The organism is Bacteroides graminisolvens DSM 19988 = JCM 15093 (assembly GCF_000428125.1).
Lineage (GTDB): Bacteria > Bacteroidota > Bacteroidia > Bacteroidales > Bacteroidaceae > Bacteroides > Bacteroides graminisolvens.
On the sequence record NZ_KE386628.1, the window covers coordinates 1,386 to 59,056 of the forward strand.

The following is a 57,671-nucleotide window of genomic DNA, read 5'->3' on the forward strand; positions in this document are numbered from 1 at the left end:
TTGCTTTCTCAACTCTTGCTGTTGCTGTTAGGACAAAGATACAATTTTGAAAGCAAATCACAAAAGAACCCTGTAAGATAGGCGTTGTAATTTAAATACACATTCCTAATACATCACCAAAACAATCAACAATATGATTGGCACCTTGCTTTACTAACTGCTCCTTTGTGTTATAACCGTAGGTAACTCCACATGTTATGCAATTGGCGCCTTGCCCCATCGCTATATCATAAATGGTATCTCCTATGAGTAACGTTTGTTGAGGAGTTGACTGGGTTTGCTCCAGTATCATAAGAACCATGTCGGGCGCAGGTTTCTTGTTTACCACGTCTTGTTCTCCCAAAGTGTAAGAGATGTATTGGCTTATATTTAACTTATTCAATAGTAATAGTAATGCATCTCTTCCTTTACTGGACGCAACAGTAATGGTGATTCCTCTTTGATAAATGTTTTGCAATGTAGATACAACCTGCGGGAATAATTGAATGGTATCTAAGCTTATGCTATTTTTATTTCACTCTCATTGGCCTTGGAGAGCCCCAATATTTCTAATGTAGCTTGTATGGTTTGTATAATACTGTTTTTTGTATCAGCTATTGTCCCGTCAAAGTCTAAGATTACTGTTTCTATTTTATTCATGTCCTTTTTTGCAAAGGTAAATAATATTATGTGTTTAATAATGAATGACTTATGCTTTTTTGTTTGAAACTATTTTTTTACTTTTGTTATTAAATAATATAAATCTATGAAGATTACCAATTTTGTCACTCCTCCGGAACATATAAATTTTCTTGCCAAGAACCTTTTTGGTAATTGCGGTGAGATTATTAACGGTTCTATTGCTTATTTAGAACCCAACGGGGGAGGACCTGTTCAATTACATACGCACGAGCACGATCATTTGTTTATTGTGGTAAGAGGTGAAGCAAAGGTTTTGTTTGAAAACAGCACTCACATTATACGTGAAAATGAATCGTTTTTAGTTAAAGGTGCTTTGTTACATTCGGTGTGGAATAATGCTTTAGAGACCACTACGATGATAGGGATTTCGGTTAAGAGTAGTGATGACCGTTGTATTAAATAAAAAGTTTTAGTCTATGGAAATAAAAAGATTTTTGCCAAAACAGATGTTACCGGATGTAGGAACGATACTTACTACACTATTGGTGCTAGGGTATACTTATATGCAAGGCTTTTCTTGGTTCCTTCTTCCTTTTTATATTCTTCTCTCTGGCTACTATTTGATGTTGTTATTTTTGATGTTTAAAAAGAGAAAGAAGAGAAGCTAATATTTGGAAGTAACTCCATACTATAAATGAAGGTGAATTGTTTCAAAATACTCAGCAACTTTATTTAATTCTTCTTTTTTTATCAATCCATCAATGTATGTATGGGGGATAGAATGATACCCATACTTGGCACCCAGCAGACTACAAGCTACGGCTGCATTGGTGTCGGCATCTCCTCCGGCATCAATCATGGCAAATAAACCTTCTTCAAAACTGTTGCAGTGATGCAAACACCAAAGGGCTGCTGCCAGTGTTTTAAGGGTGTAGCCCATCGCTTTATCGTCAAGGGCGAGAGCGGTCAAGGTATCGGATTCTGCTAAGTTCAGGAATTTTTCTATTTGTTCGTCGTATTGGATACTTATTTCTTTGAGTTCGCTCATTGGCGGAACGGTATTGTGGTATACCAACGAATGAATAAGGATGGAGTATATAACGCAGGAGCCCACGCAACGCGGATCAAAATGGGTGAGTTTGCATATTGATTCAGCTTCTTTGATAACGTTACATGGCAGTAAGCCTACTATAGAGGTACGCATTATGCCTCCGTTACCTGCACTTTTTTCACCTGTGAGTTGCCAAACAGCACGAGACACGCGAAAGGGTTCTTGTTCATATTGAGGATGGCCGAGCACGCAACGCGTTTGATTACCGATGTCGGGCGGATTGGTATTATACCATGCTTTGAATTCACTTGCGATGGATGTGTAATTTATTTCTTTCTCTTTAATAAGAGAACGAGCAATGCAAAGCATCATTTCCGTATCGTCTGTCCAGTAACCTTTTGGTCTGAATGAACGGTAGGCGCCCTCGCGTATCTGTGAATAATTGCGCAGGCCGGTAGGGTAGTGTTGTTGTACTTCAGCACGAGTCATGAACTCGGTGCCTGCTCCTAATGCATCACCAATGGCTTGTCCGAATAGGGCTCCTTTTATCTTATCGGCTTGGCTCATGGCAATCTGTTTGGTTCCTTTGTCTCTATTCTCCTACTATAAAAGAAGTCATGTTTAACGATGCTGCAATTACCTTATCGTTAAAGAATCTGACTTTTTCATCTTTGTTTCTCAGTCCCAATACATAGAGCATCGGAATGTAATGCTCGGGTGTGGGGATTGCCAGCTCAGCATCCTTATGCAATGAGCGGTAGTTTATCAGTGCCAAGTCATCTCCATCTATCAGCTTGTTTTTAAGAATATCGTTCAGTTCGAAAGCCCAGTCATAACCATACTCGGCATTGAAGTCATTGCCCGCTATACGCATGATGCGCAGGTTGTGTATCATATTTCCACTACCTATTACCAGAACGCCTTTGCTGCGAAGAAAAGCAAGCTCTTTGCCCAGTTTGTAATGCCATTGCGCATCTTTGTCGTGATCTATACTTATCTGAATAACAGGTATATTTGCCAAAGGATAGGTGTATTTAAGAATAGTCCACGTGCCGTGATCCAACCCCCATTGATAGTCGCCCTTTACGTGTGTGCTTTGGATGTTATCTATTACTTCCTGAGCTAACGAGGGTGATCCCGGCGACGGATATTTCTGGCGATAAAGTTCATTGGGGAATCCATAGAAGTCGTGAATGGTTTCCAGCGGATTACCTATTGTTACGTGCGTACCTTTTGTTTCCCAATGAGCCGAGATGCACACAATGGCACGTGGCGTAGGTAATTGAGCGCCTAAACTGGTCCACATGCGTGAAAATTCATTGTCTTCAACTGCATTCATCGGCGATCCGTGTCCAACAAACAACATTGGCATCAGAGGGGTACTTTCCAGTTCTGATATGCTTTTATGTAAATATTTTAATGTCATAGTTTTACTCCTTTCTATGCAAAGGTATACGATTTTACATAAGAGCAATATAAATCCCCATAACTTTTCAGTTATAGGGATTTACTTGCCATCGATAGTTTATCTGAATATAATTCTTTTTATTCTGTCAAGTTAAGAGTTTGCATAACTACTAATCATAGCTTTTGGATATGAAGATTACTCTTCGATAATCTGAAATCTCCAAATTTGATATTCACCTTTTTTATTTCCTCTATCAGATGTGAAATAAATGTAGTTATCAGAAGACCAATATGGAGTTGCGTCATATGATTTATTAGAAGTGTATTGTTTTAGATTTTCTCCATTAATGTCAATAGAATAAATATCAGCATCTTTTTTCCCTTTTTTTATTAATTGAAAAATTAGCTTTTTGCCATCTGGGCTCCATGCTGGGTTTAGTGCATATCCTTTTTTTGCATCTGTTATTTGAACTTGATTAGTTCCCTCTAAATCCATAGTCCATATACTACTACTTTTGACGTCTGTTGCATATTTTACGTAAGCAATCGTTTTTCCATCTGGAGAAAATTTAGGTTGATAACCAGATCCTAATAATGTTAATTCTCCTGTTTCGATATTTTTCACCCATATTTCGCTATACTCAATGATTGTAGGTGTGACGACAAGGAATAAACCTACTTTATTTGCATATTTAAGTGAGACTTTATTGAAAACTAATAGTTTTCCATCTTTCGAAAAGCAGGGATTATCTTCAAATGATTGTTGAGTTTCTGTTATTTGCGTTAGGGTTTTTCCTCTTGATGCAGACATTGTATATATGTCAGAGTTAAGACTTTCTTCTCCATAATACCTAAAGGCTATTCGATCTGTAGTTGTATTGTATGAAGGAGCCCAATTGTAATTTTTACCACTTGTTTTTTGACTAATTGCGTTAGTAAGAACGTTCTCTTTTTTATAAATATTATAGTATTTCTTTTTTTCGAATACAGCGAAAAATAAATCTTTACCATTATCACCACCGTTAGGATAAATACACGGATCCTCATAATCTGTTATTTTAGTAAGGGAATTTAGATTCTCTTCACCGGAGGTAACAGCAAATCTGGTCGAGCAACTTGATAGTCCTATACCTATTGTAAGAACTGTCATCATAATGTTTTTTTTCATATTATTAAAGTACTGATTGTTCCTAATAATCAGCATTAAATTAAGGTTAAAAAGCGTAGGAACTTGAATTGTTTTAATTATTAAATTATAATGCTTGGCTTGTTTGTTTTTAGCTTGTCATTTATATATAATAATATAACAATCTATCGCTCTTTTCAATTATTATAATTCATATTGAATACTAGTACAAACAAAGTTAATTATTTGTTTTTAAAAACATAATTAATTATTAAATATTTTTATAGCTATTCATTGATAGCCTTAATTATGTGTATTCCATCATTCTTTTCGATCTCAAGATGTTCGATGTACTTATTTCTTAAATAGATGTACTTTGTCTTTTTACAATATTGCTATTCTTTTTCAATCTAATTTTGTGTAACAAATAACTAATATGAATTGGTTATGAATAAGTTAAAAATGATTGTTGTAGCTTTCCTGTCAAGTATTTATCTAACCACCGCTGCACAGCAGGCGTTTCAAAAGTGCTTGTTTCATCTACCTCCTTTGCCCGAAAACTTGTACTCTAAATCAGAAGAGGAAAAAGAAGTCTATTCTGATCGAATCATGAAAGTTCTTGCTGCTGTTTGCCGCCTAAGATTAAAATGATCTTAAACAAGAAGAAGGCAAATTTGCCAAAGGTATATAATATCATGGTGCGCAAATTGATTTTATCTGATGTAGAACATATTTACGTAGGGAAATAAAAAAACTCCTGTAACCAATGAAGCTACAGGAGTTTTGTATGAATAAGGTATTTATTTACTTACCTAACGCCTGAGCTACGTCAACAGCTACAGCTACAGTACAACCTACCATTGGGTTGTTACCGATACCTAGGAATCCCATCATTTCTACGTGAGCAGGAACTGATGAAGAACCAGCGAACTGAGCGTCTGAGTGCATACGGCCCATGGTGTCTGTCATACCGTAAGAAGCAGGACCGGCAGCCATGTTATCAGGGTGCAATGTACGACCTGTACCACCACCAGATGCTACAGAGAAGTATTTCTTACCCATTTCGTTACATTCTTTTTTGTATGTTCCGGCTACTGGGTGCTGGAAACGAGTTGGGTTGGTTGAGTTACCTGTAATAGATACGTCAACACCTTCTTTGTGCATAATAGCAACACCTTCGCGAACATCATCGGCACCATAGCATTTTACTTTGGCACGGTCTCCGTCAGAATAAGCGATTTCACGAACTACTTTCAGTTCTGATGTGTAATAGTCAAATTCTGTTTGTACGTAAGTAAAGCCGTTGATACGTGAAATGATTTGTGCGGCGTCTTTTCCAAGACCGTTCAGGATGCAACGAAGAGGTTCTTTACGAACTTTGTCGGCTTTAGCTGCAATTTTGATTGCACCTTCGGCAGCTGCAAATGACTCGTGTCCTGCAAGGAAAGCGAAACATTTTGTTTCTTCGCGAAGCAGACGGGCAGCCAGGTTTCCATGGCCGATACCTACGTTACGATCATCGGCTACTGAACCGGGAATACAAAATGCCTGAAGACCGATACCGATTGCTTCGGCAGCGTCAGCAGCTACTTTGCAGCCTTTTTTAATAGCGATGGCAGCACCTACAACATAAGCCCATTTTGCATTCTCGAAGCAGATAGGCTGAGTTTCTTCACACGTTTTATAAGGATCAAGTCCATGAGCTTCGCAAATGGCGTTAGCTTCTTCGATGTCTTTGATGCCGTTTGCGTTCAAAGCAGCAATGATGCCTTTGATACGACGGTCCTGACTTTCAAATTTTACTTCTCTAATCATAGTTTCTTTCCTCCTTATATTATTCGTGACGTGGATCAATGTGTTTAACTGCTCCCTGTTCCGCTGTTACGCGTCCGTAAGTGCCGGTTACTTTCTTCAAAGCTTCGTTGGCATCAGTACCTTTCTTGATTTCGTCCATGAATTTACCCATGTGAACGAATTCGTATCCGCAGATTTCATCATTCTTATCAAGGAAGATAGTTTTGATATAACCTTCGGCCATTTCAAGGTAACGAGGACCTTTTGCCAATGTTCCGTACAAGGTACCAACTTGGCTACGAAGACCTTTACCCAAGTCTTCAAGACCTGCACCGATAATCAAACCGCCTTCAGAGAAAGCCGATTGAGTACGTCCGTAAACAATTTGAAGGAAAAGTTCACGCATAGCTGTGTTGATTGCATCACATACCAAGTCGGTATTCAACGCTTCCAAAATGGTTTTTCCCGGAAGGATTTCAGCAGCCATGGCAGCTGAGTGAGTCATTCCTGAACAACCAATGGTTTCAATCAATGCTTCCTGAATAATACCTTCCTTAACATTCAGAGTTAGTTTGCACGCTCCTTGTTGAGGGGCACACCAACCTACACCGTGTGTTAAACCGGAAATGTCTACAATCTCTTTCGATTTTACCCATCTGCCTTCTTCGGGTATGGGAGCCGGTCCATGGTTAGGACCTTTCTTCACAACACACATGTGTTCCACTTCGTGTGAATAAGTCATAATTAGCTCTTTTTTTAAGTAAAATAATATAGTTTTGTAACCACAATTTTTCAATTGACCGCAAAGTTAGTCCTTTTATTTGGTTTATACAATCTGACTTTTATTACTTTTTTAAGAAATAGAGCAAATAAAAGACTGTAAATCTGCTTATTGCAAAGTGGAGATTACATTCCGTTAAAAGTCATCGGCGCAAGGTGAAGCGGTGCTTCCTTCGCAACCTTGTTTCATAATGTGGGCAACCAGGCTGTTGATGTAAAGTTCCAGGTAGCTGTATCCGCTTTTTTTGTCAATGTCTTTGTAGGTTTTTCCGGAGGGCATGTTTTGAGTTGCCCAGCTGTCGGCTATGCCATCTTTGTTGGCGTCAGCAGGTTTACTTCCTTGTTGGTATTCGGGATAGCCCCCGCAGTCTGCTTGCGAATCAATTAAACCATTAGTTCCTCCGTTTGAGCCGGTGTATGTGTAGGTGCCTTGTTTTACTTCGTTAATAATGCGGGTGTCAACAGCATCGCGTTGCATACTGGCTCCCGCATAGTTCAATACACGCTCGTAGGCTGTAGCAGCGGTATGTGTTCCTACGGCGGCAACTTTGTATTCCTGATTGGCCTTGATACCGTCTTTGCTTCCGCCTGGAAGTGCGCCGTTGTTGGTGTTTGGGTGTATGCCTACCCAGTTATCTTCATTGGTTTGGGCAATGTATTGTCTCATTTTATCGGTGAGAGCGTTGCATGTATTGTCTATATAATTTGCCTGAACGTAAAAGCTGCCCCAGATTCCGGCTGCATTTTTTTGAGTTCCGTCATCGGCATTGGGCGAAAAGATGCGGTAGGTGAGTGATTCTTTGGTTGCTGTCGACGGGCCGGGTTTGTAGTAGTTGCCCACGAAGTTGTAGCTGCCTCCTTCACCGGCGTAACCTCCGTTGGTTGGTCCCCAGTTGTAAAACACGTTGTTGCGCAGGTCGACTAACTCGTCGGCAGGACGACCCGAAAAACGACTGCCGCATAGACGGGGAGTGCGACTGCTGTGGTGTGCCAGCAAGTTGTGATGAAAGCTGGCACCTTCGCCTCCCCAAATACCTCCGTAGCCGTGTTTGCCTTTGCCGTGCACGGAATTGGTGAGGCTTTCACTTAAGATGCACCACTGCATGGTGAAGTTTTTGTTTCCGTAGAAAGAAGAGCATTCATCGGTACTCCAGCTCATGGTGCAATGGTCTATAATAATGTTGCTGTGCTCACGTCCCCACATGGCATCGTCTTCGCTTTTCTTTTCATCGCCCATGCGGCAACGGATGAACCGGATGATTACGTTATCGGCTTTAACCACCAATGAGTAGTTTTTGAGGCAGATTCCGTCACCGGGAGCTGTCTGTCCGGCAATAGTTACGTCTCCGTTTTTAACTTCCAGGGTCGATTGTAGCTCGATAATGCCCGATACGTCGAAAACGATGGTGCGTGCACCGCTCATACTCAATCCGTAGCGCAGTGAGCCACTGCCGCTGTCGTTAAGGTTGGTTACACGGTACACCTCGCCGCCACGTCCGCCGGTAGTAGTCATTCGGGCAAAACCTTCAGCTCCCGGAAAGGCGGGTGCTACGACTGTTTCGGTGTTGTCTTCGTCAGGGGTTATGATACTCTCTGTTCCGTTGTTGTCGTTCTTTGCACAAGCGCTCGATAACAGGAATGCGCAGGCAAGTAAGAAAATCTGTTTCATGATATCAATGTTTATATAGGCTGCAAAACTAGGAATCTGCGTCTGTTATGATGTGTATGAATTATTATTCTATGTGGAAGTATTGGGCTTTCAATCAAAAAGATTACTTTTGTGGCAACGATTAATACATATAGTATGATAGAAGTATCTGATGAGGCATTGCGCAATGCAGCCGGTGAAGGAATGGATGAGTTTATTAAGGTGTTTACTGATAAATACCTGGAAGCAACGGGCGGTAATTTGACTGCCGAGACCATGCCGTTGCTAACGGGAGAACAGCATTCACTATTAGCTTATCAATTGTTTCGGGATGAAATTATGGTGGGAGGTTTCTGCCAGTTAATTCAAAACGGTTATGGTAGCTATATCTTTGATAATCCTTTTGCCAAAGCAATGAGGCTGTGGGGAGCGCATGATTTTTCTAAGCTGATTTATAAAGCAAAAAAAATATATGATGCCAGCCGTGAGGATCTTGAAAAAGAACGCACGGAAGAGGAATTTATGGCTATGTACGAAAACTATGAGGTTTTCGATGACCTGGAAGAGGAATTCTTCGAGATGGAAGAGGAACTTACTACGCTTATCGCTTCTTATGTAGACGAGCACTTGGATTTATTTGCTGAAATAAAAAAGGATTAGCCATGCAGTATTTGTGTGTTGGGTGCGTTTATTTATTAAATAGAGTAAAAAAAGAGGGGTAAACGGTGTGCATCTCTCTTTGTTTTGTATATTTGCACACCTATATAAAACACACATTGATATAATATTATGAAACAGATGAAGTTTTTCGCATTGGTTTTGACTTTCTTAATGGGAGTTTCTTTAACTTCTTGTATTGATGAAGGTGAGTCATCTACAGCAGCTGGAAGTATCGTTAAAGTTGTTAATTACATGGGAACTGTACATTTTGAAGGTGCAAATGGAATAAAATATTATCCAACTACTGCTTCTTTGGCTACGGTTGAAAGTACATATAAGTTTTCAACATCATCTAATGTTGCGTATATCTATTTTTCTTCTGCTGTGGCAAATACCTCTAGTACTGGTCAGACTACTGATAGCTATACAGTTGAGTTGACTTATGCGGTTTCATTGGATTCGAAAACTGAGATGCCTTCAGCTCGAGGGGCCAGCAATGATTCTGTATCAACAGCTCCTATAATCACTTTAACTGCTGGTGGAAGCAATAATGTTTTCATGATGGACAAGCAGCTAGTGCTAGGTGCAACGTATTATACATCTAAATTGCACTATTTTACATTGGTGTATTATCCGGAAGAAACAACTGCAACTTCTAGTGAACTGAATCTTTATTTGCGTCACAATTCAAAAGGTGATACGAGCAAGGATGCTACTTCATATGACTATGTAATGTCTAATTTGGCTTTCATGCCTTTATATTATAAAGCATTTGATCTTTCACAAATTATTTATGACTTTCAGATGAATACAGGTAAAACAACTTTTACCATAAATGTAGAGACACAAGAAAGCAGTATGGGCATTATATTAGATGATGCAACAACAAAGAAATATACTTTAACCTACAAGGAAGAATAATTGAATTACAAAGGAATTTTTAAAATAGCGATGTTATTGATTTCCTCTCCGGCCAAGGCTTGGGAGGAAATTCGTTTCAATACGGATAGGCGAGCGGTATTTTCCGAATTCGTTTATCCTATGATTGGTTTATGTGGTCTCTCTGAATTCATTGGCTCCATGCTGGAGTACGGATGGAGTGGCCCTCAGAGTTTCCAACTAGCCATGACGCAATGTTGCGCAGTGGCTGTGGCTCTTTTTGGCGGATACTTTTTAGCAGCGTTTGCCATAAACCATTTGGGAGTTAGATTGTTTGGTTTAAAGAATGATATATTGTTGGCACAACAATTGGCCGGATATACGCTTGTAGTCACCTTTTTAATTAGTATTGTTACGGGTATGTTGCCCGACTTTACCGTTATTGGCTGGCTGCTTCGTTTTTATTTAGTCTATGTGGCATGGGAAGGTGTATCGGCTCTTTATGAAATGAAAGAGAATAAAAAGGTGGGCTTCACCATACTTGCATCTGCATTGCTTATTTTTTGTCCGGCTATTATACAGGTAGTGTTCAACAAACTAACAGTAATACTCAATTAATTATAGAAAATGAAACTGGCTCCCGTTAATATAAAAAATAAACGTGCTACGTTTGATTACGAACTGACGGATACATATACGGCTGGCATTGTGCTTACCGGTACCGAAATAAAATCAATCCGTCTGGGTAAAGCTAGCTTGGTAGATACTTTTTGTTTCTTCTCAAACGGGGAACTGTGGGTGAAGAACATGCATATTGCAGAATATTTTTATGGCTCTTACAACAACCACAGTGCACGTAGAGACCGAAAACTATTGCTGAATAAAAAGGAATTGAAAAAGCTCGAAAAAGGCACGAAAGAAACCGGTTACACCATTGTTCCTGTACGAATGTTTATCAATGAGAAGGGACTGGCAAAGGTTGTCGTTGCTTTGGCAAGAGGTAAGAAACAGTATGATAAGCGCGAATCGCTGAAGGAAAAGGATGATAAAAGAGACATGGATCGCATGTTTAAACGTTAACTTTTCTCCGCCATGGCAGTGGCAACGATTCTGTTTTCAAGGTATTCAATAGGTGAACCGTTTGCGAACGGTTCGGTCACTAATTCAAACAGTTATAATGAAAAAGACTATCCAGCAACTGGTATCTGAGCGCATCCTGATATTGGATGGCGCTATGGGAACTATGATTCAGCAGTATAATCTTCGCGAAGAGGATTTCCGGAACGAAAGTTTCGCTAATATCCCCGGACAACTGAAAGGAAACAACGATTTGTTGTGTCTGACCCGACCGGATGTAATTCAGGAAATTCATCGCAAGTATCTGGAAGCAGGTGCCGACATCATAGAAACAAATACATTCAGTTCTACAACGGTTTCCATGGCCGATTATCATGTAGAAGATTATGTTCGCGAAATAAACCTGGCTGCTGTAAAAATAGCACGCGAGGTAGCCGATGAGTATTCGGCTAAGACTCCCCATAAACCTCGTTTCGTTGCCGGCTCGGTAGGGCCTACCAATAAAACATGTTCAATGAGCCCGGATGTAAACAATCCGGCATTCAGAGCTTTGTCTTTCGACGGACTGGTGCTGGCTTATCAGCAACAGATTGAAGCGTTGCTCGAAGGGGGTGTTGATGCGATTCTTATAGAAACTATTTTCGATACGCTGAATGCTAAGGCGGCTATTTTTGCTGCTGAAAAGGCTATGAAGGTCGTAGGAGTTGAGGTTCCTGTGATGCTATCGGTTACGGTTTCTGATATTGGCGGTAGAACTTTATCGGGACAAACACTGGAGGCGTTTCTGGCTTCTGTGCAACATGCTAATATTTTGTCGGTGGGACTCAACTGCTCCTTCGGTGCCAGTCAGCTCAAACCTTTCTTGTTGCAATTGGCAAACAAGGCTCCTTATTATATCAGTGCGTATCCGAATGCCGGACTGCCCAACAGTTTGGGGGCATACGATCAGTCGCCCGAGGAGATGGCTGTACAGGTGAAGGAGTATATTGACGAAAAGTTGGTGAACATCATTGGCGGATGTTGTGGTACGACGGATGCTTATATAGCCAAATATGCGGAACTGATAAAGAACGCAGAGCCCCGCAAACCGGTAGGTAAGCCTGATTGCATGTGGCTCTCTGGACTGGAATTGTTGGAAGTGAAGCCGGAGATTAACTTCGTAAATATAGGCGAGCGGTGTAACGTGGCTGGTTCTCGCAAGTTCTTGCGTTTGGTGCAGGAAAAGAAATACGATGAGGCACTATCCATTGCTCGTGCTCAGGTAGAAGACGGGGCATTGATTCTGGATGTGAATATGGATGATGGTTTGCTCGATGGAGCAGAGGAAATGACTACTTTCCTGAACCTGATTGCTTCGGAACCTGAGATATCTCGTGTGCCCATCATGATTGACTCTTCTAAATGGGAGGTTATTGAAGCAGGCTTAAAGTGCCTGCAAGGTAAATGCGTGGTTAATTCAATTTCACTGAAAGAAGGTGAAGAGGCTTTTATTGAACATGCTTCTGCCGTGAAACGCTATGGGGCTGCGGTGGTGGTGATGGCGTTCGACGAAACCGGGCAGGCAGATACGTTCCAACGTAAAATAGAGGTATGCGAGCGTGCCTACCGTTTGCTGGTCGATAAAGTAGACTTCAATCCGCACGATATTATATTTGACCCGAACATTCTGACTGTGGCAACGGGCATTGAGGAACATAATAATTATGCTGTCGATTTTCTTCAGGCTACCGAATGGATACGAAAGAATCTTCCGGGGGCTCATGTGAGTGGCGGGGTAAGTAATTTATCGTTCTCATTGCGTGGCAATAATTACATTCGCGAGGCAATGCATGCGGTGTTCTTGTATCATGCCATTCAGAAGGGCATGGATATGGGTATTGTAAATCCTACTACTTCTGTATTGTATACCGACGTTCCTGCCGACGTACTTCAAATTATTGAAGACGTGGTGCTGAACCGAAGAAAGGATGCAGCTGAAGATTTAATTGTATTGGCCGAGAAACTTAAAACTGTAGCGTCAGGCGACAGTCAGCCTATCAGGCATGATGCTTGGCGTGACGGTACGGTGCAAGAACGATTGAAGCACGCGTTGGTCAAAGGAATTGGCGATTTTCTGGAAGAGGATTTGGCAGAGGCTTTACCGCAATACGAAAAAGCGGTGGATGTCATTGAAGGTCCGCTGATGGAGGGAATGAACTATGTTGGTGAACTCTTCGGTGCAGGCAAAATGTTTTTGCCACAAGTCGTGAAAACAGCACGTACCATGAAGAAAGCTGTTGCCATTTTGCAACCGGTCATTGAGTCGGAAAAAACGGCTGATGTGAAGTCGGCCGGGAAAGTGCTACTGGCCACGGTGAAAGGTGATGTGCACGATATTGGTAAGAATATCGTGGGAGTTGTCATGGCTTGTAACGGTTATGATATTATCGACTTGGGTGTGATGGTACCTGCCGAAAAGATTATTCAACGGGCTATTGAAGAAAAGGTGGATATGATCGGACTGAGTGGTCTGATTACTCCTTCGCTTGAAGAGATGGTGCATGTGGCGTCCGAACTGGAGAAAGCCGGATTTAATATACCGCTACTGATTGGTGGGGCAACCACTTCTAAGCTGCACACGGCCCTGAAGATAGATCCTGTTTACAGTTCACCGGTGGTTTATCTGAAAGATGCATCGCAAAATGCCGGCGTAGCCTCTAAGTTATTGAACCCGGAATTGAAGGATTCGTTTGCGGAAGAGATTCGTTCGGAGTATCAGTCTCTGCGAGAAAAGGGCAGACCGGTACAACGTGAAATTGTTTCATTGGATGATGCACGAAACAATAAATTGAATCTGTTCTGACTTTCGTTTTGTATTTCAAGGATATTCCTTACATTTGTGCCAGAATTAACGTAAAATCTGATACACAAATGTTTGGAATCAACGACCCTCTTATCATTTTGCCCTACCTGTTATCGGTAGTGTGCGTGCTGTTCTCAGCTTGGTTTGGAGTGAAATACTGGAATAAGGACGACGAAAAAGATGAAAGCCGATGAACACATTTACGCTTGGACTGATTGTGATAGCGTATTTGCTGTCATTGGCTTATTTAGGTTTTTTGGGGTATAAGAAAACGACCACGGCAAGTGATTATCTCGTTGGCGGACGACAGATGAACCCCATTGTAATGGCTCTTTCTTACGGAGCAACTTTTATCTCAGCTTCTGCTATTGTTGGTTTTGGCGGTGTGGCCGCTGCTTTTGGTATGGGCATTCAATGGTTATGCTTCCTCAATATGTTTGTGGGGGTAATCATTGCCTTTATTTTCTTTGGTTTGCGAACGCGTCGCATGGGTGCCAAGTTAAATGTCAGTACGTTTCCTCAGTTATTAGGTCGTCATTACCATTCGCGCGGCATACAGGTTTTTGTAGCTGCCGTCATCTTTTTGGGCATGCCACTCTATGCCGCAGTAGTCATGAAAGGTGGTGCCGTTTTTATCGAACAGATATTTCAGATTGATTTTAATGTGTCGCTTCTTATCTTTACATTGATAATTGCAGCGTATGTGATTGCTGGTGGAATGAAAGGGGTAATGTATACAGACGCTTTGCAGGCGGTCATCATGTTTGCTTGCATGTTGTTTCTTATTTTTTATCTCTATAAAACATTGGGAATGGGCTTTACCGAAGCGAACAATGCGCTGAGCGATATGGCTCCTCTGGTGCCCGAGAAGTACAAGTCGCTGGGACATCAGGGGTGGACGGCCATGCCTGTATTCGGTTCTCCTCAATGGTATACGCTGGTTACCTCCTTGATTTTGGGCGTAGGAATTGGTTGTTTGGCGCAACCGCAGCTAGTGGTACGTTTCATGACGGTGAAAAGCAGCAAACAGCTTAATAGAGGGGTGTTTATCGGTTGTTTGTTTTTAATTATAACCGTAGGTGCCATTTATCATGCAGGAGCCTTGAGCAATTTGTTCTTCCTTAAAACTGAGGGCACTGTGGCTACCGAAGTAGTCAAAGACATCGATAAGATTATTCCCTATTTCATAAACAAAGCGATGCCCGACTGGTTTTCTGCACTCTTTATGCTTTGTATACTCTCGGCTAGTATGTCTACGCTTAGTTCACAGTTTCACACCATGGGTGCTGCTGCCGGGTCGGATATTTACGGAACGTATAAACCTCGTTCGCGCGGACGCCTGACTAGTGTCATTCGTCTGGGTGTGTTAGTTTCTATCTTGGTGAGTTATGTTATCTGTTACATGTTACCCAATGATATCATTGCACGCGGCACTTCCATCTTTATGGGTATATGTGCGGCGACTTTTCTTCCGGCTTATTTTTGTGCTCTTTATTGGCAGAACGCTACACGTAAGGGAGTTGTTGCAAGTCTTTGGGTAGGTACGCTGGCCAGCTTGTTCGCGCTGGTCTTTTTACATCAGAAAGAATCTGCGGCTATGGGCATTTGCAAGGCTTTGTTCGGAAGAGATGTTTTGATTGAGGCATATCCTTTTCCGGTGATTGACCCCATTCTGTTTGCACTTCCGTTATCTGTTATGGCTATTGTTGTAGTCAGTTGGGTTACCGGCCGCAAGTAACATCGGGCGGTTGAGGGAGAAGATTTATTTTTTGATTTTTTGTTTGTACACTTCGTACCGGCTTAGAATGTCGCGTACGAAGTTGTACGTTTCAATGCCACGGAAGTATCCGTTTTTACAAACAGGATCGGTGAAGTATTCTTCATTGCTTTTCAGCAAAATAAACTTTTCAACGTTATGTTCCCATACCAGTTCGTTCTTTCCGTATTTGCGTGCCAACGCCATGGCATCCGAAATATGTCCGAGTCCGGCATTGTAGGAAGCCAGAATAAACTTAATACGTTCTTTTTTGTCGGGTATAACTTTCAAGGCACGATTGGTTGCATCAATATACTTCACTGCCGCTTTGATGCTCTCTTCGGGATTAGATTCTTTCCCCGGAGGAAGTCCCATGGCCCGCGCGGTGACGGGCATCAGCTGCATTAATCCCCGAGCACCCGCCCATGACACAGCCGTTGTGTCGAAGTTTGACTCCGTATACGCCAAAGAAGCCAGCAAACGCCAATCCCAGTCAATCTCCTTTGCATACTTCTTAAACAACTTATCGAAATGAGAGATTTTCCCTTCCCGAAGCGATAGAATAGGAGAGTGAATAATGCTTTTGCTGATTTCAAAGTAGCGCTTCATACTGGCATTGTAAGCCGGTGAGGTCAAATTCTCTTTGTGCCATTTGTTGGCTGCTTCGGCTAGTAACGGACACTCTTTTCGAACTGCCCATGATGCCCGCTGGTCAAAGCTTATAGGCAAGCGGATATCTAAATTAGGATAATAAGTTGTATTCAGTCGGGCCAGATCATTGTCGCAAACCGTGTAATCGATCTTCCCCTGATAAACCTGCGTGATAAGATCCTCCACAGTAATACTGTCGGCCTCCACCTTTCTGATCTTGATGCCTCCACCCAGTTCTTTGTTTAAGTTCGTCAGCCGGTCGAAATACTTGCCCGGTTTCACGTACACCTCTTTTCCTACCAACTGAGTCACATCAGTGAGAACTTTACCCTTTCCGCCTGCCCGCTGCACAATAACCTGATGAGTAACTACCTCCTCACCGCAATAAGTTACACTATCTTTCAGCTCTTTGGTGATGGGCAAGTTGTAAGCAATCATGTCGCCCTCACCGTTGCGTAGCTTTCGTACCAAATCGGGAACATTACGAGCCACTTCAATGCGTAACTTCAGTCCCAAGCTCTTGGCAAACTGCTCACTGAGTTCGTACTGAAACCCCATCTCCTGACCGCGATAAATAAAATAAGAAGTAGAACTGTATAAGGTAAGCACCACCAGTTCACCGCTATCTTTCATTTGAGGCAGGTCGTATGTTACTTCATCCGTACCCCGGTTCCCCTTGCGGCAAGAAGCCAGCACAAGGAGCGCCAGGCAAAAGAGAAAGGTAAAACGAACTACTTTTATACGCATGCGCTACAAATGTTTTTTGATGTACATGGTTAAAATGTCAATGGCGACTTTATTGTTCCCCCCTTCGGGAACGATCAGGTCAGCATATCTTTTGCAAGGCTCAATGAATTGCATGTGCATGGGCTTCAACACCCGTGTATATCTTTCCATCACAGCTTCGGCCGTTCGCCCGCGCTCAATGACATCCCGTTGAATCACACGAATCAGGCGTTCGTCGGGATCGGCATCAACAAATACCTTCAGGTCCATCATGCTGCGCAACTTCTTGTCGCACAAAGCGAGAATTCCCTCTATGATAATTACTTCGCGCGGTTCAACGTGTATGGTTTCGGGTTGGCGCGTACAAGTAAGATACGAATAAGTAGGCTGTTCAACGCTTTTTCCTTCGCGCAACAGAGACACGTGTTTGGAGAGCAGGCTCCATTCGAAAGCGTCGGGGTGGTCGAAGTTAATGTTTTGGCGCTCCTCCACCGGCACATGACTACTGTCTTTGTAGTATGAATCTTGTGGTAAAAGCACTACTTCATTTTTGGGCAAACTATCTATTATTTTGCGTACTACAGTGGTTTTTCCCGAACCGGTTCCGCCCGCTATTCCTATTATTAACATTCGTTGATGGTGTGTATATGAACAATATGGATTACTTTTGTGTAATCAAATCATGCAAAGATAAAAACAATTCATAAAATAACAACGTATGGTTAAACACATTGTATTATTTAAGCTGAAAGAAGAACTTCCGGCTACTGAGAAACAAGCAGTGATGAATCAATTCAAAGAAGCGATTGAAGCCCTTCCTGCTAAGATATCTGTGATACGAAAGATAGAGGTGGGACTCAATGTGAATCCGGCCGAAGCATGGGACATTGCCTTGTACAGTGAGTTCGATTCGCTGGAAGACGTGAAAACATACGCTGTTCATCCTGATCATGTGGCCGCAGGTAAACTATTGGCCGATGTGAAGCTGAACCGCGCTTGTGTAGATTATGAGTTCTAGATTCTCAATACATCATTAGACGATAAAAGTATGAAGAAAATCTGTTTGTGGTTGTTTGTCTTCACCCTGGCCGCTTTGAACCTGCAAGCGCAGATCAAAGAACCGGTGAAGTTCAAAACCTCCTTTAAAAGTATATCGCCAACCGAAGCCGAAATCATATTTTCGGGTACCATTGACAACGGCTGGCATGTATATTCAACCAATCTGCCCGATGGCGGTCCCATATCGGCTACGTTCAATGTAGATAAGCAACAAGGCGTTCAGCCTGTGGGTAAGTTTCAGGCAAAGGGAAAAGAAATAAGTACCTTCGATAAACTGTTTGAAATGCAGGTGCGTTACTTTTCGCACGCCGTTCAGTTTGTGCAGAAAGTAAAGATTACCGGTGCTACTTACCACATAGAAGGATACCTGGAGTACGGCGCATGCGACGACGAAAGTTGTCTGCCCCCCACACAAGTTCCTTTCAAGTTTTCGGGTAAGGGCGTAGAAGGTGGTGCGCAAACCTCATCGACTACAGCGGCCGATAAAACCACGCAAGCCACCGATGAAGCAGCTGCTGCTACTGTTGCGCTGAACGTTGACTCACTGAAGAACGTAAATGACAGCAGCTCCGTTGCTGCCGTTGCAGTGGGAACTACCGATCTTTGGGCGCCTGTTATCAATGAATTGCATGCTTTTGGCGAAACCACATCGCAACAAGACATGTCGTGGATTTACATTTTCATTACCGGCTTTCTGGGCGGACTACTCGCACTGTTTACTCCCTGCGTGTGGCCTATCATTCCTATGACGGTAAGCTTTTTCCTCAAACGTAGTAAGGACAAGAAAAAAGGAATTCGCGATGCGTGGACGTACGGTGCTTCTATTGTGGTTATTTACGTAACGCTGGGATTAGCTATCACGCTGATCTTCGGTGCCAGTGCCTTGAACGCATTGTCGACCAATGCCGTGTTCAACATCCTCTTCTGCCTCATGTTGGTGGTCTTTGCCGCCTCTTTCTTCGGAGCCTTCGAAATAACGTTACCCTCTCGTTGGAGCAGCGCGGTTGACAGTAAGGCTGAGGCTACCAGTGGCTTGCTGAGTATTTTTCTGATGGCCTTTACCTTGTCGCTGGTTTCGTTTTCTTGCACCGGTCCCATCATTGGTTTTCTATTGGTGCAGGTGTCAACAACCGGCAGCATTGTAGCGCCCGCTATCGGAATGTTGGGCTTTGCCATTGCATTGGCTCTGCCGTTTACGCTTTTCGCCCTCTTCCCTTCGTGGTTGAAGTCCATGCCTAAATCGGGCGGATGGATGAATGTCATCAAAGTCACTTTGGGATTTCTGGAACTGGCCTTTGCACTCAAGTTCCTTTCCGTTGCCGACCTGGCTTACGGTTGGGGAATCTTGGATCGTGAAACCTTCCTGGCATTGTGGATTGTGCTCTTTGCCCTGTTGGGATTCTACTTGCTGGGCAAAATCAAGTTCCCGCATGACGACGACGACACCCGCGTAAGCGTGCCCCGTTTCTTTATGGCTCTGGCTTCGCTTGCCTTTGCCATGTATATGGTTCCCGGTTTGTGGGGCGCACCGCTTAAAGCAGTCAGCGCCTTCTCGCCACCCTTGAAAACACAGGACTTTAACCTCTATACAAACGAAGTACATGCTAAGTTCGACGATTATGACGCAGGCATGGAGTATGCCCGCCGAAACGGCAAGCCCGTGATGCTCGACTTTACCGGATACGGATGCGTGAACTGTCGTAAAATGGAGTTGGCTGTGTGGACAGACCCAACGGTAAGTAACTTGATTCAGAACGATTACGTGCTGATTACGTTGTACGTGGATAACAAAACCAAACTGCCCGAGCCGATTAAGGTGACGGAAAACGGAACCGAACGTACGCTGCGCACATTGGGCGACCGGTGGAGTTACCTGCAACGCGTGAAGTTTGGTGCCAATGCCCAACCGTTCTATGTGTTGATTGATAACGAAGGAAAGCCGTTGAACAAATCGTATGCATACGATGAAGACATCAGCAAATATGTAGACTTCCTCCGAACAGGACTAGATAACTACCGAAAGAAATAAATATTCGGTTACCTATCAGAAAACAGAAATGCTCGGCCAGATAAACTTTGGTCGGGCATTTCTGCTTTTGTTAAATAAATATGTTTACTTTTGCAATACAGCCAGTTTAAATACAACATAACATGAAGAAGATTATAAACCCCTGGAAAGGAAAAGAGGGATACAATTGTTTTGGTTGTGCCCCCGCTAACCCCGTAGGTGTGAAAATGGAATTTTACGAAGACGGAGACGATATTGTGAGCCAATGGCATCTGCAAGCCAATTATCAAGGTTGGATTAATACATTGCATGGAGGCATACAGTCGGTTTTGCTCGACGAAATCTGCGCATGGACTATTCTGCGCAAGCTGCAAACGACCGGTGTCACTTCCAAGATGGAGACTCGTTACCTCAAATCGGTCGACACTACAGATGAGTACGTGCTATTGCGCGCACGCATCAGCGAAAAGAAACGCAATATTATATTGGTGGAGGCCGAGCTTTATAACCAGAAAGGAGAGGTATGCACCAAAGCACTCTGCACTTATTTCACTTTCTCGCAAGAAAAAGCGAAGGAAATGCACTTCCACGGCTGCGATGTAGAAGACAAAGAGCTAGAATTACCCCTATTTACTAACGATTCCTCATTAAATAAATGATTTTTGTGATAAATCTTTGGTGGTTTAAAAGAAATGCTTTAATTTTGTCGCTGTAAACAATAGAAATATGAGATATACAACTACACATCATCATCATTCTCCTGGCGAATAACTCGGTGGGCGTGTATGATTTTGTCTAGAAATGATATAGTAAGGCTTGCCGGTAAGGTGAGCCTTTTTTTATTCCCATAGGTAATATAAATTAGAAAAAGATAGAATTATGTTAAGAATTGCAGTACAGGCCAAAGGCCGTCTTTTCGAAGAAACAATGGCTCTTCTCGAAGAGTCGGACATCAAGTTAAGCTCTTCCAAACGCACCCTGCTGGTGCAGTCGACCAACTTCCCCGTAGAAGTTTTATTCCTTCGTGACGATGATATTCCCCAATCGGTGGCAACCGGTGTGGCCGACATCGGCATTGTGGGAGAAAACGAGTACGTAGAGAAGGAAGAAGACGCGGTAATCATTAAACGTTTGGGGTTCAGCAAGTGCCGCCTCTCGCTGGCTATTCCCAAAGACATTGATTACCCCGGTTTGCAATGGTTTGATAACAAGAAAATAGCGACTTCTTATCCCGTTATCCTCAAGAAACACATGCAGGCCAACGGCATCAAAGCCGAAGTGCACGTTATTACCGGATCGGTTGAAGTGGCACCCGGCATCGGATTGGCCGACGCTATTTTCGATATCGTTAGTTCGGGTTCTACGTTGGTGAGCAACCGGTTGAAGGAAGTGGAAGTTATTATGAAGTCGGAAGCACTGCTTATTGCCAACAAAGAGCTGAGCGAAGAGAAGAAAGAAGTGCTCAACGAATTGCTTTTCCGTATGGACGCAGTGAAAACAGCAGAAGATAAGAAATACGTGCTGATGAACGCCCCCAAAGAAAAACTCAATGAAATTATTGACGTACTGCCGGGAATGAAGAGTCCCACGGTGATGCCTCTGGCACAAGAAGGCTGGTGCTCGGTGCACACTGTGCTCGACGAGAAACGTTTCTGGGAAATCATCGGCAAGCTCAAAGCCCTTGGCGCCGAAGGTATTCTGGTATTACCCATTGAAAAGATGATTTTGTAACCCCCCGTCAAACCAACTGTTATGATACTGATTAACTATCCCCCGAGGGAACAATGGGCCGAGATACTCCGCCGCCCGGCACTCGACACGGAAAACCTCTTCGATACCGTTCGGAGCATCATCGATAGAGTGAGAGCCGAAGGCGACAAGGCGGTGCTCGACTACGAAGCCCGGTTCGACAAAGTGGAGCTTGCTTCGCTGGCCGTAACCGAAGAAGAGATGCAAGAAGCCGTTGAGGCTGTGGGAGTGGAGCTGAAAGCAGCCATCTACCTGGCACAAAAGAATATAGAGACGTTTCACGCTGCCCAACGCTTCACCGGCAAAAAGGTGGAAACCATGGAAGGCGTTACTTGCTGGCAAAAGGCAGTGGGCATTGAGAAAGTAGGCTTATACATACCCGGCGGCACCGCACCGCTATTTTCTACCGTACTCATGCTTGCCGTTCCCGCTAAACTGGCCGGATGCAAAGAAATCGTTCTGTGCAGTCCCCCGGGAAAAGACGGGAAAATACACCCCGCCGTACTCTTTGCCGCACGTGTGGCAGGAGTGAGCAAAATCTACAAAGCCGGAGGAGTGCAGGCCATTGCCGCCATGGCATACGGAACAGAAAGCATACCGAAAGTATACAAGATATTCGGTCCCGGCAACCAATACGTTACCGCTGCCAAGCAATTGGTGAGTTTGCGCGACGTAGCCATTGACATGCCCGCAGGCCCTTCAGAAGTAGAAGTGCTGGCCGATGAAACCGCCAACCCCGTCTTTGTAGCGGCCGACCTCCTGTCGCAGGCAGAGCACGGTGCAGACAGTCAGGCCCTGCTCATCACCACTTCAGAGAAGCTACAAAAAGAAGTGATGTACGAGGTAGAACGCCAGTTGGGCTACCTTCCCCGTCGTGACATAGCCGCCAAAGCCCTCGAAAACAGCAAGCTGATTGTGGTGAAGGATACGGAAGAAGCCTTGCAGATGACCAACGAATACGCCCCCGAGCACCTCATCATTCAAACAACCGATTACCACCAATTGGCAGAACGAGTGACCAATGCCGGTTCTGTGTTCCTCGGTCCGCTCTCGCCCGAAAGCGCAGGCGACTATGCGTCGGGCACCAATCACACCCTGCCTACCAACGGATACGCCAAGGCATATAGCGGAGTGAGCCTCGACAGCTTCATCCGTAAGATTACTTTTCAGGAGATATTGCCGCAGGGCATGTGTGCCATCGGACCGGCCATCGAAGTCATGGCGGCCAACGAACAGCTCGATGCACACAAAAATGCCGTTACCGTGCGATTAAACAGTATAAGGAAACAATAAATCAGCCAAACGATGAAGACATTAAAAGAACTGACACGTCCCAATATATGGGCATTAAAGCCCTATTCTTCCGCGCGCGACGAGTACAACGGAGCCGCAGCATCGGTCTTTCTCGATGCCAACGAAAACCCGTACAACCTGCCGCACAACCGCTATCCCGACCCGCTTCAACGTGATTTGAAGGCAGAACTGACCCGAATCAAGCAGGTGAAGGCCGAGAACATCTTCCTGGGAAACGGAAGCGACGAAGCAATCGACTTGGTCTTTCGCGCTTTTTGTGAACCGGGAGTGGACAACGTAGTGGCCATTGATCCTACTTACGGCATGTATAAAGTGTGTGCGGATGTGAATAACGTGGAGTACCGCAAGGTGTTGCTCGATGATGCGTTTCAGTTTACGGCCGACGCACTGCTGGCAGCGACCGACGAACATACTAAACTCATCTTTCTCTGCTCGCCCAACAACCCCACAGGAAATGATTTGCTTCGCTCGGAAATAGAAAAGACATTGGCAGCTTTCAGCGGACTGGTTATTATCGATGAGGCGTACAACGACTTCTCGTCGGCCCCTTCTTTCTTGCAACAGCTCGATAAATACCCCAATCTGGTGGTGTTTCAAACCTTCTCGAAGGCATGGGGTTGCGCAGCCATCCGTCTGGGCATGGCGTTTGCTTCGGCAGAGATTATCAGCATCTTCAATAAAATAAAGTATCCCTATAACGTGAATCAGCTAACACAACAGCAGGCGCTGAGCATGTTACAACGATACGATGAGATTGAGGGATGGGTAAAGGAACTGATAGCGGAGCGGGGCCGACTGATGGATGCTTTCTCTACACTGACTTGTGTGAAGGAGATTTTCCCGTCGGATGCCAACTTCTTCCTGGCACGCGTAACCGATGCCAGTGCCATTTACAATTACCTGGTGGCAAAGGGCATCATTGTGCGCAACCGCAGTTCCATTTCTCTTTGCGGCAACTGCCTGCGCGTTACGGTGGGCACGCCGGCCGAAAACAAAACTTTGCTGGAGGCTTTGCAGGTTTACGGCAATTAATCGTTTCATGATATGAAGAAAAAAGTACTGTTTATAGATAGAGACGGCACGCTCGTAGTGGAGCCGCCCGTTGATTATCAGCTGGATTCGCTGGAGAAACTGGAGTTTTATCCCAAGGTGTTTCGAAACCTGAGCTTCATTCGCAGCAAGCTCGACTTTGAATTTGTGATGGTAACGAACCAAGACGGACTGGGCACGGCTTCTTTTCCCGAGGAGACGTTTTGGCCGGCGCACAACCTGATGCTCAAAACGTTGGAAGGCGAGGGCATTGTGTTCGATGATATATTGATTGATCGCAGTATGCCGGCCGACAATGCGCCGACGCGTAAGCCGCGCACGGGCATGCTGACTGCCTACCTCAATAATGATGATTATGATTTAGCCGGAAGTTTCGTGATTGGCGATCGGGCTACGGATGTGGAGCTGGCTCGCAACCTCGGCTGTCGGGCCATCTTCCTGCAAGATTCTACGGAATCTCTTCGGGAGAAAGGACTTGAGGCGGTCTGCGCTTTGGCAACAACCAACTGGGATCGGATAGCGGAGTTCCTCTTTGCCGGTGAGCGCAAGGCGGAAGTGCGCCGCACAACCAAGGAAACGGATATAGCGGTCTCCTTGAATCTCGACGGGCACGGGAATTGCAACATCACTACCGGACTGGGTTTCTTTGACCACATGCTGGAACAGATTGGTAAGCACTCGGGCATGGATCTAACCATCAACGTGAAAGGTGATTTGGAGGTGGACGAGCACCACACCATTGAGGATACGGCCATTGCATTGGGCGATTGTTTGTATCAGGCGCTGGGCAGCAAGCGTGGCATTGAGCGTTACGGTTATGCTTTGCCTATGGATGATTGCTTGTGCCAGGTATGTCTTGACTTTGGCGGTCGCCCGTGGCTGGTATGGGATGCCGAGTTCCACCGCGAAAAGATTGGTGAGATGCCTACGGAAATGTTCCTGCATTTCTTTAAATCGCTGAGCGATGCCGCCCGCATGAACCTGAACATCAAAGCCGAGGGACAGAATGAACATCACAAGATTGAGGGAATCTTCAAGGCGCTGGCGCGTGCTTTGAAGATGGCCATCAGGCGAGATATTTATAACTTTGAACTACCCAGTTCCAAAGGCGTGCTTTAGGCGAATTAAAAGATAAAATAAAAGGCCAAACACTTGACTTTGGTTATATAATGTATTATCTTTGTCAACATAATCCTATAGTACATTCAATTTATTATAGGCGTAAAGGCAGGAGCTCCAACTCCTGCCTTTTTTCGTTTTGCACGGTTCATTTTTTCTCCCGGACGGTTGCTTATTCCCATTTGCACGGTAGCAAAAGGTCCGCGACAAACCGTCTCACGGCCAAGAGACGGTTTGTCATGACCCAAAAGACGGTTTCTCTTTTGAAATTGCTCGTTATCTTTTTCCAATCGGCCGTTATGTTTTTCAAAAAGTTGGTTATGTTTTGCCCAATTCTTCCTGATCACTTGCGCACGACTTCTGGTTAGTTAATAATATATAAAGTTGCTCTTGACAAGTTTTACCCTGTTTGTAAGCATTCGGAAATGATTTAAAGCGGCTTCGAGGTGGATGATTAGGGAGAACTGAACGTAACTTGCTGAATGGCATTCAACGAGTTACAACAAAATAAGAATAAATCGAAACTTTAGCCTAATGATGTTGATTCCTCTTTCGATAATTTTGTCTAACTTTGTATAATAGCAAATTAAGTGTTGTCATAAATCTAATATTATAATGTATTTGATAGATAAAACTCAGAATAGAATAAAGGAACTTGAAAAGAAAACCTTTTCTGAACTTGGATTTAAAGAGAGGAAACATTTACAAGAATGGTTAGCTCATCAACCCACCGCTTTAGGAGAAGAATTACTGATAATACAAAAAGAATTCAATGGATTTAACGATACGAATGAACGTTTGGATTTATTGGCTCTTGATAAGGAAGGAAACCTGGTGATAATAGAAAATAAATTAGATGACACTGGACGAGATGTTACGTGGCAAGTCTTGAAATATGCTTCATATTGCTCAACTTTGAATAAAGAACAAATACGTAATATCTATCAAGATTTCTTGGATAAAGAGAAATTTGGAGAAAAAGCAGAAGAAAATCTCGCTGATTTCTTTGAACAGGAATATGAAGATCTTTCCCTTAATAAACGTCAATCCCAGCGAGTTGTAATAGTTGCTGCTAATTTCAGAAAAGAGGTTACTTCTAATGTACTTTGGCTCTTAGATTATAAGCTAAGAATACAATGTTTCAAAGCGACCCCATTTGCATTAAATGATCAGTTGTTTTTAACGATGGAACAAATCATCCCAACTAAGGATACGGAAGACTTTGTTATTAGTATGGCCGATAAAATGCAAGAAGAAATTTCTACGCAGGAGGGAATGAAAGATAGGCATAAATTAAGACTTGAATTCTGGAGTAAACTGCTACCTAAACTTAAAGGTAAAACTTCTATTTATCAAAATGTTAGTCCTGCTAAAGATCATTGGTTGAATTCAGGCGGAACAGGTATTAGCGGGGTGCGATATTGTTTAGTCATAACGAAAGATTATGCAGCAGTTCAGATTGAATTTGCAAGATCTAACAAAGAAGAAAACAAGAAACTATACGATGAACTTATAAAAGATAAGGATTCCATAGAGAAACAATTTGGACATGAGCTTGAATGGAAACGTAACGATACGAAAATCAGCAGTCAAGTATCTTATACTCTTAATGGCGTTAATATTTATACGCCTGAAGATTGGAATAAAGCTTTGTCGTTTATGGAAGTAAACATTATAAATCTAGAAAGAGCAATGCAAAAGCCGTTCAGAGAAATTAAAAAAGTACTAAGTATTAATGAAGAAGGTGACTGATTCTAGTTATTAGCATGTTTTATTTGTTAAGTTTTAAATTGTAATACTAATAATGTATGGGAGGCAATAGCTTGTATAATATACTTTCTTCTTTTCATGGAGTTAATGGTGAAGAAGACGATTTACTACCTCAATTTGCAGAGATAGCCCGTTATGTTTTGTCCGGAGGATACTTTCTAATTAATAACGAACGTAAAATCTATCTCATTGATATCGAATTTTATTATCATGAAGAAGGTTCGGAAGGTAAAAAGGTAAAAGATCCCATAATGTATCATACATACGATCATGAAAAGAATACCAAAAAGGTGAAGGAATCTAATAATGAGCTGCCATATTTTCCTCCTTATTCATCATAATGAAATACATGATAAAGAAATATTGTTTAGCTCTCCTGGTATTGATAAGTACAGGTTCTATGATGGCGCAAATTAAAAATTTGCCAAGTCCGTTATCTGCTAAAATAGTTCGAGCAGAAAATATAAAAGATAGAAGTTTTCGAGAAGTGTATCAATACTTTCAAACGAATGGTTTTTTAGAATTGCCTGTTACTATTAATAGGGATTTCAAAAGAAAAATCACTTTTGAGATAATATTATGCGTAGAATAGTTGTACCTTCTATATCGCTTTCTATCTCTACATTGGCACCGATGATTTCAGTAAAACGCTTCACAATAGCTAGTCCTAATCCATAACCCTGTATTTTTTGCTGGCCGTTTGCTATGGACCGATAAAACTGGTTAAATACAAGTGCAGTTTCTTCCTTACTGATACCTTTGCCTGTGTTTTCAATTTCAATAATGACATGCTTTTCTTTTCTATAGGCACGTAAACTTATGTAGCCTTTAGGATTGCAGTATTTTGTAGCATTAGAAAGAATGTTATTGAGGATGATGAGCATTGAATTTTTGTCGACATTCACAATGAGGTCATCAGGACTGACAGTTAGGCTAATGTGAAGTTTATTTTTGATGATAGCGTCGACATAATTAGAATAAGCCTCTGTAAGTATTTCTTTTACAGAGCAATCGGTGTTGTTTAGCTTTACTTTATCACTTTCTAGTCGTGTCAGAGTCAGCAGGTTATTAACCATTGTGTTCATACCATCTACAACTTGTATGTTTTCCTTTATTTTCTTCTCATATTCCTCCACAGTGCGGGGCTTTCGTATAAGCACTTCCATTGATCCTTTGAGTACAGCAAGAGGTGTTCGGAACTCGTGAGATGCATAGCTGGTAAAAGACTTTTCTCTATTCAATGCCTGTTTAAGCGGCTCAATGCTTTTGTTTGCCACACTACGAGCAATAAAGTAAAGTGCTATAAACGTTACTGTGCAGCCAATACATATTACCAGAAGTATTTCTGTCAGTGTTTTCTCAAAGAAAGCAAAGTCTATCTGCTGGTTCATTGCCTGATGTAGCTTTAATGCAAATACAGCTAAGAGTAATAAGCAAATTACGACACAACAAAAACCTGCGTAGATAATAATCCTGCGAGCAATTTGATTTTGAAAATTCTGTTTTTTTTTCATATTAGTCGTTTGCTATGAAGCCTACACCTCGAATAGTCTTGATAGGCCCGTCAGATTTGATATCAAGTTTCTTCCGAAGAGCGTTCATAAAGACATCAATTACCCCTGTATCATACTGAAAATCAATACCCCATACATCGCGTATAATTTCATCACGCGTGATTATTAGTCCTTTCTTCTGTATCAAGTAGGCTAATAGATTGAACTCGCGAGCAGTCAACTGAACCTCTCTGCCATCTTTCAGAACCTTGTGTGCAGTAAGGTTCATATTGATGTCAGCTAGTTTTAGCAGATTATCGTTACTGCGATTACGGAAGTGAATTTTGATCCGTTCTAATAATTCGTCAAATGAAAAGGGCTTTTTGATATAGTCGTTGGCTCCTGCTCGTAATCCCTGAATTGTTTCCTGAACAGTGTCTTTTGCCGTAAGGAAAATCACAGGCGTTTCGATGTCATTTTTTCGTATGCGGTTGCATACTTCCATACCGTCTATTGTAGGAAGCATCCAGTCAAGCAACACTAAGTCGGGTTTACACAACCAAAATTGTTCTATACCCTCATTACCGTCACTTGCAACGATTGTTTCGTAGCCCTCGTCATTTAATCCTTCTTGCAGGAAACTATAGATACCGGGTTCGTCTTCAATAATTAAAATCTTCATATAACAAAATTAACAAAAAGTACAATAGAAACAATACTCACATCATACTTTATGGAGGGCAGACTTTTTATACTGATATTTTATAGTATAATGGTGGGTTCCATTCGTCTTTTTTTGCCAACTCTGTTGCCAAAGTCTTCTACGATATTATTCATTGTTTTACTACTGGAACGGATAGCTCCTTTCGGACAACAATTAATACAGCGAAAACAGGAAATACATTTCTCGGTATCTATACTTTTGTTTTTAATGCTGACAGCTTGAGTTGGGCAACCATGTTCGCAGATACGGCATTCAACACACTTATCCTCGTTAATTTCCTTCAACTTTAAGGAGGCGGGAATTTCATAATCTTTGCTTAATTGGAATAATCGGGAAAATACAATGAGATTGTAGAGTGGTGATATTGACCAACCAATTTTAGGTCTTTGTTCTAGCTTATAATTACCATTCAGGATTTTCTGCATAATGTCGTGTCCGAACTGTTTCTGAATCTTTGCATCCTGTTCATCGGGTCGTCCTTTGGCCACTTCACTGTTTTCAGAATGCTGTCCAATAAATGCTCCCAGACCTACTACTTGGAAGCCTTGTTTGACAGCTCGCTGTTGAAGTTGTTTTAGAGTCACACCGTAATAACCGTTGCCAAACTGTGCAACGCCAATAAACTTAGCGCCATTTCCTGTAATATTAGCAAAAATTTCTTTATTAGGAGTAAATAAAAGAGCTGCGGTAATTGTTCCATATAGCACGATATCATCTTCAGAGAAAATGTATTGTTTATCCCTATTTTTAGGCTTGGACATGTCAATTCGTATCACCTCAACATTGCCCATACCTTTAACTATATTTTCAAGGGTGCGCAGCGTGGTTCCGCTAGGACTGAAATAAACTAAATATACTTTCATATTTTTCTTGTTTTTAATTTTATATTAATGATGCAAAAGTAAAGCAAGAGAAATAAAGGAGTCTTAAGATAGGCTTAATTTCTTCTTAATTTTTCCTTAAGCTGATATAATTTCTTATTTAATTATTAGTCGGCCTCCTATTCTACATAATCATCATTTCATCTACCTTATTGAATCAAAAGTCCCCCTCCAAAGGCCTTATGTTTTCTGTACACAAGAATATGTAACATAAATCAGTGTGTTTGTTACGTGGGAAAAGGTATCTGAAACAAAATAACAATAAGGGTAGGTTAGAATCTTCTAATTTTGTTTCCCAGATAATTAAATCAATTTTTAAATCTTATCATTGTTTTATGATGAATATGAAATGTACTTATCCTTTTGGTTTAACGCGACAATTACTATTGTTGGCATTGGCTATGCTTACGGCTTTCAGTTCCGTTCCATCAGTGTATGGTAAAAGCAAACCGAAGTCGGGCAAGAGCGCCAAAGGCCCTCTTTTCTCTCAATTTGTATACCAAGGCGACGATGACGTTTACAAGAACCATCCGTTAGCTGCCGGTGAGTTTTACAACCCCATTCTGCAAGGATGTTATCCAGACCCCAGCATCACCCGCAAAGGTGACGACTACTACCTGGTCTGCTCTTCTTTTGCTTTCTTCCCCGGAGTGCCCATTTTTCACTCCAAAGATTTGGTGAACTGGAAACAAATTGGGCATGTGCTCGATCGTACTTCACAACTCAAGGTGCACGACACGCCTATGAGTGCCGGTGTGTATGCGCCCGATATTAAGTACAACCCGAACAATGATACGTTTTATATGATTACCACACAGTTTGCCGGCGGATTCGGTAACATTGTGGTGAAGACAAAAGATCCGATGAAAGGTTGGAGTGATCCGGTGAAACTGGCTTTCAATGGAATTGATCCGTCTCTTTTCTTTGACGATAACGGCAAAGCATACGTGATACACAATGATGCACCCGAAAAGGACTTATATCAAGGTCACCGTGTCATCAAAATATGGGAGTATGATGTAGAGAAAGATGCTATTATTCCCGGAACCGATAAGGTAATTGTAAACGGTGGGGTAGATCTTTCAAAGAAGCCTATCTGGATTGAAGCACCGCATATTTATAAAAAGGACGGAAAGTACTACCTGATGTGTGCCGAGGGCGGTACAGGCGGTTGGCACAGTGAGGTGATTTTCGTGAGCGATTCACCCAAAGGTCCTTATGTGCCGGCAGCCAATAACCCCATTCTTTCGCAAAGATACTTGGCGAAAGACAGGAAGAATATGGTCGACTGGGCGGGTCATGCCGATTTGGTGCAGACTCCCGAAGGCAAATATTACGGTGTATTCCTCGCTGTTCGTCCCAACGAAGAGAAGAGAGTGAATACGGGCCGCGAAACATTTATATTGCCGGTTGACTGGAGCGGTGAGTTTCCTGTCTTTGAAAACGGATTGATCCCGATGGAACCGAAGCTTAAAATGCCTCAGGGAGTTGAGAACAAGACCGGAAAAGACGGGTTCATGCCCAACGGTAACTTTACTTTTACCGATAACTTTACCAACCCGGCTCTTGATTATCGCTGGATTGGTGTGAGAGGCCCGCGCGAAGAGTTCGTGAGCATCAGCAGTAAAGGAATGGAAATCAAACCGTTTGCTGCTAACATCAAAGAGCTGAAACCTACGTCTACTCTTTTTTACCGCCAACAACACAGACATTTCTCGGCTACCACCACGCTTAGCTACAAACCGCAATCAAATCAGGAACTGGCCGGATTGGTTTGTTATCAGAAAGAATCATTTAATTATGTATTCGGAATTACCAAGATGGATAAGGATTTCTATGTGGTGCTGGAGCGCACGGCCAGAGGAAAGTCGGCTGTCATTGCAAGTCAGAAGATCAGTCTCGACGGACCGGTTCAGTTGCAAGTAAAAGCCGTGGGCGATAAGTATCAGTTTGCTTACGCTTTGAATCAAGGCGATTTTGTGAATCTTGGCGGCACCGTGTCGGGCGATATTCTTTCTACCGATGTGGCAGGAGGATTTACCGGCAGCTTAGTGGGCCTGTATGCCACAACAACCAATGATGTTGTTCCACAACCTTGAGCTTTTTAATTGGGTTTATTAAATAGTCGTTTTCAAAACAATCACTGGCAAGGTAATGCTTGTTGTAAGTCTCGGCTTACAACATTGCATTACCTTGTTTTTTGTTTATCTCTGCCTTCAAACAAAGAGTTGTTTTACTTCAACGCTTCGATCTCTTCCAGCCAGCCGGCGGATGAGGCATCACTCGGCATGCGCCAGTCGCCTCGGGGACTGATGGAGATGCTTCCCACCTTCGGCCCGTCGGGCAGGCACGAACGTTTGAACTGTTGGGAGAAGAAACGGCGGAAGAACGTGTGCAGCCATTTCTTGATGGTGTCACGGTCATATATTCCTTCAAAGGCAGCTATGGCCAGATAGAATATTTTCGAGGGGCGGAAGCCGAATCGCATAAAATAGTAGAGGAAGAAGTCGTGTAGTTCGTAAGGTCCTACCAAGTCTTCCGTTATTTGTTTGATGTTACCGTTCTCGTCGGCCGGAATCAGTTCCGGGCTGATGGGCGTGTCGATAATATCGAGAAGTGTGTTGCGCGAGTCATTGTCAACACCATGAGTTGCCACCCATTCCACCAGGTATCGCACCAGTGTTTTGGGAATGCTGGTGTTCACGGCATACATTGACATGTGGTCGCCGTTGTAAGTAGCCCATCCCAAAGCCAGTTCCGAAAGGTCGCCCGTGCCGATGACCAGTCCGTTTACCTGATTGGCTACGTCCATCAATATCTGTGTGCGCTCTCTGGCTTGCGAATTCTCGTAGGTAACGTCGTGCACCTCGATGTCGTGCCCGATGTCTTCAAAGTGTTGTATGCAGGCTGCTTTAATATCTATCTCCCGAATGCTCACACCGAGTGATTTCATTAATGCCAGCGCATTGTTGTAAGTACGGTTGGTGGTGCCGAATCCGGGCATGGTAACCCCCACGATTCCTTCGCGGGAAAGCCCCAGCTTGTCGAATGTCTTGACACAAACCAGCAGAGCCAGCGTAGAATCCAGTCCGCCCGATATGCCCACTACCACTTTGGTCAGAGAAGTATGGTGCAAACGTTGAGCCAGTCCGCCTACCTGAATGGCAAAAATCTCTTCGCACCGTTCATTGAGTGCTGTACCCTGCGGAACAAAAGGATGAGGTACAAAGCGACGGGTGAGGTGTAGTTCCTTGCTGTTCATCAGTCCGGCTTGAATGCGTGTAGCCGCTCCGATGCCCAGATTGGCACGGTTGGCGGCAAAAGTGGTGTTCATGCGGCGTTCGGTACGCAGTCGTTGCACATCAATTTCGCTGACGGTAAGCTGTTCGCCCAGCGCAAAGCGTTCGCTTGCTGCCAGCAAACTACCGTTTTCGTAAATCAGTCCGTTGCCGCCAAAGACAACATCGGTGCTCGACTCGCCGAATCCGCAGGCAGCGTAAACGTAGCCTGCCAGGCAGCGGGCCGACTGCTGGCTGATGAGTGAACAACGGTATGCATGTTTGCCGATGCATTCGTTACTGGCCGATGGGTTGAAGATAATCTCCGCACCCTGCAAAGCCAAATGAGAACTAGGCGGAACGGTAGCCCACATGTCCTCGCAAATCTCAATGCCAAAGGTGGTGTTGCAGGCTTCGAAAAGCAGGTGAGTGCCCAGGGGAACCATCTCTCCGCAAAGGCGTACGGACGTTTCAACCAGTTGGGCAGCCGAGGTGAACCAACGCTGCTCGTAATATTCTTTGTAATTGGGCAGGTAGGTCTTGGGTACAACGCCCAGTATTTTACCTTTCTGTATCACTACGGCCGCATTGATCAGGGTGGCGTTAACGCCCAAAGGCATACCTACAATAGATACTATGTCGAGCTGACGGGTGTTGTTCAGGAGCATCATCAGCGCCATTTCCGACTCTTCCGTTATCAGTCGCTGGGCAAACAAATCACCGCAGGTGTATCCGCTAATGCTGAGTTCGGGAAATACAATCATCTGTACCCCTTGCTGTTCGGCCTCCTTGATGAGAAGTTCAATGCGCGAAACATTCCATTTACAGTCGGCCACCTTCACCTGAGGTATTGCAGCCGCTACCTTCACAAATCCGTAGTTTACCATATTCTCTTTATTATAAGGCATTGCTGCCCGTATCGTTTCCGTACTGCAAAAATAAAAAATATAATTCATACTTGTTCTTCAAAGCAGAAATACATCGTCTTTCATGTTACGTAACACACCAAAAAGAGTTGTTTACTCTTTGGTTTATTCAATCTCTTTGTTACCTTTGCATAAGATTCAAGTTTGTAATGATTACAATTGCGTGACATGATAAACATAACCGCTCATTTGCTGCAATACAATATAAAACCGTCCGTTCAGCGTATGGCCATCATGCAATATTTGCTGGAGTACAAGAGCCATCCGTCGGTCGACGAGGTGTACAATGCGCTGGCGCTGTCAATTCCTACTTTATCAAAAACAACGGTGTACAATACCTTGAAGTTGTTTGTTGAGCACGGAGCAGCACAAATGTTGACCATTGATGAGCGAAATGTTTGTTTTGACGGTGATACGACTCCGCATACACATTTTATGTGTAAATGTTGCGGGAAGATATACGACTTGGCCATACCGGCACCTGTTAAAGAAGTGATGCCCAATGTGATTGACGGGCATGAGGTAAATGAAATGCACTACTACTATAAAGGGTTCTGTAAGAACTGCTTAAATAATAATGACTAATTAATTAAAATTCTGAGAAATGAAAAAGAAATTTAGATGTACCGTATGTGGTTACGTACACGAAGGTGATGAAGCTCCCGAGAAATGTCCGCTTTGTAAAGCTCCTGCAAGCAAATTCGTTGAGGTGGTTGAATCTGTAGGCGGTCCTATGGCTTTTGCCGACGAGCACGTAATTGGCGTGGCTAAAGGTTGCGACGAAGAAATGATTAAGGACCTTAACAATCATTTCATGGGCGAATGTACCGAAGTGGGTATGTATTTGGCTATGAGCCGTCAGGCCGACCGTGAAGGTTATCCCGAAATTGCTGAAGCATTCAAACGTTATGCGTGGGAAGAAGCTGAGCATGCTTCTAAGTTTGCTGAGTTATTGGGTGACTGTGTGTGGGACACCAAAACAAATCTTCAGAAACGCAAAGATGCCGAACAAGGTGCTTGCGAAGACAAAAAACGTATCGCTACTCGTGCAAAGGCGTTGAACCTCGATGCTATTCACGATACCGTACACGAAATGTGTAAGGATGAGGCTCGTCACGGAAAGGGCTTCGAAGGTCTTTACAACCGTTATTTCGGAGAATAAGTTTCACTTATCTCTTGATTTTAAAGGGCTGCAATTTGCAGCCCTTTCTTTTTATTCGTTATTTTTGCAAGTGATGTTTAGTTTGAAAACACATAAATCATTATGATACGCATACTGCATACGGCCGATTGGCATTTGGGACAAAGTTTCTTTGGTTATGACCGCACGGATGAGCACCTGCATTTTCTCGACTGGTTGTGTGACACGATCCGCCAACACGACGTGGATGTGTTGATCATTGCGGGCGATGTATTCGATGTGTCGAATCCTTCGGCGGCTTCGCAACGCATGTTTTACCGGTTTGTGAGCAGGGTTACAACGGAGAACCCTGCTTTGCAACTGGTTGTTGTGGCGGGAAATCACGATTCGGCAGCGCGACTGGAGGCTCCGCTGCCTTTGTTGCAGGAAATGCGGACGGAAATTAAGGGTGTGGTGCCCAAAAGGGAAGGCAAACCTTTGTACGATGACTTGATTGTGGAACTGAAAAATGCCCGCGGTGAGGTGGAAGCTTTGTGTTTGGCGGTGCCGTTTTTGAGGCAGGGCGACTATGTTGTGCCCGAAGGTGCTGAGAATACGTATGCCGCCGGGGTGCGGATGTTCTATCAGGAGCTGGTGCAATGTGCTGCTCTTCGTCAAACGGAGAACCAGGCATTGGTGGCGGTGGGGCACTTGCAGGCGGTTGGCTCTGAGATTGCCGAGAAGGATTATAGCGAGCGAACGATTATTGGCGGATTGGAGTGTGTGTCGCCCGATGTGTTCGATGAGCGGATTGCTTACACGGCATTGGGGCATATTCACAAGGCGCAACGGGTGTCGGGCAAGGAGCATGTGCGCTATGCCGGGAGTCCGCTCCCCATGTCGTTTGCCGAACGCAACTACCACCACGGGGCGGTGCTGGTCACATTGGCTGATGGCAAGCTGCAAGCTATCGAGAAGTTGTCTTACCATCCGTTGGTGTCTTTGTTGAGCGTGCCGTCCGGTGAGGCTGTTTCTCCCGGGGAGGTGCTGGAGTTGTTGAGTTCTCTGCCTCCGCGTGAAGAGGAGTTGCCGGCTCCGTATCTGGAAATAAAGGTGTTACTGGCTGAGCCTGAGCCGATGTTTCGGAATGAGGTGGAGGAGTTGGTGAAAGACAAGCAGGTGCGATTGGCGCGGATTGTCTCGTCTTACCGGAAAGAGTCCGTTTCGGCTTCCGAAGAGAAGGTGGTGGAAGAAGGACTGGAGGCGATGGATCCGTTGCAGATATTGAAGGCGACTTTCGAAAAGACGTATCAAACGGATATGCCCAAGGAGATGGTTGAATTGTTTCAGGAGGCGTGCCGGCTGACGGATTTGAATGATAATGAGTAAGGATTGAGGAAATTGACATGAAGATATTAGCCATACGTTTGAAGAATTTGGCTTCCATAGAGGGAAGCTTTGAGGTGGATTTTACTGCGGAACCTTTGGCTTCGGCCGGAATCTTTGCCATATCGGGACCTACAGGTGCGGGGAAGTCGACTGTGCTCGATGCGCTTTGTCTGGCGCTGTACGACAAAACACCGCGCTTTGCTGCCACGGGTGAGAATCAGTTCCTCCGTGATGTGGGGGAGGCGATGATTAACCAGTCGGATGTGCGCAACATTCTTCGCCGGGGAACGGGTGAAGGGTATGCGGAGGTCGACTTTCTGGGTGCTACGGGTCGTCGTTATCGCTCGCGCTGGTCGGTTCGCCGGGCGCGGGGGAAGGCTACGGGTTCGTTGCAGGCGCAAACCATTCAGGCGTGTGATTTGGATACGGATACGGAGTTGCAGGGTACCAAAACGGAGGTGTTGGGACAGCTGGCCGGATTAGTGGGACTGACGTACGAGCAGTTTACCCGCACGGTGTTATTGGCGCAAAACGACTTTGCCACGTTTCTCAAGTCTAAGGAATCGGCCAAGGCGGAACTGCTCGAGAAGTTGACGGGAACGGATATTTATTCGCGCATTTCCAGAGAGATTTACCAGCGTAGCAAGCTGGAGGAAGAGGCTTACAAACGGGTGAAGGAAACGCTGGGGCTGGTTGAACTGATGAAGCCCGAAGAGTGGGAGGCGTGTGTGAAACAAAAGCAGGAACTCACCGTTGTCAGGGAGCAGGGGGTGCGACAGTTGGCTTTGCTTACGGAACAGTTGCAAACGTTGCAGGCGTTTGTTGGCCAGCAGACTTTGTTGGCTCAGAAACAAAAGGAAGAGAGTGAGCAGGGACGGAAGTTGGTTGCTTTGCAGGAAGGGTTCGACAAGCAGCGGACGGAGTTGGATGTGTTCCGTCAAAAGGTGGAGGAGTTGCAACCGGAACTGAACGCGGCGAGGGAGCTCGACGTGAAGATTCAGTCGGCAAACCTGACTTTCACCGAGGTGCAGGCTTCTTTGCAGAAGGCTTGCAGGGAAAGGGAGGAAGCGGAAAGGCAGGTGGCCGGAAAGCAGCAGTTGGTTGCCGGTCTGGAAGGTCAGTTGCAGGCGCAGGGCTTGCGTCAACGTTTGGCAAAGATGTCCGCAGGTGTTACCGATGGGGGAGTTGCCGAACAAATTCCTTCTTCTGAATTATCTTCTGTCTCCACCGGTAACCGAATGCAGGAAGCATTGAATCGGGCGGAAGCTCTGTTGCAAACTGGGCGACAGGTGTTACTGAAGCAGCGGGAGTCTGCCGAAAAGATAAAGAATCAGCTGGCTGTTTTCGATATAAAAGCGCTTGGTAGTGAGCAAGCGGTGTTGCTGAAAGAGCAAGAGCAATTACAGTCGGCCCGCCATACCTTTACCGATTGGGAAAGGGTGAGCAAGGAGTTGCGGGAGTTAATGCTTCAACAGAATCAACTAAAGGCTCGCAAACAAAAGGCAGGTGAGGATGTGGCCGAACTGGAAACACAGCATCGCGTATGGCAGGAGTCTTTTTCCGGTTTACAAAAGGTGTATGAAAACGCCCGCAATGCCATGACGCAAAATGTGGAAGCCTTGCGTGCCAATTTGCTTGAAGGAGAGCCTTGTCCGGTGTGCGGCAGTCGCCAACATCCTTATGAACAACCTTCGGAGGCCTTGGATAAACTTTTTTTGAGTATTCAGGAAAAGTACCAACAGGAAGAAAAGAAGGTACAGGAAATTGGCAATAAGAAATCGGCTCTTTTGGGTGAACTGAAGCAAATTACCGAACAAGAGATAACGGTTGCTGCACAAACGGCTCGTTTGCAGGAGCAGGAAAAACAGTGTTCCCTGAAATTGAGTGCATGGAAGGAAAAGGCCGGTGACGAAGCCGACCTGTTGCAATGGCTGGAAGTGGCTTTGGAAAAATGTCGCAAGCGCGGGGAGGAGATAAACCGTAAGGTTCAGGAATACGAAACGATTAATAAGGAGTTGCGGCAACAAGAGGAGGCTACGGCTTCTTTGCACAAAGAGTGCGAGGTGCTTGTAGAGGCTATTGGCGATGGTAAGTTGAAAATGCAGGAGTTGCAGGCAGTGAGTGAACGTCTTGCCTTGCTCAAGCAAACGGAAGAAAGGGAGAAGGAACGTTTTAACCAGGCTGATAAAAATTTGAAGGACTTTCAGCAGCAACGTGCTTCTTTGCTCAAAGGCAAACCGATTGAGGATGCGGTGGCAGCGGTAAAGAGTCACGAGGCAAAGTTGGTTGATGCATTGGAGAAGTGCCGGGGGGAATTGGAAAACGGCAAGCTCGTCTTGTCTGGCATTCAGGGGGAAATTCGCCGCTTGTCGGATATGTTGAAGGAGCTGAATGAGAAAAAAAGTCTGATTGAAGAACCGGAGCAATTGCCCGGAATACTGGAACGGCAGAAAGAGGTTAATCAGGAAAATGATCGTGCCCATTCCGCAGTTGAACTGAAACTGTTGCAGCACGAGCAAAACCAAAAGCGTTTGCAGGAGCTGGAAAAGGAATTGCTTGAAAAGCAAAATTCGTTCTTGAAGTGGGAGAAACTGAATAAGTTGATTGGTAGTGCGGATGGTAATAAGTTTAAGGTAATTGCCCAGGGGTATACGTTGAATTTGCTTTTGTTGCATGCCAACAAACATTTGTCGTACTTGTCGCGCCGCTATCGTTTGCAACAGGTACCCGATTCGCTTGCCCTGCAAGTTATTGATGGCGATATGTGCGATGAAGTGCGTACGGTTTATTCGCTTTCGGGCGGGGAGTCTTTCCTTATTTCGCTGGCGTTGGCGTTGGGACTTTCTTCGTTATCGAGCAATAATTTGCAGGTTGAGTCTTTGTTTATTGACGAAGGATTTGGTTCGCTGGACGCAGAAAGTTTGCGTATGGCCATGGAGGCTTTGGAAATGTTGCAGATGCAGGGACGCAAGATCGGCGTGATTTCACACGTGCAGGAAATGAGTGAACGAATTTCTGTGCAGATACAAGTGCATAAGTCGGTTAACGGAAGAAGCCAGATTCGGGTTGTTGGTTAACCCGAATCCGGCTTCTTGTTATTTATTTAGCACTTCCTTGTTGCAAGGTAAGGAGGGTAATTTCAGGCCAGGCGCCAAAACGGAATGGCAGTCCAACGAAACCCAGTCCGAGGTTCACATAGAGTCCGCGTTCTCCTTCTTTATACATCCCTTTCCATTCGGGATAAATGAAGGAGGAAGGCGAATGGTTTCCCCATGCCATTTGCATACCGTGCGTATGTCCGGCCAGCATCAGTTCAATGTCTGATTGTGAGAGCACCTCTCTTCGCCAATGAGTGGGGTTGTGACTCAGTAGCAATTGGAACATACCTTCGGTGCCCTGCATGGCTTTCACCAGGTCACCGTGCTGAGAAAAGGGAGGTTCACCTTCGTTTTCCACACCTATCAGGGCTATGCTGTCGTTCCCTTTGTGTAGAATAACATGCGAATTATTGAGCATTTTCCAGCCCATTTCCGTTTGCCTTTCATGTAATTGACGGAGGTTCTTGGCCTGATCGGTCTTACTTTTCCAGCGGAAGTACGGACCGTAGTCGTGGTTGCCCAAGATAGAATAGACACCGTCTTTGGCTTTCAACTGTGAGAGTATATCCTGAAAGCCATCTAATTCGGAGGCTTTGTGGTTAACCAAATCGCCCGTGAACACGATGAGATCCGGTTCCAGCGCATTCACCCGGTTTACTGCTTCCTGCATGGCTTCTTCATTGCCCCTCCAGCTTCCGATATGTATGTCAGATAACTGAACGATGCGATAGCCGTTGAATGCAGCGGGTAAGTTGCTTGCGTGGAAGTCGACTTCCTTAACTTCAAAGCGCGTTTTACCAATGGCCGATCCGTATACAATAATACCTGCCAACAGGGCGACAACTGCTATGCCTAAAAGGGTAAACGGAGTTTTGGGCCAATCCAGCAGAACATGGAAGGGCAATCCTAACAGCGAGATGATCATGAAAAGAAGCTTAGGCAGTACAAACAGGAAAAACACCACTGCAAACCAGCCCATCCAGTGTCCGCGGTCTTCCAGGAAACTACTGCTTCCGAAGAAAAATAACAGAGCCAGTCCGGTTAGTAACAGAATGGAAGGAACGAAATACAAACACCGCCACAACAAGCTGTCGGTGAGTCGCACAATGAACATCTTATAAATATAAATGTCGGGCACTATCAGTGCTACGGCCAGAATGGCCATTATTCGTTGAATCATACTTTTGGTTTTGTCTTTTAATTAGTGATAACATAAAAAAAATCCGGTTGTTCACAACAAAGGTGAATAACCGGAAATATAATAACGCAGAGGAACCCCTTCTTATAACCAATAGGAGTAAAGAATACGCTTTTCAATGAAGTGATTATGCTCTGAAGTTATCGTCAGGCGCCTCTGCGATATGAAGTCCTTCAAGTTCTTCTATATTCTTTTTAATAGTATCTAAATGACTATAAATAAGCTTTTTATAAACCAGGTAGATGATACAGACATCTACCAACAGCAGCAAAGATATAATAATTACTTGAAATAGCAAGGGTTTATGATACAAACCTACTAAATAGTAATATAAACTGGTAAATAGTACGGCCCATACGGAGATGGCTATTACTTCATACTTCATCCAGGAACGGAATTTATTCATCCGAAGGGCTACTTGTACAATGGGCATTTCGTCAACTTTCGTGTCTCTGACCCACTGATATGTTTTCAGATCCCAGAAGATTCCCAGAATGATGGTGACTGCAAAGAAAAGACACAGTATGCACGACTCATCTTTCAGGTTTCCGGAAATAAAACGGGGAAGTATGCACCACAATGCTACCACAATCAGAATGGCTGCGATGCCGATACTAACTGATAAGCGTTGCCAACCGGCCAGTCTTCTGATACTCTTGCCGGCATTGCTTTTGTATGTTGAGATTAGCTCACTGAGCTTGTCTTCGTCAACCAATCTGTCTTTTTGCAAATGCTGGTCAAGTGCATTCCACGATTTTTTTAACTCATCCAATTCCATATAGCTAATTCTTTTTATTCGTTGCTCTTCTTCATCTTTCTTAACTTCTCTTTGATGCGATTCAGTTTTGTCGCCACATTGGTAACCGTAAGACCTGTTATTTCACTGATCTCTTCGTAACTTTTTTCTTCCAGATAAAGCAGAATGATGGATTTGTCAAGTTGTCCTAACTGACCGATGAGGTAATACAGTTCCTTCAACATCAGTTGAAAACTGTCTTGCTCCTCAGTCATCCATTCGCTTTCATAGGGAGTGAGAGTCACGATCTCGGGCACATTTTTTTCTTTACGGATAAAACTGATGCATGTGTTCAAAGCAATTCTGTAAATCCATGTGGAGATTTTACATTCACCCCTGAACTTAGGATACGCCCTCCATAGGTTCAATACCACATCTTGATACAAATCGTTGAGTGTGGCATTCCTGGAAGTATAGAGGTAACAAACTTTATAGATTACCCGCTCATACTCTTTGATAACGGACAGGAATTCCTGTTCTGTGTTCACATTCATTTTCCGGAGATTGCTTTTTAAAAGGTTAGTCGTTTAGTACCGCTTAAAAATCACACAACGAAGTGATTTTTTTGTTTATGGAGTCATTGGATTGTGTCTTATTGTAAGTTGGCAGCCAGAAACTTCTTCATTTCCTCTACTGTCTTACCACGTCTTTGCGCATAGTCGGCCAACTGATCTTCGCCTATCTTTCCTACGGCAAAGTATTGTGACGCCGGATGCGAAAACATAAGTCCGCAAACAGAAGCATGGGGATACATGGCACCGTTCTCGGTGAGCTTGATACCAATTTGTTTCATGTCAAGCACTTCATCGAGCAGGAAGTTTACCGATTGGTCGGGTAACGAAGGATAACCAACCGCCGGTCTTATTCCCTGATACTTCTCAACCATGAGGTCTTTCATGCTGAGGTTTTCATCTTTGGCGTAACCCCAGACTTCCTTGCGTACGTATTCGTGCATCTTTTCGGTGGCAGCTTCAGCTAGCCGGTCCGACAATGCCTGAACAATAATATGCTTATAGGGATCTTTCTCAAATAAACCTTCCATGTCGGCATCAATGCTGGTTGCAAAAGCGCCTACCGTGTCTTTGATTCCCGATGAGAGGGGGCGTACAAAATCACTCAGACAAAGGAAAGGGCCTCCTTCTCTTTTCTTGGCTTGCTGCCGGAGTAGCGGAAACGTAACACCGTCGATGATGAGATTGTCGCCATCGGAGTTTGCTTCGCACAACTTAACGACCGACTTAATTTCAAAATCTTCATCGAGTTGGTTGAGCATGCGGTTGGCATCTTTATACAACTGCATGGCCTCGGCTGCCTTAGCTCTGTCTTCTTCCGGGAACCCGGCTAACCAAGACGCGCGGCAGGAGTCGCATCCGTGAATATCTGCAATTGCGGCAAAGCGGGGCTGAAATCCCCAGGCATGGAAAAAGTAAATCCAGTTGATGTACTCGGATACCTCATGAATCTTATACTTTATAATCATCTAAAACTTAATCTTTGTCCGCGATACGTTTCATCAATTTGCCCTTGTGAGTAAACCGGATGTCCGTTAACGAATGTGTTCTGTACCGCCCAATGAAAAGTGGTACCTTCCAGAGGACTCCACTGACACTTGCTCAGAATCTGTTCCCGGGTTAACTCCCAGTCGCTTTTAGGACGTACCAAAACCAAGTCGGCCTGATAGCCTTGACGAATATATCCGCGGTTATTAATACTATAAATTGTAGCAGGTGCGTGGCACATCTTTTCCACCACCTTTTCAATAGTAAACACTCCTTCGTCAACAAGGTTCAACATACTGACCAAAGAAAATTGAATCATAGGCATTCCCGAAGCAGCTTTCAAAGCTCCTCCTTCTTTATCGGCCGGCAAGTGAGGTGCATGATCGGTTGCAATGGTGTCAATCAAATTACTGTTCACAGCTGCACGGAGTGCTTCCCTGTTATTGGCTTTTTTTATAGCCGGATTGCATTTGATGCGGGTTCCCAGTCTTTTATAATCTCTTGCTGCGAAAACAAGGTGAGGTACACAAACTTCTGCTGTGATTTTCTTTTCTTCAACCGGAATTTCGTTGGTAAACAAACCTAGTTCCTTTGCTGTAGAAATGTGTAATATGTGCAAGCGCGCCTTCTCTTTCTGTGCTAGTTTTACAGCCATTTTTGAAGAGGCATAACAAGCTTGCGTAGAGCGTATCAGCGGATGATAGCCAATCGGGAGATCATCGGCGCCATTGAATTTTTCTTTGTAATGGTTCTGATTCTTTTTAATGATATCGGGGCTTTCACAATGCGTGGCTATCAGTAAGTTGGTAGAGCTGAAGATGTTTGACAGGCTTTTTGCGCGGTCAACCAGCATGTTACCGGTACTGGAGCCCATGAAAAGTTTTATGCCGCACACACTATGCTCATCCAACTGCGAAAACTCTTTGTAATTGTTATTGGTTGCACCGAAATAACAAGAGTAATTCACCGAAGATTTTTGAGCCATGATGTCGAGCTTCTCATGCAGCGCACTCAAGGTTACAGTGAGCGGTGTGGTATTGGGCATATCCATTATTGATGTGACTCCACCGGCTGCGGCTGCTTTGCTTTCGGTGGTAATGTCTGCCTTGTGTGTCAGTCCCGGATCTCGAAAATGCACGTGCACATCAATAATACCGGGTAGGAGGTAGCATCCTGTTGCGTCAATAACTTCCCCGCAAGGATTTTGAGGCGTTACGCCCGCAGCCAGTATTTCGGCTATTTGTTCACCTTCAATAACGACGGACCCCGTAAATAGTTTCCCTTCGTTCACTATCGTAGCGTTTTTGATGAGAATACGTTTCATTTTTTCTGAGGATATTTATAAAACCAACTGTTTATCTTTAATTTAATAACTCCGAAAACGGCTTCGCCGAATATACTGCTATTCATTTTAGAGCTTCCCAATTCGCGGTTGATGAAAATAACCGGTACTTCGGTTATGTTGAACCCGCATTTGTATGCTGTGAATTTCATCTCTATTTGAAAAGCATATCCTTTGAAGCGGATTTTGTCTAATCGAATGGTTTCGAGCACTTCTTTGCGATAGCATTTGAAACCGGCTGTTGTGTCATGCACAGGCATTCCGGTAATGATGCGTACGTATTTGGAAGCAAAATAGGACATTAAGACTCTTCCCATCGGCCAGTTTACCACATTAACTCCACTGACGTATCTGGAACCGATGGCTACATCGGCACCTCCTTCGTGACAAGCTTTGTATAAACGGGGTAAATCATTCGGATTGTGTGAAAAGTCGGCATCCATTTCAAAAATGAAGTCGTATTGATGTTGCAATGCCCAGTTGAACCCTGCAATATAAGCGGTACCTAATCCTAATTTGCCTTTTCTTTCCAATATAAAAAGCTGATCGGGGAATTCGGTTTGCAAGGATTTTACAATGGCAGCAGTTCCGTCGGGTGATCCGTCATCTATGATAAGAATGTGAAATACCTTTTCAAGTCCAAAGATTGCACGAATTATGTTTTCTATGTTTTCCCTTTCATTATATGTGGGAATAATTACAATGCTGTCCGATGTCTGCATATAGGAGTTTTGTTAAATTGAGAAACAAATGTACTCTTTTTCTTGTAGTTATAAAAAAGAATGCATGAAAACTAAGTATAATTTAGTACTTTTGTGCCCTAATTAGCTTTTTTGATAATAGCAAAAGATGACCATTACCGAACTGCAACAACAATATGCCGCACATCCTCATACCGATGCGGTCAATAAATTACTTAACGATACTTCAGTTAAACATCTTTTTTGCGGAGGATTATGCGCTTCCGCTGCTTCTTTTTTTTCATCCTCATTGATCCGGAAATACGATGTTCCATTCGTTTTCATATTGGGTGATGTGGAAGAAGCAGGCTACTTTTATCACGATCTTACGCAGATATTGGGAACTGAGCGGGTTTTGTTCTTTCCTTCTTCTTTCCGCAGGGCGATAAAGTATGGCCAAAAAGATGCGGCAAACGAAATTTTACGCACCGAAGCACTTAGTCGTTTGGAAAAAGGAGATACATCTGTCTGTATCGTTACTTACCCCGATGCGCTTTCGGAAAAGGTAGTTTCCCGTAATAATTTAAAGGAAAAATCGCTGAAACTACATACGGGCGAGCGGGTCGACACGTCTTTTATTACAGACGTACTTCATAGTTACGGATTTGAGTACGTTGACTATGTTTATGAACCCGGACAGTATGCCGTGCGCGGAAGTATCATTGACGTGTTTTCTTTTTCTTCTGAATTTCCTTATCGTATCGACTTTTTCGGCGATGAAGTGGAGAGTATCCGTACTTTTGAAGTTGAGTCTCAGCTTTCAATAGAAAAGAAGAAGAACATTGTGATTGTTCCCGATCTGGGACTTGGCGATGGAAGTGATACTTCTTTTCTTGATTTTATTCCTCAGAATACCGTATTGGCGGTGAAGGACTTTCTATGGCTTCGCGAACGCATGCAGGTTATTTATGAAGAGGCGGTTGCTCCTCAGGCTCTCATAGCACAAGAGGAAGGATCGGCTCCGATGAGACTGGAGAATAAACTCATTGACGGAAGTGAGTTTGTGACCAGAGCACTTGATTTTCGTCGGCTTGAGTTCGGATCAAAACCCACCGGTACACCGGATGCCAGTTTGCAATTTGCCGTAACGCCTCAACCTGTCTTTCATAAGAATTTCGATTTAGTTGCTGCTTCCTTCAAGGAGTATCAGGAGAAAGGTTATACTCTTTATATATGTAGTGACAGTAATAAGCAAACTGAGCGAATCCGTTCCATCTTTGAGGATCGTGGTGATCACATCAGCTTTGTTCCCGTGGAACGAACGTTGCATGAAGGTTTTGCCGATAATCAACTGCGTATTTGTGTGTTTACCGATCATCAACTTTTTGACCGTTACCACAAGTACAATTTAAAGAGTGACAAGGCGCGCTCGGGTAAAGTGGCTCTTTCGTTGAAGGAACTGAATCAGTTTACTCCCGGAGATTATGTCGTACATACCGATCATGGCGTTGGACGTTTTGCCGGATTGGTGCGTATACCTAACGGAGACACGACGCAGGAGGTTATCAAAATAGTATATCAGAATGAAGATGTTGTGTTCGTATCTATTCATTCCCTACACAAGGTTTCCAAATACAAAGGAAAAGAAGGAGAACCTCCACGCCTGAATAAATTGGGAACAGGTGCTTGGGAGAAGTTGAAAGAGCGAACCAAATCAAAGATTAAAGATATTGCACGTGATCTGATTAAACTTTATTCGCAACGTAGGGAAGAAAAAGGGTTTGCGTTTAGTCCCGATAGTTTTCTGCAAAGAGAGTTGGAAGCAAGTTTTATTTATGAGGATACTCCTGACCAGAGCAAGGCTACTGCTGATGTCAAGCAAGATATGGAACGGGATGTGCCGATGGATCGTTTGGTGTGCGGTGACGTAGGTTTTGGTAAAACCGAGGTTGCTATTCGTGCTGCTTTTAAAGCGGTGACAGACAATAAACAAGTCGCTGTTTTAGTTCCCACAACCGTATTGGCTTATCAACATTATCAAACATTTAAAGAGCGCTTGAAGGATCTTCCCTGTAAAGTTGATTACCTGAGTAGGGCACGTACTGCCACACAGACGCGAAGTGTTATCAAAGGATTAAAAGAGGGTACGGTGAATATCTTGATCGGAACGCACCGTATTCTTGGCAAAGACGTCGTGTTTAAGGATCTTGGACTGTTAGTTATTGACGAAGAGCAGAAGTTTGGAGTTAGTGTGAAAGAGAAACTCCGCCAGTTAAAAGTCAATGTTGACACGTTGACCATGACGGCAACGCCTATTCCGCGTACATTACAGTTTTCATTGCTGGGTGCGCGTGATTTGAGTGTGATTTCTACTCCTCCGCCTAACCGTTATCCCATACAAACAGAGTTGCATACGTTCAACGAGGAAGTCATAACAGATGCCATTAACTTTGAGATGAGTCGCAATGGTCAGGTGTTTCTGGTTAATAATCGAATCTCGAACTTGCCGGAGCTGAAGGCAATGATTCAGCGTCGCATACCCGACTGTCGCATTGTGATAGGACATGGACAGATGGAGCCTGCGCAGTTGGAACAGGTCATTTTAGATTTTGTGAATTATGACTACGATGTGCTGATTGCCACAACCATTATTGAAAGTGGAATAGATATACCGAACGCGAATACTATTATAATTAATCAAGCTCATAACTTTGGTCTGAGTGACTTGCATCAGATGCGAGGCAGAGTAGGACGTAGCAATAAAAAAGCATTCTGCTATTTATTGGCACCTCCCTTGCCCAGCTTGACTCCGGAAGCGCGTCGACGGTTACAGGCCATTGAGAATTTTAGTGATCTGGGAAGTGGTATTCACATTGCTATGCAAGATTTGGATATACGTGGAGCGGGTAATATGCTTGGTGCAGAGCAAAGTGGTTTTATTGCTGATCTGGGGTACGAAACATATCAGAAGATATTAACAGAGGCTGTACGCGAATTGAAAACGGATGAGTTTGCTGAGTTATATGCCGATGAGGTGATGAGCGACGGTAAGATCAGTGGCGAGCAATTTGTGGACGAATGTATGGTTGAGAGTGATTTGGAACTTCTTTTGCCTGCCAATTATGTGACGGGAAGCAGTGAGCGAATGTTGCTTTACCGTGAGCTCGACAGTTTGAATCTGGATAAGGAGGTCATGGCATTTCGTGGCCGATTGGAGGATCGCTTCGGACCTATACCTCCCGAAACGGAAGAATTGCTGCGTATTGTTCCTCTGAAACGTTTGGCAGCCCGACTGGGAGCAGAGAAGGTTTTCCTGAAAGCCGGAAGAATGACTCTGTTTTTTGTCTCCAACCCCGATAGCCCATTCTTTCAAAGTACTGCTTTTGGTAAAGTGATTGCTTATATGATGGCCTATACCCGTCGCTGCGAGCTGCGCGAACCTAATGGCAAACGGTCTATGGTTATAAAATCAGTTGAGAATGTTGAAACAGCTGTTAGTGTGCTGCAAGAAATGATAGCCATGGAAGAAAAATAATTTCTTCTATGGCTTTCCGTACAGTTGGTCTATCAAATCTTTTCTGCCGAGTCTTTTTAGTTCACTGATAATATTACGGCGTTCATCGGGTTTATACCAGAAGAAGAATTGTCGTTGTGCCAGCTTTTCACGAGGCGTTTTTGCACTGAAAACAGGTTCTAAAGTATATGGGTGATAACCGGTATACCAGGCTTCTGTAGCTACTGTCATAGGAGTAGGGGTGAAGTCTTGGACCTGTTCCAAATGAAAATCCAAGCGTTTGGTTTGCACAGCCAGTTCAGCCATATCTTCTTCTTTGCAGCCGGGGTGGCTACTTATGAAATAAGGAATAAGCTGTTGACGCATATTCTCTTCCCTGTTGATGCGGTCGAATATCTTTTTGAACTCTTCAAACTGCTTGAAAGAAGGCTTTCGCATGATGTAAAGAACTTCGTCGCTGGTGTGCTCGGGTGCCACTTTGAGACGGCCGCTTACATGACGGCTGATCAGTTCGCGAGTATACTCATCTGCATGGCGGTTTATCTCTTCTTTTTTGCTTCTATGCAGTAATAAATCATATCTGACCCCACTGCCAATGAAACTTTTCTTAATACCCGGAAGTGCATCTACGCTCCGGTAAATATCCAACAATGGCTTATGGTCCGTATTAAGATTAGGACAAATTTTAGGGTGAATGCACGAAGGACGTTTGCACTTTCTGCAAATATCTTCATCAATGCCTTTCATCATATACATATTTGCCGAAGGCCCGCCCAAATCACTTAAATAGCCTTTGAAGTCAGGTAATTGAGTCACGTCACTAACCTCTTTGAGAATGCTTTCTTTGCTTCTGCTGACAATGAATTTACCCTGATGCGCCGAGATGGTGCAAAAGGCACAACCACCAAAACAACCTCGATGAATATTGACCGAGAACTTGATCATGTCGTAGGCAGGAATCCGCTTGTTCTTGTATTTTGGGTGCGTTAAACGAGTATAGGGTAAATCAAAAGAATGGTCGAGCTCTTGCTGATTCATGGGCGGATAAGGTGGGTTTACCACTATCGCTTCTTTCCCTACGTACTGAATCATTCTGGATGCAGCATATTTATTACTTTCTTCCTCAATGAAACGGAAATTGGCAGCCTGTTTCTTCTTGTCACTCAAACATTCTTCGTGGCTGGCCAACAAAATATCGTCGGCATTCGGTTGAATGGATGATGATATGTAAGCGGTTTGAGGAATGAAGTCTAATGCTTTCAGGTGGGCTACAGTTATATGCTCAATGCAGGCTGTCTCTATTTCTTTTTGTAAATGATGTACCAAATCAACGATTGGTTTTTCGCCCATTCCGTATATTAGTAAGTCGGCTCCACTATCACATAAAATACTTTTTCGAACAGTATCTTGCCAATAGTCATAATGCGTAAGCCGGCGCATGGATGCTTCAATCCCGCCTAAAACAACCGGAGTATCCGGCCATAATTCTTTCAGAATACGTGTATATACAATACTGGGATATTCCGGACGCATATCAGGACGTGCGTCGGGAGTGTATGCATCATCACTGCGAAGTCGTTTGTTGGCCGTATATTTGTTGACCATGGAATCCATACAACCGGCACTTACCCCAAAGAAAAGACGTGGACGACCCAATTTTTTGAAATCTCTTAAATCATCTCGCCAGTTAGGTTGAGGAACAATTGCAATGCGCAAGCCTTCAGCTTCAAGTATGCGACCAATTACAGCCGCGCCAAATGAAGGGTGATCTACGTATGCATCACCGCTAAAGAGGATTACATCCAGTTCTTCCCATCCACGAAGCTCCACTTCTTTCTTGGTTGTAGGCAACCAGTCTGTCAGTTTGTATTCTTTCATGGATGCAAAGATACGGATAATTCTGATTATTTACGCAATCAGGTTCAGATGGCTTCATGTTTAGTGAACTCCAGACTCATTTTCTCACCGTCGTATATTTCTCTGAAACCAATTTTCTGTTCCGACAAGTAAGCCTTAATATCACTAAATGCACTACTGTCATTCATGATTATTTTGATGCTTTCTCCGGGTTTGGCTGTTGCTATGGCAGCAACAGCCGGAACCAGCGGGTTGTATCTGATTTCTTCGCAAGTATTTATCGTTTTCATGATTCGTCGTCCTCCTCTTCTTCTTTTTTAAACCAACTTATATAAAGTTTTATAAGCTGTTGCAGTCCAAAAGCTTTCATGTTATTGTGATAAATAACATCAATACAGAGGTCAAGCAGGTCTTTGCTATTTTCTGTTTCCGATGCAATCAAAGAGCGTACGTTCCATTTTAATTTTTCAAGAACTTCCTCATCTACAATGCCGGTACTGTCAATCAGGTGGCGGAAAAGACCATATTTCTCAATGGTTTGTAGGTTCTTTTTGGATATTTCCATGCTGCGTGTGCCCGATGGATTTGCTTGTATAGTGTACATAGTGTTGTTTTTTTAGGTTATTACTATAGGGCAAAGATAAACTTTAAATTGAAAAAACAACTACCACTTTGCATTCTTAACTTAATTTGTACCTATTTACATGCAAGACTATTTATCGGAGAAAAACTTTAGTATGGAGGCCATAATAGAGGCTCGGTCGTCTTCGGATTCAATGCTTTCGAAAGGAAATCCCATTACAAATGTACGGTAATCTCCTTTGAAAGCCACCCCTGCACTCTGATTGCCAGGCAGATAGCTGAATACTGAAAAGGCCGGAGCCAAAGGAACTAGGCAGTCGGGCTTTGTAACAGCATACGATCTTTCGTTAGGCAAACGAGGTATTGAAATCGTTTTTCCTAATCCGCTGATATTTCCCGATCGATTTTCCTGTAACGATGCTTGGTAGCCATATTTCAGAATTTTCTCCGTGAACTCGCGGTTACCTTGTGATGAACTCATGTCACTGCCAATGTAAGCACCACTCACAAAAATGTTACCTCCATACAAACTATACGACGTTAATGCTCTTTGCATGGCAGAAGAGAACGTTTTGTAATAGGTCTGTCCGGCCTGAATGCCACTTGTATTCTCTTTTTCCAAACCCAATATCAGGTCGACTACATCGTATGCGTCCAATGGCACCTCACCACTTTCAACTGATTCATCGCTACACGATACGAAACTGAATGAACCGGCTGCCTGTATGGCTTTTCCATGAATGAAAGGATAATCAAATGTATTGCCGGCTATTTGTATACCTTCCAGTTCGCCAGTGCTATAACCCAGACACCCTTTTCCTTCTTTGCCACCTTTAGTTCTGTCGAATCCTGTTTGCACTCCGCAAATAGATATATCCGACAGATAAGCCACCCCCGGATCCTCTTCCATGTCAAATCCGGCTTGCTGCTCATTATTGACTATTGCCGGAGCACTTAGACGGTCAAATCCGTTGATAATAAGAACTCGTCCACGTTCTTTGCGGGCTTTATAGGCAGACAGAATCTCCGATGGAAAACTTTCTCCGCCGTGATTAACAGCAGCAACTTTAAAAGAATAAACCAATCCAGGTTCTATTTTGGCTGTATAAGTTGTAGCGTTTACCGTAATCCCATTGTCAAAACCTCCACGGCCCACGCGTGTGTACACTATATATTCTCTAGGCTTAGCAGTCGGTTCGAGTGGGTCGTTTACGGCATTCCAGTTTAATTCCACCGTATTTTTCTTTTTTCCGAAACGGATAGAAAAATGATCTACCGGCAAGGGCTGAACAATAAAATCTTTGTTGTGCTGTGTTGATAGAAAACGAAGTACGGATTTGTACAATGCACGCCCTACTGTAAATTTAAAGTTTGGATCGTGTCCCAAACGCATATCTGCAAAATTTTGATGCGACAACAGTTCCACAATGGTTGAAGGGACAGCAGGCAAGCGAGTCTCACTATAATTCCTATCCCATAACTGCCTGCGGCTCCATGGTAAATTGAAGGTTGACGATATATCGTTTTGAAGTTGAGACAGCATAATGTCAGCCAAATCACGCGAAGCCAAACGATTGGTTCCTGCATTTAATTTTTCATCATTAAAGTTTGTTGTGCAAATAGCTAAAGATCCTATTATATCATCTTCTTTATCAAATCCTGCATCGCTGTGTAAAGCAAGCGTCATCTCCAGAGGAACCCCTAATCCTTTTTCTGTGGGGTTATAAACAGAACCGCCCGATAAGTAGTTCACGGCATTGGCCCGCGTATTGATATCATCAATATAATCATTGCTACCCTTACGCCCTCCGTAAACGTCGTATGGCATGCCGTACCACTGTGCGCTATATCGAGCTCCTTCCAGATATCGGGGTAATCCGCTGGTACTTCCTCCTCTGACAATGTTGCCCATTCCTCCTCCGAAGCGTACTGCATCAGCGCAAACGATTCCTTTCTCTTTGCTTTCGTTGCTGAGTACCACCATGCCGTAGTCATTAGTTCCCTTGTCAAATTCAAATGTTCCCAAATAAACCCATGTGCCTCCACCTATTTGTTGGTTCACCTTGAATTCAGTAACACCTCCCTTGTGGAATACCAGATATTTGGCATCACTCACGCTATTTTTCATTGTTTGATAAGTAACATATACAGCATATTTGCCTGTTTCCGGAATTTCGGGCACCCATTCAGCAAATGCTTTATCCTTTTTCCGTTCCGTAGCTGCATAGCGGGCTGTGCCATGCAAAAAAGGATTTTCACCATCTTGATAAGTTGGCTTAAGCTGGGCAAAACCATTAGATTCTGCTTTTTCCCATCGTGCTTTTCTGCTTTTCACTTCCAGATAAAAAGAACTACCTTTTTGAGTATCATTGTCAACTATTACTTCCTGCTTCTGGGTATCTCTTTCACGCGGAGTGTAAACAACCGCGCCTGCATTTTGAAGCATCGGAATGACGTAGGGCAGAATAAAAGATTGAGTAAATTGATCTTCTGTAGTAGAAAATAATCTGGGCCGTTGCCATCCCCATTCTTTTTTGTCATTAATGAAATATTTGCCGTGGCTTTGCCAAAGTGCCACGTGTTGACCATTAAGACCTTTACTGATGTTGTAAGGACGTGAGTTATTGATCACCCAAGGTGCCCCTTTGTATTCAATGTTTGTAAAAAGGCGAGATTTGTCTTTTTTCGATTTCCTGTAAATATTGGGACTAAGTTCACTGATTTCTTTCCGGTTGGTAATAACCTGAATGTCATAGAAACAAACAGGCCCCGGCAACAATTGCTTTAGCTCCTGATAAATTGTTTCAGTGATTTCGGGCAAAAAAGGTTGGCTGGCAAAGTTATCACCTGCATATACAAACAACTTCTTTCGGTTGTGATCAACCCTGAAACTGTCCAATTTACAAGTTCCGATGTTGGCTCTTACCGGTTTGTATTGTCTGAAATAACTTTTTAAACGGTCTTCTACATTACGCTCCAAATCCTGAGCAAGGACGGTATTATTGAATAAAGATAGATATAGCAGGGTAAGTAAAACAGTCAGCTTCTTCATTTTTCTTTTATTTGAAATACAAAAGTATCAGTAATAAGGAAAAAAAAGAAAAATGATAGGTTAAGGATGATTAACATCCCAAAGAAAAACAAGCCATTGGTTACCGGTATTTCACTTCAAAAAGAAAGCCGGACAACCAATAGCTTGTTTAATTAATTGTTACGGTATGTCCTTATTTATAAAGGTATATACTCAACAAAAGCCTCCATTGCTTCATAAGAAGCTAGTCCTAAACTATCGTAAAGTGCAGCAGTGCCACGGTTACGCTCCTCACTACGCTGCCAAAACAGACGTTCGTCGTTACCCATAAACGGTGCACTTTCCATTTGCGACTGATGTTTGAGGATTGAATTACGTTTGGCTCTTAATTCTTCCGGACTGATAGGTACAGCCATTTCAATGTGTTCAATTTCCCACTCTGCCCATGCACCTCGGTACATCCATATGCGGCAATCTTTCAACCATTTGGCTCCTTCTTCTTTCTCTAAGTCAATTGCAGCAAATACAGCATCTGTACATACACGATGAGTTCCGTGCGGATCAGCTAAGTCTCCTGCCACAAATATCTGATGCGGTTTTACTTCGCGAAGCAAAGCTCTTACGATTTCCACGTCTGCCTCGCTGATAGGATTCTTTTGAATTTTACCCGTTTCGTAGAAAGGAAGATCCAGAAAATGGCATCTGTTTAATGGAATATTATTATACATACAAGCAATGCGTGCCTCGCCGCGACGAATCAGACCTTTGATCGTCAGAATGTCGCGAGTGTCCATGTCACCATCTTTTTTATCTTTAAGAAATTCACGGATCTCCGCATATTTATCATTGATAACCTTATCGGCACTCTCAATGAATAATTGATTAAATCCGTTGATGAAATGAAGAAAGCGAATAACTTCTTCATCGCCTACTGCTATATTTCCGGAAGTTTGATATGCCACGTGCACTTCGTGCTTCTGTTCAACCAGTCGGCGAATAGTGCCACCCATGGAAATCACATCATCATCAGGATGCGGAGAAAAAACAACAACCCTTTTAGGGAAAGGCTTAGCACGTTCAGGACGGTAAGTGTCATCAGCATTGGGCTTACCACCGGGCCACCCGGTAATAGTGTGTTGAAAATCATTGAAGATCTTGATGTTAACATTGTAGGCAGAGCCATACAAAGCCAACAATTCACTTAGTCCGTTTTCGTTGTAATCTTTATTTGTTAATTTAAGAATAGGTTTTTTGGTGATAGCGCAAAGCCATACAATAGCACTTCTAATGAGTTTATCATTCCATTCGCAGGAAGTAACCAGCCACGGCCGCTGTATGCGGGTAAGATTTGCTGCAGCCGAAAGATCAATCACTACATGCGCATCGTTGTGTGTCTGTATGTATGATGCAGGAATATTATCTGTTACAGCACCTTCTACACAATTCTTTATCATGTGGGCTTTGTCTTCTCCCCAAGCCATGAGAAATATTTTTTTGGCAGCGAGAATGGTAGAAACTCCCATCGTGATAGAACTAATCGGTGTACTTTCTATGCTACCGAAGGATTTGGCTGCTTCGTTTCTGGATGCGTTATCAAGAAGAATGAGTCGCGTAGCAGAATTTAATCGAGAGCCAGGTTCATTAAAAGCAATGTTTCCAACCCTTCCTATTCCTAATAAAGCAATGTCAATGCCACCAAAACTGGCAATTCTTTGCTCATACAACTTGCAATATTCAAATATGGTATCTTTGGCAATAGTTCCATCCGGAGTAAAGAGGTTTTGTTTATCAATGTCAACGTGATCGAGAAACATCTCTTTCAATGCATTGAAATTGCTATTAACTGCATCAGGGGCCAGCGGATAGTATTCGTATAAATTGAATACAATAACATTTCGGAAGCTCAGCTTTTCTTGTTGATGCATCCGTATCAATTCCGAATAAACATTTCGGGGAGAGTTGCCTCCTGTTAGCGCCAAAACACAAAATTTGCCCACTTTTTGCTTTTCCTTAATGGTTTGAGCAATTTCGTAAGCTATTTGATTAGCACCTTCCTCAGCAGATTCAAATATGTCTGTAGGGATTTTCTCGAATCGGGTTAACACCGATTTCTCAAATGCATTCTCGGGTTTGTAGTATCTGGGGGAAACCCTGTTGAGAGTGATTTGAGAACTAAGATTTGTTTTCATAAGTTCTTTTTTGAGTTATGTTAAATTAAAGTCGTGTGACTGTTATTCACGACAAATATACTAAATCAGTTTGTTATGAAACTCTTTTTAGTATCATATTGTTGCGCAATCAGCAGGTTTTTAACATTTGTTTCTCTTCGGAAAGAGCTCAAAACAGTGAAAGGAAAACGTTTTAATCGATGTGAAACGAGTCGGCATCTTTCCAAGTGGGAAACTTTTCGCGGAATAGATGCAGGTTTTTTAAATTTAGTTTGGCGGTAGCAAAGTGATCCTCATTATCAGGGACTTGCACTATGACATCTCCCCGGGCAGAAACAACCACACTTCCTCCGTTGTAATCAATGTTGAATGCGTCTTTCCCAATGCGATTAACCCCACACACATAGCATGCATTCTCAATAGCACGGGCTTTGAGTAGTATATCCCACACGGATCTTCTTCCTGCAGGCCAGTTTGCCACATAAATAAGAAGGTCATATTCATTGTTTACGTTTCGGCTCCATACCGGAAAACGTATGTCGTAACAAACCAACAGACAAATATTCCAGCCCCGATAATGAATAATACTTTTTTTATCTCCGGCGGCAAAAGCTTCAGTTTCACCTCCCATACGGAAAAGATGTCGTTTGTCGTAAAATACGGAGTCGTCTTCAGGAGTAATGAAAAAGGCGCGGTTAAAATAAGAGGTATTTTCGCAGGCTATATAACTACCTGCAATGGCCAGATTGAACTCGGAAGCCCATTGTTGAAGTGTTGTAATGGTCATTCCCGTGATGCTTTCACTTAATACATCACTGCGCATGCTGAAACCTGTTGAAAACATTTCAGGCAAAACAACAAGATCCGTTTCTCCGCAGAGCTTTTCGAGCTTGCTGCGGAGTGAACGGAGATTTTCCTGCTTATTCTCCCAGATAATCTCTGTTTGAATGATGGTTATTCTTAAGTCGTTTAACAACATGGAATCAACTTACAAACCTGTAGCAAAGT

53 protein-coding genes and 2 pseudogenes (1 of these 55 only partly in view) are annotated in these 57,671 nt (G+C 43.6%); 27 read left to right on the plus strand and 28 right to left on the minus strand.

The features are described from left to right. Positions 1-91: 91 nt before the first annotated feature. Entirely contained in the window at positions 92-502 is a 411-nt protein-coding gene (locus tag C511_RS17035; RefSeq protein ID WP_081698327.1) for an HAD family hydrolase, read from the minus strand. After that, positions 499-639, minus strand: coding sequence for an HAD family hydrolase (locus tag C511_RS18600; RefSeq protein ID WP_081698328.1), 141 nt, complete (start codon positions 637-639; stop codon positions 499-501). The genes C511_RS17035 and C511_RS18600 overlap by 4 nt, the downstream gene beginning before the upstream one ends. Positions 640-745: 106 nt before the next feature. Here C511_RS18600 and C511_RS0115280 point away from each other — a divergent pair, with 106 nt between their 5' ends. Together C511_RS0115280 and C511_RS0115285 are read left to right on the plus strand one after the other, a co-directional pair. Further along, complete coding sequence (locus C511_RS0115280; protein WP_027318370.1) at positions 746-1,084, plus strand: cupin domain-containing protein; 339 nt, start codon at positions 746-748, stop codon at positions 1,082-1,084. Positions 1,085-1,097: 13 nt separating this feature from the next. Beyond that, entirely contained in the window at positions 1,098-1,289 is a 192-nt protein-coding gene (locus tag C511_RS0115285) for a hypothetical protein (RefSeq protein WP_027318371.1), read from the plus strand. Positions 1,290-1,309: 20 nt separating this feature from the next. Here C511_RS0115285 and C511_RS0115290 read toward each other — a convergent pair whose 3' ends face one another. From C511_RS0115290 to C511_RS17350, 3 genes are all read right to left on the minus strand, one after another. Beyond that, positions 1,310-2,239: an ADP-ribosylglycohydrolase family protein gene (locus tag C511_RS0115290; protein WP_024996744.1), complete on the minus strand. Its 930-nt coding sequence runs from the start codon at positions 2,237-2,239 to the stop codon at positions 1,310-1,312. 25 nt (positions 2,240-2,264) lie between these two features. Further along, positions 2,265-3,098 (minus strand): 4,5-DOPA-extradiol-dioxygenase, encoded by an 834-nt coding sequence (gene ygiD, locus C511_RS0115295; RefSeq protein ID WP_024996745.1) that lies wholly within the window; start codon positions 3,096-3,098, stop codon positions 2,265-2,267. A 177-nt stretch (positions 3,099-3,275) separates the two neighbouring features. After that, positions 3,276-4,247: a TolB family protein gene (locus C511_RS17350; protein WP_051260546.1), complete on the minus strand. Its 972-nt coding sequence runs from the start codon at positions 4,245-4,247 to the stop codon at positions 3,276-3,278. Between the two features lie 405 nt (positions 4,248-4,652). Between C511_RS17350 and C511_RS0115305 the strand changes: the two genes are divergently transcribed. Beyond that, the gene (locus tag C511_RS0115305; protein ID WP_024996747.1) at positions 4,653-4,856 is read left to right on the plus strand and encodes a hypothetical protein; all 204 of its coding nucleotides are present in this window, start codon (positions 4,653-4,655) and stop codon (positions 4,854-4,856) included. 153 nt (positions 4,857-5,009) lie between these two features. On the opposite strand, the gene C511_RS0115315 is transcribed toward C511_RS0115305, so the two are convergent. The 3 genes from C511_RS0115315 to C511_RS17045 form a co-directional block, all read right to left on the minus strand. After that, entirely contained in the window at positions 5,010-6,020 is a 1,011-nt protein-coding gene (locus C511_RS0115315) for a GGGtGRT protein (RefSeq protein ID WP_024996748.1), read from the minus strand. Between the two features lie 19 nt (positions 6,021-6,039). Continuing rightward, on the minus strand, positions 6,040-6,741 hold the full coding sequence (locus tag C511_RS0115320; RefSeq protein ID WP_024996749.1) for an iron-sulfur cluster assembly scaffold protein: 702 nt from the start codon (positions 6,739-6,741) through the stop codon (positions 6,040-6,042). 174 nt (positions 6,742-6,915) lie between these two features. Next, on the minus strand, positions 6,916-8,448 hold the full coding sequence (locus C511_RS17045) for a pectate lyase family protein (RefSeq protein WP_024996750.1): 1,533 nt from the start codon (positions 8,446-8,448) through the stop codon (positions 6,916-6,918). A 135-nt stretch (positions 8,449-8,583) separates the two neighbouring features. On the opposite strand from C511_RS17045, the gene C511_RS0115330 reads away from it, so the two are divergent. From C511_RS0115330 to C511_RS0115360, 7 genes are all read left to right on the plus strand, one after another. Continuing rightward, positions 8,584-9,087, plus strand: coding sequence for a DMP19 family protein (locus C511_RS0115330; protein ID WP_024996751.1), 504 nt, complete (start codon positions 8,584-8,586; stop codon positions 9,085-9,087). A gap of 129 nt (positions 9,088-9,216) precedes the next feature. Continuing rightward, complete coding sequence (locus C511_RS0115335) at positions 9,217-10,008, plus strand: hypothetical protein (RefSeq protein ID WP_027318373.1); 792 nt, start codon at positions 9,217-9,219, stop codon at positions 10,006-10,008. 30 nt (positions 10,009-10,038) lie between these two features. Then, complete coding sequence (locus C511_RS0115340; RefSeq protein ID WP_024996754.1) at positions 10,039-10,584, plus strand: Yip1 family protein; 546 nt, start codon at positions 10,039-10,041, stop codon at positions 10,582-10,584. 9 nt (positions 10,585-10,593) lie between these two features. Next, positions 10,594-11,046: an SsrA-binding protein gene (gene smpB, locus C511_RS0115345; RefSeq protein ID WP_024996755.1), complete on the plus strand. Its 453-nt coding sequence runs from the start codon at positions 10,594-10,596 to the stop codon at positions 11,044-11,046. Positions 11,047-11,143: 97 nt separating this feature from the next. Then, positions 11,144-13,885 (plus strand): methionine synthase, encoded by a 2,742-nt coding sequence (gene metH / locus C511_RS17050; protein ID WP_051260547.1) that lies wholly within the window; start codon positions 11,144-11,146, stop codon positions 13,883-13,885. Between the two features lie 68 nt (positions 13,886-13,953). After that, positions 13,954-14,079 (plus strand): symporter small accessory protein, encoded by a 126-nt coding sequence (locus C511_RS18465; RefSeq protein WP_262482345.1) that lies wholly within the window; start codon positions 13,954-13,956, stop codon positions 14,077-14,079. Further along, positions 14,076-15,623, plus strand: coding sequence for a sodium:solute symporter family protein (locus tag C511_RS0115360; protein WP_024996756.1), 1,548 nt, complete (start codon positions 14,076-14,078; stop codon positions 15,621-15,623). Before C511_RS18465 ends, C511_RS0115360 begins: the two co-directional genes overlap by 4 nt. A gap of 24 nt (positions 15,624-15,647) precedes the next feature. Here C511_RS0115360 and C511_RS0115365 read toward each other — a convergent pair whose 3' ends face one another. Together C511_RS0115365 and udk are read right to left on the minus strand one after the other, a co-directional pair. Then, the gene (locus C511_RS0115365; RefSeq protein WP_024996757.1) at positions 15,648-17,039 is read right to left on the minus strand and encodes an MltF family protein; all 1,392 of its coding nucleotides are present in this window, start codon (positions 17,037-17,039) and stop codon (positions 15,648-15,650) included. A gap of 3 nt (positions 17,040-17,042) precedes the next feature. Beyond that, positions 17,043-17,648: a uridine kinase gene (udk, locus tag C511_RS0115370; RefSeq protein ID WP_027318374.1), complete on the minus strand. Its 606-nt coding sequence runs from the start codon at positions 17,646-17,648 to the stop codon at positions 17,043-17,045. 88 nt (positions 17,649-17,736) lie between these two features. On the opposite strand from udk, the gene C511_RS0115375 reads away from it, so the two are divergent. The 8 genes and pseudogenes from C511_RS0115375 (at position 17,737) to hisB (ending at position 25,317) form a co-directional block, all read left to right on the plus strand. Beyond that, the gene (locus C511_RS0115375; RefSeq protein WP_024996758.1) at positions 17,737-18,036 is read left to right on the plus strand and encodes a Dabb family protein; all 300 of its coding nucleotides are present in this window, start codon (positions 17,737-17,739) and stop codon (positions 18,034-18,036) included. Between the two features lie 30 nt (positions 18,037-18,066). After that, a pseudogene (locus C511_RS18605) lies at positions 18,067-18,516 on the plus strand (protein-disulfide reductase DsbD domain-containing protein); the annotation flags it as partial. Positions 18,517-18,675: 159 nt separating this feature from the next. Beyond that, positions 18,676-20,106 (plus strand): annotated as a pseudogene (locus C511_RS0115380) (protein-disulfide reductase DsbD family protein); the annotation flags it as partial. 122 nt (positions 20,107-20,228) lie between these two features. After that, on the plus strand, positions 20,229-20,744 hold the full coding sequence (locus C511_RS0115385; RefSeq protein ID WP_024996759.1) for a PaaI family thioesterase: 516 nt from the start codon (positions 20,229-20,231) through the stop codon (positions 20,742-20,744). A 220-nt stretch (positions 20,745-20,964) separates the two neighbouring features. Next, positions 20,965-21,816, plus strand: coding sequence for an ATP phosphoribosyltransferase (gene hisG, locus C511_RS0115390; protein WP_024996760.1), 852 nt, complete (start codon positions 20,965-20,967; stop codon positions 21,814-21,816). A gap of 21 nt (positions 21,817-21,837) precedes the next feature. After that, on the plus strand, positions 21,838-23,127 hold the full coding sequence (gene hisD, locus C511_RS0115395; RefSeq protein ID WP_024996761.1) for a histidinol dehydrogenase: 1,290 nt from the start codon (positions 21,838-21,840) through the stop codon (positions 23,125-23,127). Between the two features lie 12 nt (positions 23,128-23,139). Next, a complete protein-coding gene (gene hisC, locus C511_RS0115400) occupies positions 23,140-24,180 on the plus strand; it encodes a histidinol-phosphate transaminase (RefSeq protein ID WP_024996762.1) in 1,041 nt (346 codons plus the stop codon). Positions 24,181-24,192: 12 nt separating this feature from the next. Continuing rightward, on the plus strand, positions 24,193-25,317 hold the full coding sequence (gene hisB / locus C511_RS0115405; RefSeq protein ID WP_024996763.1) for a bifunctional histidinol-phosphatase/imidazoleglycerol-phosphate dehydratase HisB: 1,125 nt from the start codon (positions 24,193-24,195) through the stop codon (positions 25,315-25,317). An 86-nt stretch (positions 25,318-25,403) separates the two neighbouring features. On the opposite strand, the gene C511_RS0115410 is transcribed toward hisB, so the two are convergent. Next, positions 25,404-25,607, minus strand: a complete 204-nt coding sequence (locus tag C511_RS0115410) for a hypothetical protein (protein WP_148297732.1) — start codon at positions 25,605-25,607, stop codon at positions 25,404-25,406. Positions 25,608-25,932: 325 nt separating this feature from the next. On the opposite strand from C511_RS0115410, the gene C511_RS0115415 reads away from it, so the two are divergent. The 3 genes from C511_RS0115415 to C511_RS17635 are packed head-to-tail and all read left to right on the plus strand — an operon-like array spanning position 25,933 to position 27,679. After that, a complete protein-coding gene (locus C511_RS0115415) occupies positions 25,933-27,069 on the plus strand; it encodes a DUF4268 domain-containing protein (RefSeq protein ID WP_024996765.1) in 1,137 nt (378 codons plus the stop codon). A 56-nt stretch (positions 27,070-27,125) separates the two neighbouring features. Continuing rightward, positions 27,126-27,428: a hypothetical protein gene (locus C511_RS0115420; RefSeq protein WP_024996766.1), complete on the plus strand. Its 303-nt coding sequence runs from the start codon at positions 27,126-27,128 to the stop codon at positions 27,426-27,428. 8 nt (positions 27,429-27,436) lie between these two features. Continuing rightward, positions 27,437-27,679 (plus strand): hypothetical protein, encoded by a 243-nt coding sequence (locus tag C511_RS17635; RefSeq protein ID WP_148297733.1) that lies wholly within the window; start codon positions 27,437-27,439, stop codon positions 27,677-27,679. Here the strand turns inward: C511_RS17635 and C511_RS0115425 are convergent. From C511_RS0115425 to C511_RS0115435, 3 genes are all read right to left on the minus strand, one after another. After that, positions 27,648-28,478, minus strand: coding sequence for a sensor histidine kinase (locus C511_RS0115425; RefSeq protein WP_024996768.1), 831 nt, complete (start codon positions 28,476-28,478; stop codon positions 27,648-27,650). The two genes, C511_RS17635 and C511_RS0115425, sit on opposite strands and share 32 nt — an antisense overlap. Positions 28,479-28,602: 124 nt before the next feature. Then, entirely contained in the window at positions 28,603-29,262 is a 660-nt protein-coding gene (locus C511_RS0115430; protein WP_024996769.1) for a response regulator transcription factor, read from the minus strand. 80 nt (positions 29,263-29,342) lie between these two features. Next, positions 29,343-30,167, minus strand: coding sequence for an EFR1 family ferrodoxin (locus C511_RS0115435; protein WP_024996770.1), 825 nt, complete (start codon positions 30,165-30,167; stop codon positions 29,343-29,345). A 419-nt stretch (positions 30,168-30,586) separates the two neighbouring features. Between C511_RS0115435 and C511_RS0115440 the strand changes: the two genes are divergently transcribed. Further along, positions 30,587-32,284, plus strand: coding sequence for a glycoside hydrolase family 43 protein (locus tag C511_RS0115440; protein ID WP_051260552.1), 1,698 nt, complete (start codon positions 30,587-30,589; stop codon positions 32,282-32,284). 134 nt (positions 32,285-32,418) lie between these two features. Here C511_RS0115440 and C511_RS0115445 read toward each other — a convergent pair whose 3' ends face one another. After that, a complete protein-coding gene (locus C511_RS0115445) occupies positions 32,419-34,350 on the minus strand; it encodes an NAD(+) synthase (RefSeq protein ID WP_034782776.1) in 1,932 nt (643 codons plus the stop codon). A gap of 207 nt (positions 34,351-34,557) precedes the next feature. Between C511_RS0115445 and C511_RS0115450 the strand changes: the two genes are divergently transcribed. The 4 genes from C511_RS0115450 (at position 34,558) to C511_RS0115465 (ending at position 39,975) form a co-directional block, all read left to right on the plus strand. Continuing rightward, positions 34,558-34,974, plus strand: coding sequence for a Fur family transcriptional regulator (locus C511_RS0115450; RefSeq protein WP_034782729.1), 417 nt, complete (start codon positions 34,558-34,560; stop codon positions 34,972-34,974). A gap of 19 nt (positions 34,975-34,993) precedes the next feature. Continuing rightward, on the plus strand, positions 34,994-35,551 hold the full coding sequence (locus tag C511_RS0115455) for an NADH peroxidase (RefSeq protein ID WP_024996773.1): 558 nt from the start codon (positions 34,994-34,996) through the stop codon (positions 35,549-35,551). Positions 35,552-35,653: 102 nt separating this feature from the next. Then, positions 35,654-36,898, plus strand: a complete 1,245-nt coding sequence (locus C511_RS0115460; RefSeq protein ID WP_024996774.1) for an exonuclease SbcCD subunit D C-terminal domain-containing protein — start codon at positions 35,654-35,656, stop codon at positions 36,896-36,898. Positions 36,899-36,915: 17 nt separating this feature from the next. Further along, positions 36,916-39,975 (plus strand): AAA family ATPase, encoded by a 3,060-nt coding sequence (locus C511_RS0115465; protein WP_024996775.1) that lies wholly within the window; start codon positions 36,916-36,918, stop codon positions 39,973-39,975. 22 nt (positions 39,976-39,997) lie between these two features. Here the strand turns inward: C511_RS0115465 and C511_RS0115470 are convergent, their stop codons facing one another. The 6 genes from C511_RS0115470 to C511_RS0115495 all read right to left on the minus strand — a co-directional run bounded on the left by C511_RS0115470 (position 39,998) and on the right by C511_RS0115495 (position 45,553). Then, positions 39,998-41,176, minus strand: coding sequence for a metallophosphoesterase (locus tag C511_RS0115470; protein WP_024996776.1), 1,179 nt, complete (start codon positions 41,174-41,176; stop codon positions 39,998-40,000). A 145-nt stretch (positions 41,177-41,321) separates the two neighbouring features. Beyond that, a complete protein-coding gene (locus C511_RS0115475; protein ID WP_024996777.1) occupies positions 41,322-41,972 on the minus strand; it encodes a hypothetical protein in 651 nt (216 codons plus the stop codon). 14 nt (positions 41,973-41,986) lie between these two features. Beyond that, entirely contained in the window at positions 41,987-42,484 is a 498-nt protein-coding gene (locus tag C511_RS0115480; RefSeq protein ID WP_024996778.1) for an RNA polymerase sigma factor, read from the minus strand. Between the two features lie 98 nt (positions 42,485-42,582). Further along, positions 42,583-43,470: a vitamin B12 dependent-methionine synthase activation domain-containing protein gene (locus tag C511_RS0115485; protein ID WP_024996779.1), complete on the minus strand. Its 888-nt coding sequence runs from the start codon at positions 43,468-43,470 to the stop codon at positions 42,583-42,585. Next, on the minus strand, positions 43,467-44,813 hold the full coding sequence (locus C511_RS0115490; protein WP_024996780.1) for a dihydroorotase: 1,347 nt from the start codon (positions 44,811-44,813) through the stop codon (positions 43,467-43,469). Before C511_RS0115490 ends, C511_RS0115485 begins: the two co-directional genes overlap by 4 nt. Further along, entirely contained in the window at positions 44,810-45,553 is a 744-nt protein-coding gene (locus C511_RS0115495; protein ID WP_024996781.1) for a polyprenol monophosphomannose synthase, read from the minus strand. Before C511_RS0115495 ends, C511_RS0115490 begins: the two co-directional genes overlap by 4 nt. A gap of 127 nt (positions 45,554-45,680) precedes the next feature. Between C511_RS0115495 and mfd the strand changes: the two genes are divergently transcribed. Then, positions 45,681-49,046 (plus strand): transcription-repair coupling factor, encoded by a 3,366-nt coding sequence (mfd, locus tag C511_RS0115500; protein WP_024996782.1) that lies wholly within the window; start codon positions 45,681-45,683, stop codon positions 49,044-49,046. A gap of 6 nt (positions 49,047-49,052) precedes the next feature. Here mfd and C511_RS0115505 read toward each other — a convergent pair whose 3' ends face one another. From C511_RS0115505 to C511_RS0115535, 7 genes are all read right to left on the minus strand, one after another. Beyond that, a complete protein-coding gene (locus tag C511_RS0115505) occupies positions 49,053-50,903 on the minus strand; it encodes a YgiQ family radical SAM protein (RefSeq protein WP_024996783.1) in 1,851 nt (616 codons plus the stop codon). Positions 50,904-50,947: 44 nt separating this feature from the next. Continuing rightward, positions 50,948-51,172: a sulfurtransferase TusA family protein gene (locus C511_RS0115510; protein ID WP_024996784.1), complete on the minus strand. Its 225-nt coding sequence runs from the start codon at positions 51,170-51,172 to the stop codon at positions 50,948-50,950. Next, positions 51,169-51,486, minus strand: a complete 318-nt coding sequence (locus tag C511_RS0115515; protein ID WP_024996785.1) for a hypothetical protein — start codon at positions 51,484-51,486, stop codon at positions 51,169-51,171. The genes C511_RS0115510 and C511_RS0115515 overlap by 4 nt, the downstream gene beginning before the upstream one ends. Positions 51,487-51,594: 108 nt before the next feature. After that, positions 51,595-54,516 carry a golvesin C-terminal-like domain-containing protein gene (locus C511_RS0115520; protein ID WP_027318377.1) on the minus strand — a complete coding sequence of 974 codons (2,922 nt, stop codon included), beginning with the start codon at positions 54,514-54,516 and terminating at the stop codon, positions 51,595-51,597. Positions 54,517-54,692: 176 nt separating this feature from the next. Then, positions 54,693-56,684, minus strand: a complete 1,992-nt coding sequence (locus C511_RS0115525; RefSeq protein ID WP_024996786.1) for a glucosamine-6-phosphate deaminase — start codon at positions 56,682-56,684, stop codon at positions 54,693-54,695. A 172-nt stretch (positions 56,685-56,856) separates the two neighbouring features. Continuing rightward, complete coding sequence (locus C511_RS0115530; RefSeq protein ID WP_024996787.1) at positions 56,857-57,642, minus strand: amidohydrolase; 786 nt, start codon at positions 57,640-57,642, stop codon at positions 56,857-56,859. Between the two features lie 9 nt (positions 57,643-57,651). Then, positions 57,652-57,671: the end of a lysophospholipid acyltransferase family protein gene (locus C511_RS0115535; protein ID WP_024996788.1), read on the minus strand. It continues 532 nt past the right edge of the window; the window shows 20 of its 552 coding nt (coding positions 533-552); the start codon falls outside the window, past its right edge; the stop codon is at positions 57,652-57,654.

What these genes read in the sequence shown, in the direction of transcription:
- C511_RS18600 (WP_081698328.1), bottom strand. Translation starts at nt 639, where the DNA reads ATGAATAAAATAGAAACAGTAATCTTAGACTTTGACGGGACAATAGCT.
- C511_RS0115280 (WP_027318370.1), top strand. Translation starts at nt 746, where the DNA reads ATGAAGATTACCAATTTTGTCACTCCTCCGGAACATATAAATTTTCTT.
- C511_RS0115285 (WP_027318371.1), top strand. Translation starts at nt 1,098, where the DNA reads ATGGAAATAAAAAGATTTTTGCCAAAACAGATGTTACCGGATGTAGGA.
- C511_RS0115290 (WP_024996744.1), bottom strand. Translation starts at nt 2,239, where the DNA reads ATGAGCCAAGCCGATAAGATAAAAGGAGCCCTATTCGGACAAGCCATT.
- ygiD (WP_024996745.1), bottom strand. Translation starts at nt 3,098, where the DNA reads ATGACATTAAAATATTTACATAAAAGCATATCAGAACTGGAAAGTACC.
- C511_RS17350 (WP_051260546.1), bottom strand. Translation starts at nt 4,247, where the DNA reads ATGAAAAAAAACATTATGATGACAGTTCTTACAATAGGTATAGGACTA.
- C511_RS0115305 (WP_024996747.1), top strand. Translation starts at nt 4,653, where the DNA reads ATGAATAAGTTAAAAATGATTGTTGTAGCTTTCCTGTCAAGTATTTAT.
- C511_RS0115315 (WP_024996748.1), bottom strand. Translation starts at nt 6,020, where the DNA reads ATGATTAGAGAAGTAAAATTTGAAAGTCAGGACCGTCGTATCAAAGGC.
- C511_RS0115320 (WP_024996749.1), bottom strand. Translation starts at nt 6,741, where the DNA reads ATGACTTATTCACACGAAGTGGAACACATGTGTGTTGTGAAGAAAGGT.
- C511_RS17045 (WP_024996750.1), bottom strand. Translation starts at nt 8,448, where the DNA reads ATGAAACAGATTTTCTTACTTGCCTGCGCATTCCTGTTATCGAGCGCT.
- C511_RS0115330 (WP_024996751.1), top strand. Translation starts at nt 8,584, where the DNA reads ATGATAGAAGTATCTGATGAGGCATTGCGCAATGCAGCCGGTGAAGGA.
- C511_RS0115335 (WP_027318373.1), top strand. Translation starts at nt 9,217, where the DNA reads ATGAAACAGATGAAGTTTTTCGCATTGGTTTTGACTTTCTTAATGGGA.
- C511_RS0115340 (WP_024996754.1), top strand. Translation starts at nt 10,039, where the DNA reads ATGTTATTGATTTCCTCTCCGGCCAAGGCTTGGGAGGAAATTCGTTTC.
- smpB (WP_024996755.1), top strand. Translation starts at nt 10,594, where the DNA reads ATGAAACTGGCTCCCGTTAATATAAAAAATAAACGTGCTACGTTTGAT.
- metH (WP_051260547.1), top strand. Translation starts at nt 11,144, where the DNA reads ATGAAAAAGACTATCCAGCAACTGGTATCTGAGCGCATCCTGATATTG.
- C511_RS18465 (WP_262482345.1), top strand. Translation starts at nt 13,954, where the DNA reads ATGTTTGGAATCAACGACCCTCTTATCATTTTGCCCTACCTGTTATCG.
- C511_RS0115360 (WP_024996756.1), top strand. Translation starts at nt 14,076, where the DNA reads ATGAACACATTTACGCTTGGACTGATTGTGATAGCGTATTTGCTGTCA.
- C511_RS0115365 (WP_024996757.1), bottom strand. Translation starts at nt 17,039, where the DNA reads ATGCGTATAAAAGTAGTTCGTTTTACCTTTCTCTTTTGCCTGGCGCTC.
- udk (WP_027318374.1), bottom strand. Translation starts at nt 17,648, where the DNA reads ATGTTAATAATAGGAATAGCGGGCGGAACCGGTTCGGGAAAAACCACT.
- C511_RS0115375 (WP_024996758.1), top strand. Translation starts at nt 17,737, where the DNA reads ATGGTTAAACACATTGTATTATTTAAGCTGAAAGAAGAACTTCCGGCT.
- C511_RS0115385 (WP_024996759.1), top strand. Translation starts at nt 20,229, where the DNA reads ATGAAGAAGATTATAAACCCCTGGAAAGGAAAAGAGGGATACAATTGT.
- hisG (WP_024996760.1), top strand. Translation starts at nt 20,965, where the DNA reads ATGTTAAGAATTGCAGTACAGGCCAAAGGCCGTCTTTTCGAAGAAACA.
- hisD (WP_024996761.1), top strand. Translation starts at nt 21,838, where the DNA reads ATGATACTGATTAACTATCCCCCGAGGGAACAATGGGCCGAGATACTC.
- hisC (WP_024996762.1), top strand. Translation starts at nt 23,140, where the DNA reads ATGAAGACATTAAAAGAACTGACACGTCCCAATATATGGGCATTAAAG.
- hisB (WP_024996763.1), top strand. Translation starts at nt 24,193, where the DNA reads ATGAAGAAAAAAGTACTGTTTATAGATAGAGACGGCACGCTCGTAGTG.
- C511_RS0115415 (WP_024996765.1), top strand. Translation starts at nt 25,933, where the DNA reads ATGTATTTGATAGATAAAACTCAGAATAGAATAAAGGAACTTGAAAAG.
- C511_RS0115420 (WP_024996766.1), top strand. Translation starts at nt 27,126, where the DNA reads ATGGGAGGCAATAGCTTGTATAATATACTTTCTTCTTTTCATGGAGTT.
- C511_RS17635 (WP_148297733.1), top strand. Translation starts at nt 27,437, where the DNA reads ATGATAAAGAAATATTGTTTAGCTCTCCTGGTATTGATAAGTACAGGT.
- C511_RS0115425 (WP_024996768.1), bottom strand. Translation starts at nt 28,478, where the DNA reads ATGAACCAGCAGATAGACTTTGCTTTCTTTGAGAAAACACTGACAGAA.
- C511_RS0115430 (WP_024996769.1), bottom strand. Translation starts at nt 29,262, where the DNA reads ATGAAGATTTTAATTATTGAAGACGAACCCGGTATCTATAGTTTCCTG.
- C511_RS0115435 (WP_024996770.1), bottom strand. Translation starts at nt 30,167, where the DNA reads ATGAAAGTATATTTAGTTTATTTCAGTCCTAGCGGAACCACGCTGCGC.
- C511_RS0115440 (WP_051260552.1), top strand. Translation starts at nt 30,587, where the DNA reads ATGCTTACGGCTTTCAGTTCCGTTCCATCAGTGTATGGTAAAAGCAAA.
- C511_RS0115445 (WP_034782776.1), bottom strand. Translation starts at nt 34,350, where the DNA reads ATGGTAAACTACGGATTTGTGAAGGTAGCGGCTGCAATACCTCAGGTG.
- C511_RS0115450 (WP_034782729.1), top strand. Translation starts at nt 34,558, where the DNA reads ATGATAAACATAACCGCTCATTTGCTGCAATACAATATAAAACCGTCC.
- C511_RS0115455 (WP_024996773.1), top strand. Translation starts at nt 34,994, where the DNA reads ATGAAAAAGAAATTTAGATGTACCGTATGTGGTTACGTACACGAAGGT.
- C511_RS0115460 (WP_024996774.1), top strand. Translation starts at nt 35,654, where the DNA reads ATGATACGCATACTGCATACGGCCGATTGGCATTTGGGACAAAGTTTC.
- C511_RS0115465 (WP_024996775.1), top strand. Translation starts at nt 36,916, where the DNA reads ATGAAGATATTAGCCATACGTTTGAAGAATTTGGCTTCCATAGAGGGA.
- C511_RS0115470 (WP_024996776.1), bottom strand. Translation starts at nt 41,176, where the DNA reads ATGATTCAACGAATAATGGCCATTCTGGCCGTAGCACTGATAGTGCCC.
- C511_RS0115475 (WP_024996777.1), bottom strand. Translation starts at nt 41,972, where the DNA reads ATGGAATTGGATGAGTTAAAAAAATCGTGGAATGCACTTGACCAGCAT.
- C511_RS0115480 (WP_024996778.1), bottom strand. Translation starts at nt 42,484, where the DNA reads ATGAATGTGAACACAGAACAGGAATTCCTGTCCGTTATCAAAGAGTAT.
- C511_RS0115485 (WP_024996779.1), bottom strand. Translation starts at nt 43,470, where the DNA reads ATGATTATAAAGTATAAGATTCATGAGGTATCCGAGTACATCAACTGG.
- C511_RS0115490 (WP_024996780.1), bottom strand. Translation starts at nt 44,813, where the DNA reads ATGAAACGTATTCTCATCAAAAACGCTACGATAGTGAACGAAGGGAAA.
- C511_RS0115495 (WP_024996781.1), bottom strand. Translation starts at nt 45,553, where the DNA reads ATGCAGACATCGGACAGCATTGTAATTATTCCCACATATAATGAAAGG.
- mfd (WP_024996782.1), top strand. Translation starts at nt 45,681, where the DNA reads ATGACCATTACCGAACTGCAACAACAATATGCCGCACATCCTCATACC.
- C511_RS0115505 (WP_024996783.1), bottom strand. Translation starts at nt 50,903, where the DNA reads ATGAAAGAATACAAACTGACAGACTGGTTGCCTACAACCAAGAAAGAA.
- C511_RS0115510 (WP_024996784.1), bottom strand. Translation starts at nt 51,172, where the DNA reads ATGAAAACGATAAATACTTGCGAAGAAATCAGATACAACCCGCTGGTT.
- C511_RS0115515 (WP_024996785.1), bottom strand. Translation starts at nt 51,486, where the DNA reads ATGTACACTATACAAGCAAATCCATCGGGCACACGCAGCATGGAAATA.
- C511_RS0115520 (WP_027318377.1), bottom strand. Translation starts at nt 54,516, where the DNA reads ATGAAGAAGCTGACTGTTTTACTTACCCTGCTATATCTATCTTTATTC.
- C511_RS0115525 (WP_024996786.1), bottom strand. Translation starts at nt 56,684, where the DNA reads ATGAAAACAAATCTTAGTTCTCAAATCACTCTCAACAGGGTTTCCCCC.
- C511_RS0115530 (WP_024996787.1), bottom strand. Translation starts at nt 57,642, where the DNA reads ATGTTGTTAAACGACTTAAGAATAACCATCATTCAAACAGAGATTATC.